This window comes from Congzhengia sp., assembly GCF_037235575.1.
In the GTDB taxonomy this organism is placed as follows: Bacteria; Bacillota; Clostridia; order UBA1381; family UBA9506; genus Congzhengia; species Congzhengia minquanensis.
Map to the genome: position 1 here is coordinate 1 of NZ_JAXUNN010000010.1, position 57,671 is coordinate 57,671.

Annotated in this window: 41 protein-coding genes and 2 pseudogenes (1 of these 43 running past the window's edge); 28 read left to right on the forward strand and 15 right to left on the reverse strand. The window is 45.4% G+C overall.

Annotated features, from left to right (window positions below):
- From WIG73_RS01395 to WIG73_RS01425, 7 genes and pseudogenes are all read right to left on the reverse strand, one after another.
- Positions 1-300 (reverse strand): annotated as a pseudogene (locus WIG73_RS01395) (type IV secretory system conjugative DNA transfer family protein); the annotation flags it as partial.
- A complete protein-coding gene (locus WIG73_RS01400; RefSeq protein ID WP_337399012.1) occupies positions 287-682 on the reverse strand; it encodes a PcfB family protein in 396 nt (131 codons plus the stop codon). The pseudogene WIG73_RS01395 and the gene WIG73_RS01400, both read right to left, overlap by 14 nt.
- A 136-nt stretch (positions 683-818) precedes the next feature.
- Positions 819-1,535, reverse strand: a complete 717-nt coding sequence (locus tag WIG73_RS01405) for an antirestriction protein ArdA (RefSeq protein WP_337398975.1) — start codon at positions 1,533-1,535, stop codon at positions 819-821.
- On the reverse strand, positions 1,516-2,031 hold the full coding sequence (locus tag WIG73_RS01410) for a hypothetical protein (protein WP_337399013.1): 516 nt from the start codon (positions 2,029-2,031) through the stop codon (positions 1,516-1,518). The genes WIG73_RS01405 and WIG73_RS01410 overlap by 20 nt, the downstream gene beginning before the upstream one ends.
- A gap of 201 nt (positions 2,032-2,232) precedes the next feature.
- Positions 2,233-2,598: pseudogene (locus WIG73_RS01415) on the reverse strand (DNA cytosine methyltransferase); the annotation flags it as partial.
- A 1-nt stretch (position 2,599) separates the two neighbouring features.
- Positions 2,600-2,941, reverse strand: a complete 342-nt coding sequence (locus WIG73_RS01420; RefSeq protein ID WP_157012648.1) for a hypothetical protein — start codon at positions 2,939-2,941, stop codon at positions 2,600-2,602.
- Positions 2,942-3,226: 285 nt separating this feature from the next.
- Positions 3,227-4,660 (reverse strand): ParB/RepB/Spo0J family partition protein, encoded by a 1,434-nt coding sequence (locus tag WIG73_RS01425; RefSeq protein ID WP_337398976.1) that lies wholly within the window; start codon positions 4,658-4,660, stop codon positions 3,227-3,229.
- Positions 4,661-4,889: 229 nt separating this feature from the next.
- On the opposite strand from WIG73_RS01425, the gene WIG73_RS01430 reads away from it, so the two are divergent.
- The 15 genes from WIG73_RS01430 to WIG73_RS01500 all read left to right on the forward strand — a co-directional run bounded on the left by WIG73_RS01430 (position 4,890) and on the right by WIG73_RS01500 (position 22,104).
- Positions 4,890-5,795: an ATP-binding cassette domain-containing protein gene (locus tag WIG73_RS01430; RefSeq protein WP_337398977.1), complete on the forward strand. Its 906-nt coding sequence runs from the start codon at positions 4,890-4,892 to the stop codon at positions 5,793-5,795.
- Positions 5,792-7,372 carry an ABC transporter ATP-binding protein gene (locus tag WIG73_RS01435; RefSeq protein ID WP_337398978.1) on the forward strand — a complete coding sequence of 527 codons (1,581 nt, stop codon included), beginning with the start codon at positions 5,792-5,794 and terminating at the stop codon, positions 7,370-7,372. Before WIG73_RS01430 ends, WIG73_RS01435 begins: the two co-directional genes overlap by 4 nt.
- Before the next feature lie 662 nt (positions 7,373-8,034).
- Positions 8,035-8,304: a PqqD family protein gene (locus WIG73_RS01440; RefSeq protein ID WP_177679299.1), complete on the forward strand. Its 270-nt coding sequence runs from the start codon at positions 8,035-8,037 to the stop codon at positions 8,302-8,304.
- A gap of 34 nt (positions 8,305-8,338) precedes the next feature.
- Complete coding sequence (locus WIG73_RS01445; RefSeq protein WP_337398979.1) at positions 8,339-9,997, forward strand: ABC transporter ATP-binding protein; 1,659 nt, start codon at positions 8,339-8,341, stop codon at positions 9,995-9,997.
- A gap of 52 nt (positions 9,998-10,049) precedes the next feature.
- Positions 10,050-11,027 (forward strand): hypothetical protein, encoded by a 978-nt coding sequence (locus WIG73_RS01450; RefSeq protein WP_337398980.1) that lies wholly within the window; start codon positions 10,050-10,052, stop codon positions 11,025-11,027.
- 16 nt (positions 11,028-11,043) lie between these two features.
- Positions 11,044-11,235 carry a hypothetical protein gene (locus tag WIG73_RS01455; RefSeq protein ID WP_177679800.1) on the forward strand — a complete coding sequence of 64 codons (192 nt, stop codon included), beginning with the start codon at positions 11,044-11,046 and terminating at the stop codon, positions 11,233-11,235.
- Positions 11,236-11,239: 4 nt separating this feature from the next.
- Positions 11,240-12,106 carry a hypothetical protein gene (locus WIG73_RS01460; protein WP_337398981.1) on the forward strand — a complete coding sequence of 289 codons (867 nt, stop codon included), beginning with the start codon at positions 11,240-11,242 and terminating at the stop codon, positions 12,104-12,106.
- Positions 12,107-12,113: 7 nt separating this feature from the next.
- Entirely contained in the window at positions 12,114-13,721 is a 1,608-nt protein-coding gene (locus WIG73_RS01465; RefSeq protein WP_337398982.1) for an S-layer homology domain-containing protein, read from the forward strand.
- A 12-nt stretch (positions 13,722-13,733) separates the two neighbouring features.
- Positions 13,734-14,453, forward strand: coding sequence for a Wzz/FepE/Etk N-terminal domain-containing protein (locus tag WIG73_RS01470; protein ID WP_337398983.1), 720 nt, complete (start codon positions 13,734-13,736; stop codon positions 14,451-14,453).
- 84 nt (positions 14,454-14,537) lie between these two features.
- Positions 14,538-15,014 (forward strand): VanZ family protein, encoded by a 477-nt coding sequence (locus tag WIG73_RS01475; protein ID WP_337398984.1) that lies wholly within the window; start codon positions 14,538-14,540, stop codon positions 15,012-15,014.
- Between the two features lie 127 nt (positions 15,015-15,141).
- Positions 15,142-16,617: a trypsin-like peptidase domain-containing protein gene (locus tag WIG73_RS01480; protein WP_337398985.1), complete on the forward strand. Its 1,476-nt coding sequence runs from the start codon at positions 15,142-15,144 to the stop codon at positions 16,615-16,617.
- A gap of 195 nt (positions 16,618-16,812) precedes the next feature.
- On the forward strand, positions 16,813-17,706 hold the full coding sequence (locus WIG73_RS01485; protein WP_337398986.1) for an alpha-L-fucosidase: 894 nt from the start codon (positions 16,813-16,815) through the stop codon (positions 17,704-17,706).
- A gap of 62 nt (positions 17,707-17,768) precedes the next feature.
- Complete coding sequence (trkA, locus tag WIG73_RS01490) at positions 17,769-19,157, forward strand: Trk system potassium transporter TrkA (protein WP_337398987.1); 1,389 nt, start codon at positions 17,769-17,771, stop codon at positions 19,155-19,157.
- Positions 19,158-19,171: 14 nt separating this feature from the next.
- Complete coding sequence (locus WIG73_RS01495) at positions 19,172-20,671, forward strand: TrkH family potassium uptake protein (protein WP_337398988.1); 1,500 nt, start codon at positions 19,172-19,174, stop codon at positions 20,669-20,671.
- A 5-nt stretch (positions 20,672-20,676) separates the two neighbouring features.
- Positions 20,677-22,104: a Sapep family Mn(2+)-dependent dipeptidase gene (locus tag WIG73_RS01500; RefSeq protein WP_337398990.1), complete on the forward strand. Its 1,428-nt coding sequence runs from the start codon at positions 20,677-20,679 to the stop codon at positions 22,102-22,104.
- 27 nt (positions 22,105-22,131) lie between these two features.
- Here WIG73_RS01500 and cls read toward each other — a convergent pair whose 3' ends face one another.
- From cls to WIG73_RS01520, 4 genes are all read right to left on the reverse strand, one after another.
- On the reverse strand, positions 22,132-23,682 hold the full coding sequence (cls, locus tag WIG73_RS01505) for a cardiolipin synthase (protein WP_337398991.1): 1,551 nt from the start codon (positions 23,680-23,682) through the stop codon (positions 22,132-22,134).
- On the reverse strand, positions 23,666-24,355 hold the full coding sequence (locus WIG73_RS01510; RefSeq protein WP_337398992.1) for a VTT domain-containing protein: 690 nt from the start codon (positions 24,353-24,355) through the stop codon (positions 23,666-23,668). Before WIG73_RS01510 ends, cls begins: the two co-directional genes overlap by 17 nt.
- Positions 24,356-24,505: 150 nt before the next feature.
- Positions 24,506-25,903: an FAD-dependent protein gene (locus tag WIG73_RS01515; protein ID WP_249311875.1), complete on the reverse strand. Its 1,398-nt coding sequence runs from the start codon at positions 25,901-25,903 to the stop codon at positions 24,506-24,508.
- A gap of 53 nt (positions 25,904-25,956) precedes the next feature.
- Entirely contained in the window at positions 25,957-26,532 is a 576-nt protein-coding gene (locus WIG73_RS01520) for a DUF1836 domain-containing protein (RefSeq protein ID WP_249311874.1), read from the reverse strand.
- A gap of 158 nt (positions 26,533-26,690) precedes the next feature.
- Here WIG73_RS01520 and WIG73_RS01525 point away from each other — a divergent pair, with 158 nt between their 5' ends.
- Both WIG73_RS01525 and WIG73_RS01530 read left to right on the forward strand, forming a co-directional pair.
- The gene (locus WIG73_RS01525; protein WP_249311873.1) at positions 26,691-27,560 is read left to right on the forward strand and encodes a DegV family protein; all 870 of its coding nucleotides are present in this window, start codon (positions 26,691-26,693) and stop codon (positions 27,558-27,560) included.
- A gap of 105 nt (positions 27,561-27,665) precedes the next feature.
- Entirely contained in the window at positions 27,666-28,517 is an 852-nt protein-coding gene (locus WIG73_RS01530) for a polysaccharide deacetylase family protein (protein ID WP_337398993.1), read from the forward strand.
- Positions 28,518-28,556: 39 nt separating this feature from the next.
- Here the strand turns inward: WIG73_RS01530 and WIG73_RS01535 are convergent, their stop codons facing one another.
- Positions 28,557-32,573, reverse strand: a complete 4,017-nt coding sequence (locus tag WIG73_RS01535; protein ID WP_337398994.1) for a GDSL-type esterase/lipase family protein — start codon at positions 32,571-32,573, stop codon at positions 28,557-28,559.
- Positions 32,574-32,752: 179 nt separating this feature from the next.
- Positions 32,753-36,769, reverse strand: a complete 4,017-nt coding sequence (locus tag WIG73_RS01540; protein ID WP_337398995.1) for an SGNH/GDSL hydrolase family protein — start codon at positions 36,767-36,769, stop codon at positions 32,753-32,755.
- Positions 36,770-37,028: 259 nt separating this feature from the next.
- Here WIG73_RS01540 and dprA point away from each other — a divergent pair, with 259 nt between their 5' ends.
- Positions 37,029-38,189, forward strand: coding sequence for a DNA-processing protein DprA (gene dprA / locus WIG73_RS01545; RefSeq protein WP_337398996.1), 1,161 nt, complete (start codon positions 37,029-37,031; stop codon positions 38,187-38,189).
- Between the two features lie 21 nt (positions 38,190-38,210).
- Positions 38,211-40,283: a type I DNA topoisomerase gene (gene topA, locus WIG73_RS01550; protein WP_177680292.1), complete on the forward strand. Its 2,073-nt coding sequence runs from the start codon at positions 38,211-38,213 to the stop codon at positions 40,281-40,283.
- A gap of 40 nt (positions 40,284-40,323) precedes the next feature.
- On the opposite strand, the gene WIG73_RS01555 is transcribed toward topA, so the two are convergent.
- Positions 40,324-42,297 carry an alpha-amylase family protein gene (locus WIG73_RS01555; protein ID WP_337398997.1) on the reverse strand — a complete coding sequence of 658 codons (1,974 nt, stop codon included), beginning with the start codon at positions 42,295-42,297 and terminating at the stop codon, positions 40,324-40,326.
- Positions 42,298-42,462: 165 nt separating this feature from the next.
- Between WIG73_RS01555 and WIG73_RS01560 the strand changes: the two genes are divergently transcribed.
- Positions 42,463-43,536 carry a hypothetical protein gene (locus WIG73_RS01560; RefSeq protein WP_337398998.1) on the forward strand — a complete coding sequence of 358 codons (1,074 nt, stop codon included), beginning with the start codon at positions 42,463-42,465 and terminating at the stop codon, positions 43,534-43,536.
- A 73-nt stretch (positions 43,537-43,609) separates the two neighbouring features.
- The gene (locus tag WIG73_RS01565) at positions 43,610-44,584 is read left to right on the forward strand and encodes a GDSL-type esterase/lipase family protein (protein ID WP_337398999.1); all 975 of its coding nucleotides are present in this window, start codon (positions 43,610-43,612) and stop codon (positions 44,582-44,584) included.
- 11 nt (positions 44,585-44,595) lie between these two features.
- On the opposite strand, the gene WIG73_RS01570 is transcribed toward WIG73_RS01565, so the two are convergent.
- Positions 44,596-45,399, reverse strand: coding sequence for a helix-turn-helix domain-containing protein (locus WIG73_RS01570; protein WP_337399000.1), 804 nt, complete (start codon positions 45,397-45,399; stop codon positions 44,596-44,598).
- A 150-nt stretch (positions 45,400-45,549) separates the two neighbouring features.
- Between WIG73_RS01570 and WIG73_RS01575 the strand changes: the two genes are divergently transcribed.
- The 7 genes from WIG73_RS01575 to WIG73_RS01605 all read left to right on the forward strand — a co-directional run.
- Positions 45,550-46,422 carry an N-acetylneuraminate lyase gene (locus tag WIG73_RS01575; RefSeq protein ID WP_337399001.1) on the forward strand — a complete coding sequence of 291 codons (873 nt, stop codon included), beginning with the start codon at positions 45,550-45,552 and terminating at the stop codon, positions 46,420-46,422.
- A 158-nt stretch (positions 46,423-46,580) separates the two neighbouring features.
- Positions 46,581-49,598, forward strand: coding sequence for a right-handed parallel beta-helix repeat-containing protein (locus tag WIG73_RS01580; protein ID WP_337399002.1), 3,018 nt, complete (start codon positions 46,581-46,583; stop codon positions 49,596-49,598).
- Positions 49,599-49,614: 16 nt separating this feature from the next.
- A complete protein-coding gene (locus tag WIG73_RS01585) occupies positions 49,615-49,992 on the forward strand; it encodes a hypothetical protein (RefSeq protein ID WP_337399003.1) in 378 nt (125 codons plus the stop codon).
- A gap of 9 nt (positions 49,993-50,001) precedes the next feature.
- Positions 50,002-50,487, forward strand: a complete 486-nt coding sequence (locus WIG73_RS01590; RefSeq protein ID WP_337399004.1) for a hypothetical protein — start codon at positions 50,002-50,004, stop codon at positions 50,485-50,487.
- A 76-nt stretch (positions 50,488-50,563) separates the two neighbouring features.
- The gene (locus WIG73_RS01595; RefSeq protein WP_337399005.1) at positions 50,564-52,078 is read left to right on the forward strand and encodes an oligosaccharide flippase family protein; all 1,515 of its coding nucleotides are present in this window, start codon (positions 50,564-50,566) and stop codon (positions 52,076-52,078) included.
- A gap of 31 nt (positions 52,079-52,109) precedes the next feature.
- Positions 52,110-55,682, forward strand: a complete 3,573-nt coding sequence (gene addA, locus WIG73_RS01600; protein WP_337399006.1) for a helicase-exonuclease AddAB subunit AddA — start codon at positions 52,110-52,112, stop codon at positions 55,680-55,682.
- Between the two features lie 206 nt (positions 55,683-55,888).
- A protein-coding gene (locus WIG73_RS01605) for a hypothetical protein (RefSeq protein ID WP_337399007.1) crosses the window boundary here: on the forward strand, positions 55,889-57,671 show its 5' portion. Its footprint extends 497 nt past the window's final position; only the first 1,783 of its 2,280 coding nucleotides appear in the window; it begins with the start codon at positions 55,889-55,891; the stop codon falls past the right edge of the window.

Genomic DNA, 57,671 nt, shown 5'->3' on the forward strand with positions numbered 1-57,671 from the left:
CCAACGGGCGCTGCCGTACTCCGCGTCACGCCGGTACTTTTTGGCGTTCTTGCTTTTGAAATAGATCAGCAGCCGGAACGCCAGCGCACCCACGATGCCCACCAGCCAGTCAAAGGGAACAATGCCGGGGGCGAGATCCGCAAAGACCGGGCCAATGGTCTGACCCAGCCCGATCAGCTTATGGGCAAAATCGCTGCCCGCAGCCAGACGATAAGCTGTACCCAGCTTGAGGAACGCCCAGCCGATGAACACATAGGGAATGTTGGGCAGCAGATATTTTCGCAGCTTATCTGTCACCATGGCCCACCTCCTTGCTGCGTTCCTTTTCCCGGACCGGCTGACGCGCCAGCGCCTCGGCGGCCTGTTTGAGCTGTTCACGGATCGGTAGGCGGTTGGATTTTGCTTTGTTCAGCACCATCCGGGAATATTCGGAAAAACAGGCGGTCATGGCGTCCGCCTGTGAGGACTTGAAAAAGAGCAGGTACTTGTCCGGCCCTGTTTTATAAAAGGCGTAGTCAATGCCCCATTTCCGGGCGGCGCGGTCAAACAGCTTCGGCGCTTCGATCTCCACGCTGTTGGTGGCCGCACCGTGCGCCATGAGCTTTTTGACGCTCTGCTTGCCGTGGGGTGTCTGTCTTGCCCGGTATGCCTTGGCGATTTTCCTGCCGATGGGCCGAAGCACATAGGCAAGGCCACGGGCGGTCAGCTTCGTGGCCCGCATCGTGATCGCTATCGTCCGCTGGGACACATCTTCATTGATCAGCTATATCGCCTCCTTCCGCGTCAGGCACTTTGGGACACTTTGTCCCGAAGTGCCGTTATCTTTCCTCCCGGTTACTTTTCTGCTGCTCCTTGAATAGCTGTGGAAAACAGCGCCGGGCGGCCTCCTGGTAATACGCCATCTGCTCCCGGATCGGAACAGGCGGAAAGGCGAACACCCGGTTCTCTTTGGGTATATCCGTTTTCCCGTGGTAGATCTCCTCGAAGCTGTCGCCGGAACGGATCATGTAGCCGCCATTGATATACCGGCCATTTTCATTGATCCGCGCATCCCGCCCATAGGCTTCAAAATCGAAGTAGGGCAGAATGGGCTCCGGCACGTCCAGCATTTCCATATCCTCCACATAGATATGTCCCAGCGTTTCATCGTCGGTGATGCCGCGGTAGAAATCGTAGCAGCCGATGTTATGGACAAGATTGATGAGGTCGCCCACGCTGGCCGTGTGCTCGCCCGCGCTGACGGCGGCGCTGAAAATATCCAGCTCGCTTTCATTCAGCTCAGAGAGCAGGTGGGCAAGATGGTTCAGCTCGTCGATGTCCGCGTATTCACCAAGGCTTTGCGCAAGGCCGGGAATATCTGAAACATATTCCGCCATGAAGTATTCCTCATACCGCAGGCCCTCCACGCCGATGCGCTTCAGCACCGCCTGCACCTCCTCGGTGGCGGTGGGAAACTTCAGCGGCTCGCTCAAAAGCTCACCCTCGTTGTACTTTCCGAGGTTTGTCACATAGGCTTCAAAAATGATGATCAGCACCTCCTCCCAAAACCTCCGCGATCCCCGCCATGATGTACTCGGCGCAGGGCAGCGCGATGGCGTTCCCCAGCGCACGGTAACGGTGGGAGGACAAAATTTCCTCACCGTTCACGCCGTACTTTGTCCAGCCTTCCGGCAGGCCCATGAGCCGCTCACACTCCGTTTCCGTGGGGAAACGGATACAGCCCCCGGCGGGATCGTCCGCATACCAAAAGGCAAAGGGGCTGACATCACTGGCTAAAAGAGTGGGAAAAGGGTCAGTTGGCAGTCCAAAGCTGTTTCGGAACGCTTCGCTTGACCGCTCTTTTGCCGACGCCCGCATACGGAAGCATTGAAAGGGTCGGGTGACTGGTACGCGCCGCCCTGCTTCAATAAAAGAGCCTCGATCTCCGCAGGGGGAGGACAGCCCGCGATCTCCGCAAGGCGCAGAAAATGGCTGCACTGGGCGGGGCTTAAACAGTATTTCGTGGGAACGCCGTCCTCCAAAGTCTGCCACAAGAAAGATTCGCTGCCGTCGTGCCAGCCGGGGCTTTGCCCAATGCTGGGCGTCCATGAGCCGCCATGCGAGATCGGGCGCTCCCCCTCGCACCATGCCGGCTCCTGCCCATCTTCCAGAAGCAGGCATTGGAACATCGGCGGCTGTGAACGCGGATAGGACGGCTCTAAAATCCATCCGGTCATTTGAAGAAAACGCTCCCATGACGTTTTCCCAAACAGCGATAACTGGAAACAGTCCATTGGTCGCCTCCCTCATTTCTCGAATGATGCGGATGGCATGAAAGAACAGGCTGGATTTTTCCCCCGCAAGGCCCGTGCGGTTGCCGATCTGTGAGAGATTTTGACACGGTGAGCCGAAAGTGATGACGTGGACGGGCGGGATCGCCCCGCCGTCCAGCTTTGTCACGTCGCCCAAATGCGCCATGTGGGGGAAGTGGCGGCTGGTGATGGACACCGGCGCTTTCTCGATCTCACTGGCCCATACCGGCTCGACGCCGCAGCGTACAGCCGCCAGCGGGAACACGCCGATCCCGTCAAACAGGCTGCCCAGCCGAAGCTCCGCCATCTTATTTGCGGCCCTGCCCCTTGACGGTCAGGATGCCTTCAAGGGTAGTGGCGGTGATACCCAGCCGCTGGGCCACGGCGATGTCGTTTTTCATGGCCTCGGTGACGGTATGGCCGCAGACCACCAGCACATGGGAACGGCGCAGCAGGTTACGGCTCATGTCGATGCCGTCTTTGTGTTCCTCGGGAATGGCGTCGTTGAGGATCAGGGGCAGGTACAGGGTCGGGCAGATGGGCGAAAAGCCCGCCTTGTAGACGGTGCGGCAATACTTTGCCGCCAGTTCCGCGTTTTCGCAATCGTCGCCGCTCCATGCGGCGGTAATATACGCAAGGGGTCGTTTCATGTTTAGAACCTCCATATTTTATAAATTGTGTTCAGCCCTATCCCCCCGCCCTTTCCCATTCTTGGGAAAGGGGGTGGCTCTGGAGGATATATGCCCCCGCCGCGCCGCCGGGGTTAGCACAGCCGGGACAGGCCGTCAAGGGCTGGCCGCCGCAAACGGCGGTGCGATGCACCCTTGACTGCCCGGCCCGCCCGTGCCGGGGAATGGGCGGCGACGGGGGATATATACCAGCAGAGCCACGGGCAAAAGGGCGTGAAAAAACCTCGGGACAATCTGTCTCGAGGTTTACTTCTCCAGATCCGCTTTCTTTTCAGGCTTGCTCAGCTCGGGCGGCTGCTTGGCCTTCCAGTCATCCAGCAGAGAGATGATCTGCTCTTTCATCTTGGCGGGAGTGACCTCCTTGCCAAAATACTTTTCCAGTTCCGCAGTAGAAATGATCACGCCGCGATCCTCCTTTTTCTTTTCAGATAAGATTCCGTCGATAATGTCGCCGTTGAGCTTGCCCGCCTGGTCCAGTTCCCGCAGCCTTTTCGCCTGTGCGTGGGAGGGCGAGGACTGCTCGCCGTCAATGGAGACGGCGATAAGCCGCTGGTTTTTCGGCTTGATGTAGGAGATCTCCACAGCGGGCATGAAGCCCAGCTTTTTATCATCCACCTTGTTCAGCAGCTCCGGGACAAGGGAGTTGAGCCGGATATAACGCATGACCTTTTTATAGTTCATGCCGTTATTTTCTCCCACGATCTCAACGGAGCGTTTGCCGATGTCGCCGGGGGCTACATTGTCCAGCCGCCCGCCCTGGTGCTTGATGGCCTCCACTTCCAGATCCAGCAGCTTTGCCAGTTCGCTGGGCAGGGGATCGCCGCGCTGCTTGTTGCTGTTTTTCATCTCGCGGACGGCCTCAATGTCGGTCATGTCCCGCACGATACAGGGCAGCTCGTCCAGACCGGCCAGCTCACTGCCGCGATGGCGGCGGTGGCCCGCCACGATCTCATAGCCGCTGCCGTCCTTTTCCGGGCGGACGGTGGCGGGGGTCATAACGCCATGCTCCTTGATGGTACTGACCAAATCGGTCATGGCCGCGTTGTCCTCCACCTTGAACGGGTGGTCCCGGAAGGTATGGAACGGGTGCAGCTCGGAGAGCTTCAGATAGATGACCTTGCCCTCCTCCACAGGGCGTGGCGGGGGCGTCGGCGCTGCCGGAGCCTGCTCCTGCGCGGGAGCAGCGGCGGAAATGCTTCCGCCCTTATCTGCGGTAGCTTTTTCGCTGCCGCTTCGGGACACTTTGTCTCGAGGTTTGGGCGGCGTGGCCTTGTCAGGGGCCGCCTTGTCAGCCTTGGGTGGGCGGCCCCTGCGGGGCGTCGCCGCCTTCGTGTCCTTGTCCTCGGACACAGCCTTTTCCTTCGGGGGACGGCCCCGGCGGGGCTTGGGCTGCTCGGGTTCTGGCTTGGTTTTTTCCTCTTTGCCGCCTTCAGCCGATGGTTCAGGCGGCGATTCCTGTTCCACCTTTTCACGGGCGGCATCGCGGCGCTCCTTCAATAACTCGTCGATCTTTTCAAAAGAAATCACCACGTCGCCGGGGTCCGGCTGGGCAGGGCCGTCATGCACCGGCTGGGAAATATCGCCCGACAAGTCCGGGGCAGGGGCACCGGGGACGTCAGGCGTACTGGCCTCCGGTGCCGCCTGCGGCTCTGACTCCAGAGGGCGCTTTTCTTCTGCCATTTGCTAACCTCCTTAAATTTCATCGTTTTGCACAAAGTTTTCTCCGAAAATTTTGCTATTATTTTTTGAAAATTTTCGCCTCCTTTTCGGGCCATCCACGCAAAAAAGCCGCCCGTTTTCCTCAACGGACGGCTTTCTGCGTAATGTGATAGCTCTGTTTTATTTTCTTCCGGTATTGCAGGCCCCGGAAAGCCTTGATATTACAGCGTTCCTAATAAGAACTAATCATATGGTTACATTTATTCAGCAGTTAGGATTTGCTGTTATTATCGGCTTTTTTTTAGTGTATCAATGGATTACTTTTGAAATGGCAGTACAATCTATTTCTTTATCAACCAATTTTTATTCTTTTGTTAAAAATTTTTTTACAATTGTAACTCAAAAATCCCTGTATATAGAGGCGATAAAAAGAATTTCTGAAGGTATTTCAAGGGATAACAGCGAGCAAGATTATGATAATAGAAAGGAGACCAAAGAAAGGTTAGAAAAAACTGCCTTTTCTGCCTCCAATAGATTTAACATTCGTTCATTATCTTATAGAATAAATAATAAAATCTTTTTTGAAAATATTAATTATCAAATATCCGGTACCGGCATTATTTGGATAAAAGGGCCAAACGGCATTGGTAAAAGCACTTTGTTGCTGTTGCTTTTAGGGGAACTAGATAAAAATGAAGGTGAAATAAATTATGGCGATCAAAAAATATATAGGAGAAATGCTTACAAATGCTTTTCATATTGCCCTCAGGCTCCAGTTATGCTTAATATGTCTTCCAAAATACTAATTGAAATGTTTCCGGAAAGAAAAGAAAAAATTTTGTCGCTTTTAAAAGATTTCAAGATAGAAAATAATCTTTTAAGCCAACCTTTAAAGGATTTATCAGGGGGGCAGCGAAAAAAAATTATGCTTTCCATTTGCTTATCTTCTTCAAATCCCATTTATCTTTTGGATGAACCTGAATCTTCACTTGATGAAGAGGCTATTCGTATCCTGGAAAAATATCTAACAGAGCTAAAAGACAAAAAGCTTATTTTTATAATTTCACATGAAAAAAGTTTAGAATATTTGGCGCGGGAAGTCATTGTCATAAACGAGAAAAGACAGATAGTAAAAAAGGAGGAAATGAGAAATTGAAAAAAGACAATTTAAAAAAAGTCTGGATTATAATGTGGCCTGCGGCTATCTTGTTGTACATAAGTTATTTCTTGTTTTCGTTCTTTTCAGTATATATTGCAAATATTATGGGACAATTTGTCGATCATATTTTGGTTAATAATACGACTTCAGCAAAATCAATGTTGATTCAATTGCTGGCGGCATTTGTAATTAGTATTTTTGTAATGCCTCTACTTGATTTATGGGCAAACATTGCTTCTTTTAGACGAGGTCTAATTCATGATAAAATTATATTAAGTGAGTTTATGAAAAAGAAATTCAGTGATATGCGAACTTTTTCTACTGGCACCGCTTCACGAAGACTTCAGTATGACCCAATTGTTTTTCGAACCAGTGTCGTTATGACTCCTACAAGGTGCGTGGCTTATTTTACAACTCTCATTGTTACAGTTGTACTCATGTTTCAGATGAGCTTTATACAGTCCTTGATTTTGATGTTCTTAGTGGGGCTTTCACTCATTTCTACTTTTACACCATCCAATAAAATGGCTAAATTTGCAGAAGAGAGAAAATGTTATGAAGAAAAAATCAATTCGGATAGATTGGATTTAATTCAGTATAGATCCTTTTTTCATACCTCTCATATAGGCGGCAAAGAAGTCAAATATTTATCCGATTCATTTATTCAAGCATTTCAAAGAATTTTAAAAAGAGAAATTTATTTAATCCAAAGTCTGGATTTTTTTCGGGAACTCATCCTTTTACTTGGAATAATCTTTCTGTTTGTTTGGAAAATATTTTTTGGGGGAGATCTCTCGGTAGGAGAAATGATTACCATGTACTCCTATTTCATATCGATTAAAACACTGACAAATCAAATTTGCGGTCACTTAAAAGATTTTGCCCAAATTCCAAAAGCAATTGCAAGAATAGAAGAGTTAGTCTCGAATAAAGAAAAAAATTATCAAAAATGTTTGCCGAAAGAGTGGAACCAACTTTATTTAAAACATGGATTTTTTTCATATGTTCCTAAAAAAATGATTATTAATGATCTAAGCTTTCGTATTTCAAAAGGAGAATTTGTCCACATTAAGGGACAAAATGGTGCGGGAAAAAGCACTTTAATTAATCTCTTGTGTCAACTGGAAACTTTAGACAAAGGGGAGTTTTATCTTGATAAAATCCCTTTAAAAGCATTTAGTGTAAAAGAACTAAGAAATCAAATTGGCATCATGAATCAATTTCCTGATTTGTTTCCGGGTACTCTTTATGAAAATGTTAGAATAGCTAATTTAAATGCAAACAACTCAGAAATAGCTGCTGTTTTAAATAAAGTTGGTCTTTTAGAAATGAAAAGCAGGGTTCTTACAGGAACACGAGAAGAATTGTCAGGAGGGGAACAAAAAAAATTATCTCTGGCAAGATTGCTCCTAAAAAATAATGAAATCATTATTTTAGATGAACCTTTTGAATTTTTAGATGAAAATGGAAGATTTTTAATAAAAAACTTGCTTTTAGACCAACAAAAAACGAGAATAATAATTTCCCATTCTAATTTAGATTTTATAAATATAAATAGCTTAATAGATATATGAATCGGAGCTAAAGAGGATTTTGCAAAGAAAAAACCTCAGCATGGTTGGCGCGTTTCAAGGCTTTCGCCTGATAGGATTTGAACCTACGGCACCCGGCGTCGGAGATAAATGTTCCTGTAAAATGTTATAAAAACTATATCTTAAAAATGTGTTAACCAAACGGTTTATCAAATATTTTATTTGTTCATTTATAAAACAAAAAAGCGTTATTATTTATAATCGTAATAAATAGGGTAGTCAAATGACTACCCTAAATTGTTTTTCATATACCTCAATTTGTTAATCAGTTTATAAATCATCTGACACATCTGCGCTCTATTCAAAGATTCATCAGGACAAAATTTATCTTCCTCAATCCCATTGATAATTCCTAAAGAATAACAATCTGAATTTCGTTATAGAATTTATCATTATCTGCAATGTCTTTAAAAAGTATTTTTATTAGAGTGGGATTAATCATTTTTTTGTCAAAAAAACGTTTACTCGCTTCTTTGCTTCTATTTTTTTTGTGCAGTTTAACATGGGGGAATAATAATTTTACATGCAATTGTATAAAACTGCAAAATATTTTAAATGATGCTTGACTTTTTATGTGAGGTATGTTAAAATTTAGTTAAATCATAATATGAACTTATGATTATGCCTTAATATTGGAGGCAAGTATGAAGATTAAAGACGGTTTCTTAGTAAAAAAAATAGTGGACGACTATCTTGTTGTCCCCACGGGGGACAATATTGTTGATTTTGCAGTTGCAGTTTCGCTAAATGAGAGCGGGGCATTTTTGTGGGAACAACTCAAATCGGACAGAACGAAAGAAGATTTGGTTCGCGCTTTAATGGCTGAGTATGAAGCGGTTGACAATGCTACTGCCGAAAAGGATGTTGTGGAATTCATCAGCCTTTTAAAGTCGCATGGTTTTCTCAGCGAATAACGGCGAAAAAAGCACTGGAAAGGCGGGTTATCCGTTGAAAAGGGACGGGAATTCGAATAAGTGGATTTTTAATAGGATTCGTTCGTATATCCCAAGATTAATTGTTTTAATTATAATTGTAACCGTCATTTCTTATATCAGCGTCCAGTTCGCCTTAGTTTCAAAAAGCTTGATTGACACAGCAACGAAGCAGACGGAAGGCAGTGTTTTCGGCAGCGCGGTGCGGTTGGGTGTTTTATTAGGAATTCAGCTTGTTTTACAAGTTGTATACATTAGAATACATATTAAAACCAGCGGAAAGCTGGCAATGTCTATACGGACAGACCTTTTTTATTTGCTGATGAAAAAGGATTTTGGCGAGGTTGCCGCAATTCATTCGGGTGAGGTTTTAAACAGGCTGATCAGCGATGTTTCATTGGTTGCAGAGAAAATTACTGAAATTATTCCAAATGTCGTTGCGCTGATATCAACCGTTGTTTTCAGCTTCGTGGCATTGTATGCATTGGACAGGCAATTTGCAATTGCCTGCCTTGCCTTTGGGCCTGTGGTATTGCTCGCAGCTTATATATATAGAAAAAAAATCAAAGATTTGCATATAAAGTGCAGGGAAAGCGACGGTAAGGTCCGCTCATTCCTGCAGGAAACCATTCAAAACTTTTTGGTAATTAAGGCATTTGGCAGGGAAAGAATCATGCGGAGCAAGTCAGAAGAACTCCAGTATGAGAATTTCAGGCTGAACGTAAAACGTTCTACCGTTGGAATTTTGGCAAATGTAATGTTTTTTTTGGCAGTTACAGCAGGCTATTATGCGGCCCTTGCCTGGAGTGTTTACCGGCTCAGCTTAGGGTTAATCACGTTTGGTACGGTAACAGCCGTGCTTGGCTTGGTAGGCCAGCTGCAGTCGCCGTTCCGTGAACTTGCATCTTTGTTTCCACAGTATTTTATGGTTTTAGCGTCGGTAGAACGGCTGATGGAACTGGAGGAATTAAAAGATGAAGTTCCGCAAACAATTTTAAATGAAGAAGAATTAAATCATTTTAAGTGTATCAAGTTCAAAAATGTGGACTTTTCATATAACACAGTAAAGGTTCTAAAACATGTTGATTTAACCGTTAATAAAGGCGAGTTCGTCGCGCTGTGCGGCAGCTCGGGTGCCGGAAAAAGCACGCTGGCAAAACTGATTCTTGCCGTAATAAAACCGGACAGCGGAACAGTTAGCCTTGAGCTTGACGGCGGTGGGGAAATCGCATTTAGCTCCGGTACCAGAAAGCTGTTTTCTTATGTTCCACAAGGAAATATGATTTTATCCGGCACTGTTCGCGACAATATTACCTTTGCTGATGAAAACCCTGTTGAAGAAAAAGTTCTTCGTGCGGTAAAGCTGGCGCAGCTTTCCGAAGCGGTAGAAAAAATGCCAAAGGGGCTTGATACGGTTTTAGGTGAAAAAGGCCACGGCTTGTCCGAAGGGCAGGTTCAAAGAATCGCAATTGCAAGAGCGCTTTATAATGACGCCCCTGTCTTGCTGCTTGACGAAGCCACCTCCTCTTTGGATATTCACACGGAAGAAAAACTGCTTTCTAACTTAAAACAGATGACAGATAAAACCTGTATTGTCGTTTCACATCGCAAAGAAGTGATGGATGCATGCGACAAGACCTATATTTTGCAGGATGGCACACTTGACGTGCTTTGATAAATTATCCCCGGCTTTTAAATTTTAATAAGCAATAAAAGGAGGAAAAGAAATGGTTAAAACAGGGGTATTCAAAAAGATTGCCGCTTTAACCGCAGCTGTTACGCTGGTTGGTTCTTTTGCTGTTGGGGCAAGTGCTGTCGGAATTTCAACTACGACAACATATGTTCAGGGCTCTGAAAACCAGAAAGTTGCAGTAACAGCAACTGTAACCGACGCCGGTAGCGAGGTTGAAGTGACATACTATGCAACCAACAGTTCTGGCGATGTGGTTTATGTTGACCAGGATACGGCGAGCACGGCCGGATCTGCTACATTTAATTATGTAACAGCCGCAGCCAATTTGAAAAGTGATGTAAAGGTTGGCTACACAGGGGCAACAGCAGCAACACCGTCAGATGTTACAGGCTACACAATTACATGCGGCGACAAATCGTCCGTTGTTCCGACAGAAAACGAGGGCGGAACATTTACGTTTGCTTATGCAATGCCAGACGGCAAAGCGTTAGACACGGTTACATCAAACGATGCAACAGTTGTTAGTGCTTCTTACAGCAACGGCACGCTCACGGTTGTCCTTGGCGCTGTAACCACAGACACAACACTTAACGTTGTTCTTAAAGACGCTACTGTATCAAACCCCACAGGCTCTTATATCCAGGGCGCTGCAATCGTGTCTGACGGAATAAATGATGAAGTTACGGAAGGTTCCGGCGATGTAACAAGTGCTGCCGGTAACAGAAAACTTTCAGTCATTGGTCAGGTTAAAGACTCTGATGTATACGGCATTATTGTTTCTGAAGAGGCAATTACTGACGGTAATGTTACAGAGCTTCCTTCAGAAGGTGTGTATCAGGCAAAAGGCAAGAACGCAGATGGTTATTTTGCTGTTCAGCTGATTGACACGGCTACAGAAAATGCAGATTTCATTAAAGCTGGAACACCGTATTATACAGCAATTTATTACGCGACAGAGTATGGTTATACAATTGTTGCTAACACTAATACGGTTACAGCCGTAGCACAGTAATCGGGAGGTAGAGATAATGAAAAGATATGAAAAACCAAGCATAAGTGTAATTGAATTACAGCTTAAAGAGAATATCGCTGCGGTTCCGACTACGGTTTATAAGGGTTCATCAAAATCTGCTGCGGCCAGCAATAGCAGCTTAGTTAGCATGGCGCTTTCTGAAGGCGGTACAGGTCTTGAAAAAGACGGTGACCTGGTAGTCAGCTAACTTTATGTACAAAATCGCAGGTGTAATTGTAAGGCTGGAAGGCTTAAACAGCAGCTACATCAGCCACAGAATGAAAAATTACAAAATTGAGGCGGGGGACAATGTGTCTGCCGACCTCAACATACACTTTAAAGAAAATAACTGCATCGTAGTGCCGGCGGGAAGAGATTTTCGCCGGCTTGATGCATGGTATTGGATTGACAGGGGCAGCGAAGGGTATTCCGCAGTAAAACAGTATTCAAAATATCGTGCGACTCTTATCAGAGCCGACATAGACAGACAGTGTAAAAACGCTGTTATTGAATATGTAGATATTAAGGACCATCTGGATGTTACAACGGATTATCTTCTGCATTTTGTGCTGGGTGATATTTTTGCTTTTTGTCAGACCGAACACCATGCAGCGGTGCTCCATTCGGCGGCTGTTGCATATCAGGGACAAGCCGTTTTGTTTTCCGCTCCTTCAGAAACAGGGAAGTCGACCCATGCCGGGCTTTGGAAACAGTTTTACGGTGACGACGTTACGCTGTTTAACGACGATACGCCGGTGGTGCGAGAGTGTGACGGCAGCTTGTTTGCCTGTGGCTCGCCCTGGAGCGGCAAGACCGAAATTAATGAAAACAGGGAATATCCGCTAAAGGGTATTGTGTTTTTAAAACAGGCACAAACCAACATAATTCGAAAACTGTCAACAGTAGAAGCTGCAGTAAGATTATTGAATGAAACAAGAAAGCCGGTTTTTGAAGCGTTAATGGACAAGCATATGGAAGTTTTAAATAACATTATTACGAAAACGCCTGTTTATGAACTAGGCTGCACCATTTCACGTGAGGCAGTCGATTTGGTAAAAGATACTTTATTTCAGGAGTGATTTTATCGTGAAAAAATCAGTTTCAATGCTCATTTGTTTCATTTTGCTCGTATCGCTTGGAATAAATGTTCATGCAGAAGAATTCAACGATTTGCCTGAAAGCCACTGGGCTTATCAGGATATTATGACATTGGCCGGCGAAGGCACGGTAAACGGCTATGAAGACGGAAGCTTTCAGTCTTCAAAAACAGTGACCCGTGCAGAATTTGTAAAAATGATTGGAAAATGGGACCGGGCTTATGAGGGTACGTTTTCCGACCTTTCTCAAACACATTGGGGCTATGAGTATATTATGTGGTCCGGTTTAGAGCCAGAGGGTAACTATATTTATCCTGACAGGGAAATGCTCCGTAGCGATGTGATTAACTTAATTTGGAAAAGAAACGGCTCGCCTGAAAATAATGACGCGCCGTATGCGATATCAAAACAGGGAACCAACCGGGATGCAACTTCTTGGGGCTATACCATTGGCCTGGTACAGGGCGACGACGGATTTAACCTGCGTTTGGACAAGGCCCTTACGCGGGCAGAGGCCGCAACGTTAATTGTTCGTTCCAGAACAATTATTGCGGAAAACAAGCAATATCATTTTAAAAATGTAGTAAATGAAAATTTGCTTGCACAAACTTTTCATAGTGTATTCCCGGGAATAACCTATGACAAAAATGCTACAATTACCTATGGAGAGCTTGCCCGTGCGGTAATGACGCTCGGTGCAGGCGGAAAGCCAATTTATTATGATAGTTCCAGCCTTGATACACACGATTTGTTTGAGCATGAGTATGCAAAGGATTTGTATGTGCTGGCAAATAAAGTATGGGGCAGTGAATATTACAGTCAGGAGAAAATTGATCAAAACGCGAACCTTCAAGACAGTCTTTCCGGCTTGGTTTACGGCCTGGTGAGAAGAGGTGGCAAAACCGTGAACTTAGGAAAGCTGGACGCGTTTTATGAAGACTGTGTTGATGCGAAAAGCACAACAATGGAAAACCTGTGCCTTTCTTACGCTGCAGCAGGGGGAGTGAAACTGACGGCAGGAGCACGTTTGAGTGCGGAACAGGAAGCAACCCTCGGCGACATTGCGGCGCTTTTGGTTCAGCTTGACGAGGCGGCAGGTTTAGAGTTGGGCTACATAGGTGACGCGATGTATAATGTAAAACTGAATAAAGACCTGTCAGTTTATCCTGCAAATTATGCTGATTATGCTTCCGTTATAGAGGGTGTACCTGTTTCGGTTTATAACTTGAAACAAGAAGCAACGAAGCCTGCGGAATATTACACCAAAGCGAACCAGTGTGCATTTGTTTATACGGCATTTTTAGGCGAGGTTAAAAATATTTTAAAAAGCGAACAGAACGTAAATGTATCCTTTACATTCTATCCTTCTCTAACCTACGAGGAGAATGGAAAAACCGTATTCATTGTCAAATGTACGGCCACCAGCGATACGGTTGATTTAAACAGCGCTTTTTCAAAGTTTTTGAAGGAAAAAACGGACTTAAAAGCAGTGCCGAATAAAGACTTTTTTGTGGCATTTGAAACATATCAGCCTTTGATGGATGTTTACCTCCCCAGCACAGGCGCATTTATTAAATCAATTATCATACCTGACTAAGGAGAAAATTCAGTGGAGAAACAAATAAATTTTATGGATTTGCTGCGGCTCTATTTGCATCGCTGGTGGGTTCTTCTAATTGGAATTTTGGTCGGAGGCATTATTTCCGGTGTGTTTACAGTGTTTTTTGTTACCCCGATGTATGTTTCCGCAGGGTCTATGTACACGGAAAACAGCAACGATGTGGTTGCAAAAGACGTTAAGGACGTTAATTTAAATACCCTAATGGTCCGCAAGGAACTTGTGCAGACATATGCGGAGGTTTTAACCAGCAACGTTTTTTTAAAAAAGGTTGCCGCTGAAAGCGGGCTGGGTTATACCCATGAGCAACTGCTGAGCATGATTACCATGTCGTCAAAAAATGATACAGAAATACTGGTTATCAGCGTAGAGTCGCCGAATCCGCAGCACGCCTATATTATTGCGCAGGTAATAACAAATTTGGCGGAGGATCAAATCAGTTCAGTTGTGGAAGGCGGAAGTGTTAAGCTTTTGGACGAGCCTGAATATCCGCAGACGTTTTCTTCTCCTAATATTGGAAACAATGTGAAAACCGGTATGCTGGTGGGCTTGTTATTAAGTATGATTGCTGTATTTCTTGTAGAAATGCTGGATAATAAGGTAAAAGATGCAGAGTTTATTGCAAAGCAGTTTCAGCTCCCGGTTTTAGGCGAAATTCCGTATTTTGTAAACGACAGCAAAAAAGACGAGCCGGCTTTTAAAAAAGCTTAAAATCAATTTGCAGACAGGTTACCGCCAGGCGGTAGCCTGTTTGGTTTTTACTTACGCAATTGTTTTGATTGAAAGGACACCAATATGCTGAAAAAAAGTATTTTATGGATTTTTGTCATTTTTATTTCTGTTCAAATTTTTTCCTTTTCTAGCGCTACCGCAGCACAATCGAACAGCACGAGCAAAAAGGTGACAGAAGTGGTAGTAGAAGTTGTAAAAAAAACACGCAGCGTTCCAAAAGCAAAAGAAGCAACCTTGTTTGAGACATGCCATAAAATTGTTCGGAAAACCGCACATTTCTCTGAGTTTATGCTGCTGGCACTTTTTGTTGCAGCTTTGTGCAGAAGCTATCGTTTTAATATGCACGTCACACTGATCATTTCTTTATTATATCCGCTTTTGTTTGCTGCGGCTGACGAGTTTCATCAGCTGTTTGTGGATGGAAGGAGCGGGCAGATAACCGATGTGCTGATTGATTTTTCAGGGGCATTGACAGGCACTTTAGCCTTTGTACTTTGTCGCTTTATCCTGTTACATATCCGTAGGAAAAAAAGCTCATAAATTCATCATTTTAGATTTTTTTACTTTTAACATTTTGTTCATACCAACGTAAAAAAGATGGTTTATTATATAGATATACCAACAAAAGACAAATATTATTTTAAATCTTTATACGGAGGTAACGACTATGGAAGATTATAACAAATTTGGCGCAAACAATTCAGAAAACCATGAAGATGATGTGAATAAAACCGTATACGGCGAAAATCCTGTGAATGTGGAGGAATGTCAACCTGAAGCTGCCAGCCAATCGGACAACGCGGAGAACCACGAAGGTTATCAGTGGCACGAAGACGATTTTGAACCGGTTATGTGCGGAACGGTGACGGATAAACACGCGTTATCGGTTTACCGGCCAAAAGTAAAAAAACATCCATTTAAAAATCCAATTTTTGTTACAGTTGTCAGCGCTGTTGTAACGTCGCTTTTGTGTTTCAGTATTTTTGCAATTTCCTTTGATGCATTTACAGGCGGCGATTCTGATAAAAAACCAGCAAGCAACACCCTGTCCATAGCAAACAGCGGTCCGGAAGATTCCGTTAAGAACACCGCAACCACAGCGTCTAGCGGACAAATGGCAATTCCAGACATATACGACAAGGTTTCCCCGGCAGTTGTGAGCATTATTTCAACATCGAAAGCAAACGGCTCGTATCTGCAGAGTTCCACTGCAACCAGCAGCGGTTCCGGCGTGATTTTAACGTCTGATGGATATATTGTAACCAACAACCACGTTATCGACGGTGCGGCAATTATCACCGTGAAAACAACTGCAAATCAGACCTTTGACGCCCAGGTAGTTGGGAAAGATGAAAGAACAGACCTTGCGGTTTTAAAGGTAGAGTCTGACAAAGAACTGCCATATGCAGAGTTGGGCGATTCATCCTCACTGCGCGTGGGCGACATGGCTTTGGCCATTGGCAATCCGCTTCAAGAGGCGTTAGCCAGCACGCTGACAGTGGGTTATATCAGTGCAATCAACAGAACAATGGTGATAGATGGCAGACAGATGACCATGCTCCAGACCGACGCGGCGATTAACCCCGGAAATTCCGGCGGCGCACTTATCAACGTTTACGGCCAGGTTATTGGCATTAACACGGCAAAATCTACCGGATATGATGTGGAAGGTCTCGGATTTGCTATTCCGATAAACGAAGCAATTCCTGTAATTGAATCAATTATTGAGCACGGTTATGTTACCGGCCGGCCGGTAGTTGGTTTAACGGGTATGGACGTTACCGAGCAAATTGCAAAAGCCAACAATCTGCCTATCGGCGTTTATGTCCGCCAGGTTACAGAGGGCGGAGCTGCTGACCTAGGCGGCATTAAGGCTGGCGACGTCATTTTAAAGTTTGACGGCAAAGAGGTTAAAAGTATTGACGAAATTAACGGCATTCGGGACGACCACAAGGCCGGTGATAAAATAGAAATTGAAGTTTCGCGGAACGGCGAAAAACACAGCTTCACTATTGAACTGCAGGAAGAAAAGCCTGTTGATGAAAACGCACAGAACGAACAACAGAATTCTCAGCAGGAAGGCCAGCAGGGCGGACAGCAGTATCAGTTCCCGTCTGATTTCTTCTCCTGGTTTGGCTGGTAAAATTCGTCTATCCTTTCATTTTAGATAGAACCCCCCTCCTTCTATTTTTACAGAGATTATCCAAAAAGGGACAGTGCCACATGCTTGCGGCGCTGTTTCTTTTTGTCTTTATACAATCTTTATGTTTTCCTTGACAAACGGGAAACGTTCATATATAATGAACAACGGACGGGAAGTTTTGTTAGGAGGATGTAAATGGACATCACAGAACGGCTTTTTAACCGGCGCTGGGGCGTTTTTACCCACTTTTTATATGGTGAGCCCGGATCGCAGATACCTACGGAGCAGGTGCGCCGCGACTGGAACCTGGCAGTAAACAATTTTGATACGGAAAAACTGGCGCGACAGCTTAATGATGTTGGCGCCGGCTATTATTTTATTACGATAATGCAGGGGCAAAAGTATATGATTGCGCCCAATGAAACGTTTGACAGAATTTGTGGCACACAGCCAGGAGAGGCGTGCGCAAAGAGGGATTTAGTTTTAGATTTGTATCAATCCCTTTCCAAGTATGACATTGATTTGTGCCTTTACTACACCGGGGACGGCCCATGGAAAGACAAGGTCTGCGGCCCGAAATTTGGCCTGTCTGACCCGCGGGGCAGTGTAACTGCAGATTTTGTGGAAAAATGGTCGTCTGTGCTGGCGGAATATGCCCAGCGTTACGGCGATAAAATCAAAGCCTGGTGGATAGACGGCTGTTATGACTGGTTAGGATATAACAACGATACTATAAAGCTTTATTATGATGCAATAAAAAAGGCAAATTCTAAGGCTATTGTTACCTTTAACAATGGTGTACAGGAAAGTTGTTATAAATGGTTTTGTGATGAAGACTATACGGCAGGCGAGTTTAACGATTTAAATGTTATTCCCACCCAAGCGTTTTACGGAGGCTCCCGCGCACATATTTTAGCGCCTTTAGGAGCAAAACTGTGGCGCAGCAGGGGCGTGACACACGACAATGCATATTTGAAAGACTATGTAAAAAATGTAAACTGTGCCGGCGGTTTTGTAACCATTGATATCTATATTGACCACAGCGGAAATCTTGATGAAGAACAGTTAAATACCATCAGGGGATTATAAATTTTTAGAAAATTTATTAAAAATGAAATTTATTATATCAGTATTTTTTCGGAGGCGTTAACGTGTCTAAAAGAGAAAATCAAAACGTCGAAAATGGATTGCAGATTATTATTGTAGGTTGCGGAAAGGTAGGCAGTACGCTGGTGGCCCGTCTTTGTGACGAAGGGCACGACGTTACCGTAATCGACAAAAACCATTTTGTAATTCAGGGTATTTGTGAAACCTACGATGTTTTGGGGATAATTGGAAACGGTTCCAGCTACCAGGTGCAGATGGAAGCGGGAATTGAAGATGCAGATTTAATCATCGCCGTAACAGATTCCGACGAACTGAATCTGCTTTGCTGTACCATTGCGAAAAAGGTAGGCCGGTGCTCGGCTATTGCCAGGGTGAGAAACCCGGACTACAGCGAGGAGCTTTACTATCTGCGGGACAAGCTAGGCCTTTCGATGATAATCAATCCCGAGCTTGAGGCGGCGAATGAAATCGCACGCCTTTTGCGTTTTCCAACAGCACTTTCCATCAATGCCTTTGCCAAAGGGCAGGTGGAAATGATTAAGTTTAAGCTTCCGGAAGGCAACGTGTTGGCTGGAAAGGCGCTATCAAAACTGCAGCAGAAAGACCAGATTTTGATTTGCGCTGTGGAGCGGGACGGACGACTGGTAATTCCAGACGGCAACTTCATTTTAGAAGCGGGGGATATTGTTTCGTTTATTTCAACGGTGAAGAATGCCCACGTCTTTTTTAAAAAGATTGGTCTAAAAACCCACCGCGTTTCCAACGCAATGATTATCGGCGGCGGAAAAACCTCTTACTATCTGGCAAAACAGCTGATAGAGATGGGCATTGAGGTAAAAATTATTGAGCTGGACATGAAACGCTGCGAGGAACTGAGTTTGCTGTTAGACGACGCAATTATTATTTGCGGCGACGGTGCCGACGAAAAACTGTTAACCCGTGAGGGGCTAGACCAAACAGAATCCTTTATCCCGCTTACCGGTTTGGACGAGGAAAATATTCTGCTCACTCTCCACGCAAAACGGAACCCGAACATAAAAGTTATCACAAAGGTGAACCGAATTGCTTTCGACAGCGTAATCGACAGCTTAGAGCTGGGAAGCGTGGTATATCCGAAGTATATTACAGCAGAAACCATTATCGCCTATGTGCGGGCAAAACAAAACTCCATTGGCAGCAACATTGAAACCCTTTACCATATTTTTGACGACCGGGCAGAGGCAATTGAGTTTAAAATTGAAAAAGATTCGCCTTTGGCCGGAATTCCGCTAAAAAAGCTGCGGCTGAAGAAAAATTTATTAATTGCAAGCATCGCGCGGCAGGACAAGGTGATTATACCCAATGGCGACGATAAAATTCAAATCGGCGACAAGGTGGTTGTGGTCACAATGCAGGCAGGCTTTCGCGATATCAGCGATATTTTACAAATTTAAGTTGAGGGAATCAAATGAATGTTCGAGCAATTATCTATATTTTGGGCTGGATATTGAACATGGAAGGCGCGTTTATGCTGCTGCCTTTTATTGTTTCTTTACTGTATGGAGAGCAAGAAGGTATCGCTTTTTTGCTTGTTGCGGTGCTTTGTATTTTAATTGGAACGCTGACAGTTTTAAAAAAGCCGCGGAACATGGTGTTTTTTGAAAAAGAAGGCTTCGTGACCGTGGCTTTTAGCTGGATTATGTTAAGTATTTTTGGCGCGCTGCCCTTTTGCATCAATGGGGACATTCCCAATTTTACCGATGCGCTGTTTGAAACCGTTTCAGGGTTTACCACTACGGGGGCAAGCATTTTAACCAATATTGAGGCAATGTCCCGTTGCGGCCTCTTTTGGCGCAGCTTTACCAACTGGGTGGGCGGCATGGGCGTTTTGGTGTTTCTGCTGGCGATTATGCCACTTACGAAAGGCGGCTCGCCAATTCATCTTTTACGGGCAGAAAGTCCCGGCCCATCTGTTGAGCGTCTGCTTCCCAAAGTGCAAAACACGGCATTAATACTTTATGTAATGTATTTTGTGCTGTCGCTGGCGGAATTTATTTTGCTTATTTTAGGCAAAATGCCAGCGTTCGATGCAATTACCGCTGTGTTCGGAACGGCCGGTACCGGCGGGTTTGCAGTTAAAAATGCCAGTTTTGCCGATTATTCGCCCTACATTCAATGGGTGGTTGCGGTGTTTATGATGTTGTTTGGCGTTAACTTTGGCATGTATTTTTTGCTGTACTTAAAAAAGTGGGGTAAGGCCGTCCGGTTTGAGGAGGCAAGGTATTATTTTTTGATCATAATTGCAGCCACAGTTATCATATTTTTTAATATCTATCCTGTGGAAAACAGCATTGAAAGCACTCTTCGGCACGCCTTTTTCCAGGTGTCGTCCATCATCACCACAACGGGTTTTGCCACCATCAATTTTGATTTGTGGCCTGCGGCCTCAAAAGCAATTTTGGTAACGCTGATGTTTGTGGGGGCTTGTGCAGGAAGTACCGGCGGCGGTATAAAAGTTTCCAGAATTATGATTTTGTTTAAAACAGTAAAAAAGGAACTGATGATTCAGATTCATCCCGGCAGCGTAAAAAAAATTAAGGCCGAGGGGAAAATGGTGAATCACGAGGTTCAGCGGTCTATTAACGTGTTCTTTGTAGCATATATTTTAATCTTCATCGCTTCGGTGCTGCTGCTTTCTTTCGAAAACCAGGATTTGGTGACCACTTTTACTGCGGTAGCCGCTACGCTGAACGATGTGGGCCCCGGAATGGCAGCGGTTGGTCCCAGCGGAAACTTTTCCTTTTTCTCGCCGTTTTCAAAATATGTGTTGATGTTCGACATGCTGGCGGGAAGGCTTGAGCTTTATCCGATGCTGATGATTTTTCATCTTGGTATGTGGAGATCCAGCCTGGGGCCGGCAATGAAACGGCGTGTTACACGCATTAAAAATATCAATAGCAGGGGATGATTCATTTGACGCTGACTGATCGGATAGACGAATTTCTTGCAGTTCACAAAAGCGAGATTATTCATGATTTAAAACATTTAATTCAAATACCCTCGGTAAAAGAAGCGGCGGCGCCCTGCGCGCCGAACGGCGCACCCTGTGCCATGGCATTAAATGCTTCTGCTAAACTTTTTCAGCGTATGGGACTAAAAACTAAGATTTTTGAAAACAGCGGATATGCATTGGCAGAGTTCGGCCAGGGGGACAAAACAATCGGTCTTTTCTCCCACTGCGACGTGGTGCCTGCAGGAGGCGGCTGGATTTACACAGAACCCTTTGTTCCAATTGAAAAAAGTGGTTTTATTGTGGGCAGGGGTGCAGAGGATAACAAATCTGGCGTGGTTGCTTCGGTCTATGCGGTGAAAGCAATTCAGGAGCTGGGGTTTTCTTTAAACAGCAAGCTTGCTGTGTTTGTGGGTTCTGATGAAGAAAGCGGAATGGGCGATGCCGACGCCTTTGTAAGGGAACAAAACATGCCGGATATGTCCTTAGTTCCGGACAACTCGTTCCCTGTTTATGTAGGGGAAAAGGGCACAATGCGCTTTTTTGCGCAGTGCGGTGATCAGTTTCAGCAAGTGCGCAGTGTCAGCGGCGGCTCGGCCTTTAACGTAGTTTTAGATGAGGTTTGCGTGACCATAACTTATACAGACGCGCTGCAAAAGGAATTAACAGAACGGGCGGAACAGAATGGAAAAATTCAGATAAAGCAGAGGGGCAACGAGCTGATTTTAACGGCAATGGGCGTTTCAAAACACGCCTCTGCTCCCGAAGGCTCGGAAAATGCGCTGTTTTGTGCGGCAAACTTTTTAAAAAGCTGTTCTGAATTGCCCCAGGCGGACAGAAATATTTTCAGCGCAGTTACAGAACTTTTAAAGGGGTTTTATGGAGAGCCATTTGGCATTGAGCACCAGGATAAAAATTTTGGCAGGCTCACCTGCGCCAACGGAATTGCAAAAATGAACAATGGACGGTTAGCGTTAAGCTTTGATATCCGCTACGGAACAGAAGCTGACGGCAAAACCATTATTGATAACATCAACCGTGTGCTTACAAGCAAAAATTGGGGCATGACGGAACTGGAAAACAGAGCGGGTTTTAACAATGATGCGGAAAAAGAAGTTGTAAATGCCCTGCTTGCCGCCTATCAAACGGTAAGCGGCGACTATGGAGCAAAGCCGCAATACAGCGCCGGCGCAACCTATGCGGCACATTTAAAAAATGCTTTCAGCGTGGGGACCTGTGCTCCTTATAAATTTAAGCTGCCTGAAACTTTACCTCAGGGGCATGGCGGAATTCACCAGAAGGACGAAATGCTGCACATAGCGGGATTTTTAGAGGGAATTAAAATTTTAATTTTGATGATTCTAAACGCTGATAAAGCAATTCATAAATAAAAACCGGGGATTTTTCCCCGGTTTTTATTACATGAGGGGCGCAAACAGGCGGACAACTTTCTGCACAAAAGATTTTATGCGCCCGCAGGCGCAGTCCTCCGGCAAAATTTCACCGCTTGACCTTAACATGTTCAAAAAGTCGTCCCGCATCTGGTTCACAGCAGAACTGTTTAGCAGCAGAACGCCGCATTCAAACTGCAGGTAAAGGCTTCTGTAATCTAAGTTAGCTGAGCCGACCACTGCCACCTGGTCGTCGGAAACAATAGTTTTTGCATGAACAAAGCCGCTGGTAAACTCATAAATTTTTACACCCTCGTCTAACAGCGTCTTATAATAAGACTGGGTTGTGAAATGAACAACGCGCTTGTCCCAGATGTGGGGCGTTAAAATCCGCACGTCCACGCCGCTTTTTGCGGCTAGCGTCAGTGCAGTTACCATATTGTCATCGATAATCAGATAGGGCGTGGTGATATATACATAGTCTTTCGCGTTGTTTATAATCTGAAGATAAACCTGTTCGTAAACGTTTTCTAAATCCATGGGGCTGTCTGCAAAGGGAACCACAATGCCGTCGTCTGCAATGTCGCAGGCTGTTTCGTTCCAGGGATAAAACGCCTCATAATTCTCCTGCTGCTGGGTGCACACCGACCACTGCTGCAAAAAGATTAAAGCAAAGCTCCACGCTGCGTCACCTGTTACTTTCACTGCCGTATCCTTCCAATAACCAAATTTTTCAATTTCATTGATATATTCGTCTGCCAGATTATTGCCGCCTGTAAAAGCAGTTTTTCCGTCAATCACTGCAATTTTACGGTGGTCTCGGTTGTTCTGGCTGGTGGTCAGTAGTGGCTTGAAGGGGTTAAAAACCGCACAGGATATGCCCTTATTCTTTAGAGTCTGACAATAATTTTTCGGCAAAATCCAAAAACAGCCAAAGTCGTCGTAAATAATCCGCACGTCTACGCCGCATTTCGCCTTTTCTTCTAAAATATCTAAAATGGTGTTCCACATTTTCCCCTGATGGATAATAAAATATTCCAAAAAAATATATTTTTCCGCTTTTTTCAGCTCTGCTATGAGATGCTCAAACATATCCTCCCCGGTTGGAAGATATTGCGTTTTTGTGCGACCAAACGCAGGAAAACCCGCATAGGACTCTAAATAGCGGATTTGAGGCTTAAAGTTGCTGGGTACCTCGCCCTGGTATGTGTTTTCAGGAAGCCGAAACAGCCCGCGGGTTTTGGCATAGGTTTTTTTCAAAATTCTTTTGATACGTCTGGTGGAGGACTGGTTTGTAAAAAACAAATAGAACAATCCGCCGAACAATGGGAACAGCAAAATTAAAAACACCCAGGTAAATTTATAAGCGCCTTTAAAGCGCTGCATGACAAGGCAAAGCGCCACATAAATGCTGACGGCAACAAAGACCCAATGAAGCACAATAAAATATTTGCTGGTGAATGCTGTTAAAAAAATTAAAAAGGCAATTTGCACCAGCAGCATTAAAATGATTAACAGACGTTTGCGAAACAGCGGCCCAAACCAGCTGTGCCGCATGCGATTATTTTTCGTTCCCATATTGTTTTTTCCTTTTCTGATAGAGTGCGTTTCCGATAAAAGAAGCGGCAGAAAGCAACAGTGCAATGCTCAGCGATATAATAAATGTGGGGGAGGTTGGGTCTGTGATGCTCGTTCCCGCAATGGTTGCCGCAATAACGCCTGGAAGCACGCCGGCAAGGCTTCCGGTCATAAACTTCATAAAATCGGTTTTCACCGAGCCCAAATACATGCTGACCAGGTCGACGGGTAAAAACCCAATAATGCGAAGAAAAAAGGAAATGAAAAAATCACTGCCGCGCTGTTTTTCAATCATGTCTGCCACCTTTGGGTGTTTGTCCAAAAGCTTTGTCACCATTGCCGCGCCGGAATAATAGCCAATGGCGTAGGGCAGCGCAAATGCCACCGCCATGCCTGCAATGTTTAACAAAACCGCCCAAAAGGACTGGAATAACAGCCCCACTGCCACTTGCAGCACAATGACGGGAAAGAACACAGAAAGGCTTTTTAATGCGTATAAAATTAAAATAAACAGCACAATAAAAATCGGCGTGGAAGGGGAGTGGGATAAAATATCCTCTGGCGAAAACTTGCCGCCGGACACAAAAAGGAAAACCACCGCAGCCAGCGTCAGAACGACGGGAAGCGTGCGCAGGACGTTTAAAACCATTTTATTTTCAAAAAACTTTTTCAATTTAATTCCTCCGAACCGGCGGCTTCCATTACTGCCTTTCCGCGGCCATGGCATGAATAGGCTGCGCTGTATTATTTTATGTGTAGTATCAATAAAATTATGTAACAAAAAATGCATGAAAAATGGTTCCATGCACTTTCTTACTGTTCGTTAAGTTTCGTCTGACAGCTGCCGACCCATCAATACACCCATAACAGACGCCATCATAAGCCCCCGCGTCCAGCCGCTGGAATCGCCCAGACAGTGCAGCCCGCCGATGTTTGTGTTGAGGTTTTTGTCCATCTTCACACGGTTGCTGTAAAATTTGAGTTCAGGCGAATACAGAAGCGTTTCGTCTGAAGCAAAGCCCGGCACAACTTCATCCATGGCCTGAATAAAATTGATTATGTTAATCATGGCGCGATAGGGCATTGCCGCTGTGATGTCGCCGGCCACCGCGTCCGGCAAAGTGGGTTTCAGGTTGGACTGGGCCAGCTCTTTCTGCCAGGTGCGTTTTCCGTCTAAAATGTCGCCGAAACGCTGAACCAAAATGTGCCCTGCACCCAGCATGTTGGTCAATTCGCCCACCTTTTGTGCATAAGCAATGGGCTGATTAAATGGCTCGGAAAAGTTGTGGGAACACAAAATGGCAAGATTTGTGTTGTCTGACTTCAGTTCTTTATAAGAATGGCCGTTCACCACAGCTAAATCGTCGTCATAGTTTTCCTGGCTGACAAACCCGCCGGGATTTTGGCAGAACGTGCGTACCTTGTTTTTAAAAGGTTTGGGATAGCCAATAAGCTTCGACTCATAAAGTACCTGGTTCACCTTTTCAATAACTTCGTTTCTAACCTCAACCCGAACGCCAATGTCAACAGTTCCGGGTTGATGGGCAATGTTGTGCTCAGCACAGATTTTTTCCAACCAGTCGGCGCCCCTACGCCCTGTGGCAACGACGGTGTGGGAAGAAAAAATATCAAAATTTTTCTTGCCGTCTGAAACCGTTACGCCGCGGCACACATCGCCTTCTAAAATTACATTGATACACTGGTGCCCAAACAAAATCTCTACGCCGTTTGCCAAAAGATATTTCTCAATGGCTAGATATATATCCTGGGCTTTTTCTGTGCCCAAATGGCGGATTGGGCAGTCTACAAGCTTTAATCCGGCTTGGATAGCGCGTTTGCGAATATCCTTCACTGCTTCTGTATTGCCTAATCCTTCCACATGTTCGTCCGCGCCGAATTCCAAATATATTTTATCCGTATAGTCAATGGTTTCCTGGGCGAATTCTTCGCCAATGATTGAGGGCAAGTCTCCGCCCACTTCATAGGAGAGAGAAAGCTTTCCGTCAGAAAAAGCGCCTGCGCCGGAAAAGCCCGTTGTAATGTGACAGTAGGGCTTGCACCCCACGCACTGCTTTGTTTTATCCTTTGGGCAGCGTCTGTTTTCAATAGACTGCCCCTTTTCCACAATCACAATCTTTTGTTTGCTGCCCCGGCGCAGCATCTCAATGGCGGTAAAAATTCCGGCCGGGCCGGCGCCGATTATCACAACATCTGTATTCATGCATATCCTCCAAATTTTATGTTTAAATTTCCAAAAGCAGGTAATTATAGTAATTAAGAATGTGTTTCGCCATTGTCCTGCATGCTGGCAATCCAGCCGGTGAGCAGCTTAAAAATGTTGGCAGAAATGGCCACCTGCAGCACCAAATCGTTCATTCTGTCCTGGTTGTTTTCTGTGAGAGACAAAATAGGCTGGGCCACTGCCGTAATCTGTTCTGTCACATAGGTAAAGGCTTTTGCCTGGTTTTTTACGAATGAGGCGTAGACTGCGGTAATTTCCTCCTCGTTCAAATCCGGCGGAATGATTTTCGAAATCATGGAAATGCTCAGTGTCTGCTTTAAAATGCAGACAATAATTAAATAGGCCAAATGCATTTTAGAATATTTCTTTTTCACCGGAGCAGGAATGATTTTTTGTTTTACATAGTTATTAATCATAGTGGGCGTGATAATTTTATCGTCGTTTGAAACGGCGCTGAAAATGCCCAAATAATTGCTTAACAATATAATAACCTGGTCCATGTAGAGCTCAATGGTCGGCAGCTCGTCCCAGGTCGGCAGATGATATTCTTTTAACAGGCGCTCGCCCTCAGTGAAAATTTCTGTCAGGCGCTCCTTGCTATATTTCATAAGAATCACTCCTTACATAACTATTTTAACACAGAAGTGCTAAAAAAGCAAGAAAACCATTCCAAATTCTTACATGAAATTAACACAAAACCACTTGACAGGGTTTGCTGCATGTGGTAACATAGTATTGAATACCAGAATAATGGAGGTATGAAAAAATGGCTTATGAAATTATAACAGATTCATCATCAAACCTCAGCAAAAGCATGATTAAAGAAATTGGCGTGCGTATTTTACCGTTGTCTTTTTTCATCGGAAACGAGGAATATAAAGGCTATAGAGAAGATGAAGAATTTGATTATGCTTCATTTTATGAAAAACTCAGAAGCAAAGAGAATGTGAAAACTTCGCTTGTCAATACCGATATGTTTATAGACGAATTCGAGAAAGTTTTAGAAGACGGAAAAGATGTGCTGGCAATTTTAATGTCCAGCGGCATCAGCGGCACCTATCAGGCTGCCAAAATTGCGGCGGACACGGTGCGCGAGCGTTTTCCCGACCGGCAGGTTATCGTGATTGATTCGCTGTCGGCCTCAATTGGACACGGACTTTTGGTATATTATGCCGCCAAGCTTCGGGAGGCGGGAAGAACTGTTGAAGAAGCGGCAGACTGGGTTTATAAAAACCGCTTAAAAATGGTGCATCAGTTCACGGTAGATGATTTGTTCTTTTTAAAACGCGGCGGGCGGCTTTCCGGCGGCGTTGCAATTATTGGCACCATTTTGCAGGTGAAGCCGGTGATGCATGTGGATAACGAGGGCCGTTTGATTGTGCAGGATAAGGTAAACGGCAGAAAAAAATCGTTAAACGCCATGTTTGAAATCTTTAAAAAGAACGTGAAAGACCCGCAAAACCAGGTTATTGCCATCTGTCACGGTGACTGTTTAAAGGATGCGGAATATCTTGCGGACAAAATCAGAACAGAAACAGAAGTGAAAGACATTATTATAAACTTTTGCGACCCGGTGATTGGAGCACATTCAGGACCGGGAACACTTGCCCTGTTTTATATGGGGGAAGCGCGTTAATAATAACGAAAAAAAGCGGACGGATTTTCGTCCGCTTTTTTTTATTGACAACACAGAAAATAGGTGATAAAATAAGTTCAAATTTTATTTGTGGGGTGACGAGAAATGAAACTGAACATGCGGTTTCCCGACGGAAAGCCAAAGGCCCTGACCTTTAGCTATGACGACGGTGTTTATCAGGATTTGCGGTTGATTTCTATTTTTAATCAATATGGGCTGAAAGGAACGTTTAATTTAAACAGCGGAAGTTTTGGCCAAATGCCGGGTGACCGGAAAAGTGGAAGAATGACAAAGGAAGACGTGGTTTCGGCCTATAAGGACTCGGGCCACGAGGTAGCGGTGCACGCCTTTACCCATCCGCATTTAGAACAGCTTCCGAATGACCAGGTCACAAAGGAGATTTTAGCAGATAGGGAGAACTTGGAGCAATTGTTTCACACAATTGTCCGCGGCGGTGCATATCCATTCGGAAGTTACAGTGATGAGGTTGTGGGTATATTGAAAAACTGCGGGATTCGGTATTTTCGGACAACGGCTTCTACGGAGCAGTTTACCATTCCGATAGACTGGCTGCGGCTGCCCGCCACCTGCCACCACAAGAACAAGCGTCTAATGGAACTGGCGCAGGAATTTGTAACCGACTCACCGGATTTGAAAGAAGGCTGGCGGCGTGAGCCCTGGCTGTTTTATGTTTGGGGACACAGCTATGAGTTTGACCAGAACACAGAAGACAACAACTGGGACTTGATAGAACGGTTCGCTGAATTTGTCAGCGGAAAAGAGGACGTGTGGTACGCTACCAATATTGAAATTTACGACTATGTTACGGCGTTTCGCAGCCTTGAAATCAGCTTGAGCGAGAAAATAATACATAATCCTACCGCACATACGATATTTTTTGAGTATGAGACAGAAAAACACCACATCAACCCAGGTGCAACTGTTTGTTTTGCATAAAACATCCCCGCCGGTATTCCGGCGGGGTGTTTTTTTATTTTAATAATCTAATGTTGTTCCTGTAATGATGTTATAAATCAATACCTGATTGCCGGTGCTGTTGGGATGTTTTTGGTCAGAAACAACAATTTTTGCTGTATGTTTTCCCTTTGAACCAAGATTAAAGTTGTTATATCCTAACACAAGCTGGTTTGAAGTGATATTGTTATAATAGGTTTCACCGGAACCAACCTTAACGCCGTCAATATAAACGTCATACCTTCCGCCAACAATATTCAGACCGTGTTCAACGGCGAATACATTGCCTTCAAATTCAAACTCGAAAGAGTCACCAGGTGTTACAGACTTCACAAATTGTTTTGGGTCGGTGCCGCCGGTTGTCCACTTGCTGTCTTCAGCAAAAGTTGCTGTTTGTGAGGTTGTGAAACTGGTGCTTACACCGGTGCTTTCAGGAACAAGTTTATCTGCGCGGTCAAGAGGCTTTTGATAATAGCGTCCTGTTTCTAAGCATTTTTTAATTTCATTAAAATACACTGCATATCCTAAATCTGACGGGTGAACGCTGTCCTTTAAATAGCCGGCCTCTTTTGCATTTGCACCGTTTAATTCACGCTTGAGCGCATCTTTCAAGCTGATTTGCGGTATGCCATAGAATTCCGCCACCTGTTCATGGTAAGCTGTTGGGGTAGTGTAAGTTTCATTCGTTGTATAAAGGAACACGATATACGGAACTTTTTCTAAAGCTAACAGGCTTCTCACGATGCCTTCCATATATCTTCTGGTATCGTTTCCACTGTCGTTTACTGCAAATTCAACAAACACAATGTCAGGATCTTTTGAAACTACGTCGCGGTTTAAGCGGAGCAGGCCATACTGCGACGGTGTGCCGCCAACACCCATGTTGTGCCAGGTTACATCTCTGTCTGCTGTTTTAAAGGTGCTTTCAAACCATTTGCCAGTCAGCGCTGCATAGCAAGTTTCCTTTGAATTTGAAGAACCGGTTCCCTGGGTAATGGAACCGCCTAAAAATACGACGTTCACATGGTCATCGCCTTTAAAGGGATCGTTGTTGGCGTTCATAAAGGTCACTTCCTGCACATCTGCCACAGGTTTCAGGTTTTCGTCCCACAAGAGGAGTTTTACCGTAACGGCGTTAGATAGCACAGAGATATTTGAACCAAATATTTTTTCGCCGTCTGTGAAGTTTACCGGCTCTGAGTTGATTGCAACAAGCTTGCCGTTTGTGTCATACTGCGCAATATATGCGGTGTAGGTGCCTTCAATTCCCGCGGAGCTGATGCTAACCTGCCAGTCGACAGATTTCTGATCGTCGCCAACATAAATTGAGGTGTCTAATGCCATTACCACTTTTCCTACAAATGTGCCGGTTGCGCTGTGGCCTGCATTGCCATTTACATCAATGGGGATAACTTCAAACTCAAGAGTTTTACCAAACAAATCGTTCGAAGCTTTAATGGTTGCTTTTCCTGCTTCATCGGCCTTTGCCGCTGCGATGAACGAGCGGGAATCGCCATTAACCGCATAGATTTTGATAATGGACTGGCCGCCGGCCTCTTGTGTATCTTTTCCGCTTACCATTTCAAAATCCCATGTAACGGTGATGAAGTCAGACGTTGTAAGATTTGTTTTATCGCTGGTAACTGTTACATTGGATGCTTTAAATTCAGCTTCTTTTTCATCAACAGGAGGCGTAACGGAGCTTTCCTGTTCCACAATGGAAATGTTCGCCAGGCTGAAGTTCGCCGACTCGTCTGTATCAATTGAGAATTCTGGCATGCGGTAGTGGCTGCCTTCGTAATTACATTCATACTCAAATTCATATTTTGTCCAGGTGCTTTCCAATGCAAAATTTGAAGTAAACGTTGCGTCGTTTGTGCTTACCCAGCTTTCACCGTTATAATATTCATAGTTCCACGCGGTGGGGGATGCCTGGTCTTCATAGCCGTTTACAGACTTCATTCTGCCGAAATAGTCGTCTTTTACAATTTTTTCATTGGCGTTTGTTAGATTCAATGTAGAAGATTCGTGGCTGTTGCCCATAGAACCGGAGAACAGCATGAACGGAACATCGCCCGTTTCACCTGTTTTTTCACCGTAGCCAACACCTAAATAATCTGCGCTTCCGGGAGTGTTAATTGTTTTTGTTCCGCCGCCGTTCTTCACCGTAATGGTGGTTTCCTCTCCGTTACGTTCGTCCCCGATAATGGAACGGTCCATCACAGGAAGCAGATTTTTGCCGACTGCCGCGTCGTTGTCAGCTTTTGCCCAGAACGAAACGGTATATTTTTTCTTGTTGTCAATTTCAACTTCCTGGTGCATTTTGCCGTCAGCTTCTGTCAGCTTTAAAACATTTTCGTTGGCCAAGCCGGAGGCTTCAGCAAAGGAGCTGTCGGCTGTAATGGTGCCGTCGCCTAAAGCAGACGGGGTAAAGGTATCTGCGCCGGCTTTATAAAAATCGCTGCCATTGCTTGCTTTTCTTCCGTCATAATGTGAAAAGCAAGCAGTGGAATCAGATGCGGCTGCAACTGACATGTCGCCGTTATACACAATGTTTGTGGGTTCCACTTTAAAATCATCAAGATAAACAACAAAGTCGTTTGCCTTGCATTTCACAGTTTCACCCTGCGCATTTTCATATGAAAAATAAATTTTTTCTCCGCTGTCGGTGTCGGTAACGGCAACCGCATCTTTTGGCAGTTTAAATCTTAAATCGAATGTAGTATTCCATTCATTTTCAGAAGACCGGGAAAGCGATTCGTTGAGCGTTTCGCGGTAATAGATTTCATAATACTTCCAATCTGTGTCATATTCAATATCCAAGCTTAAATTCGGCCATTTATCTTTCCGGCGCTCTAAGCGCTGTTCAGAAGTCCTCTCCTGAATAATCCACATGGAGCCTTTGGGATTTGCTTTAGCAAATTCCACAACCGCTTCCGATGTTTTAGCCCAAAAGCTGATTTTATAGGTGCGGTTATACCAAAGCTTTTTACTGTTGTCAGAAATTTTAGTATTTAAATCCATCAAACCGTCTTTTGAGCCGCCATATACCATCATAAGTGATTTTGTGGAATCCGGCAAAGCATCGGGCGTATCATCTACAAATTTTACAGAAGCGGCACTTTGGGCTGCGTAGGTAACGCCGTCGCCGCTGCCGGACAGAGTTCCTTGCTCAAAATCGTTGTCCCAGAAAGCCAGTTCTTGGGGTTCCGGCTCCGGCTCTGTGTCGTTGGAATGAGCAGCGGGCTGCAGGCATGCATTGTCTATGGCATATTCAATCCAATAGTCTTTTGACGTTACCGTAGATGATACCGTCACCTCTTTACGGGAATCCTGAAATTCCTGTGTGAAATCGGAAGCGGTGGCAATGGTATGGGCAGCAGAACCAAACCGGAAAAAGAGTTTCATATTGGCCAGCTCGTTGGGTTTTAAATAGCGGCCGCCACTTAAAGCACGCGGCAATGTAAACGTTGTTTTCATTGTGGCCCATTCGCCGGAAATTGTTCCGTCAGGGTTTTTGTCAAAAATGGTGTCACCTTTTACAGAAAAATTAATGTAATATGATCCCGTGTTCTTTTCATCTGTGGTGCACGCTGCGTCTGCGTATGTAGTTGCGCCCTCTGTCATGATAAATACATTAACATTTGGCTGAACTGCATAGTTTTGCGCAGACAAGAGTTTTATGTCCAGTGAAAGCGCATATTCTTTTTCGGGTATCAGTTTCACGCCGGAAATGCCGTCGTTTGAAATGCCCTGGTTGCCGGATTTAACCTCAATATGTGATGCAACTGCACCTTTTGAGCCGTTGGCACCTGGGGTGTAATATGCAGAGTTTACGCCTGCGGTTTGAAATGTTCCGTTAGATACATTATCAAGCTTCATATCTGCATAGCTGAAGTCATTCTCATTTTCAAATGAGAAGAAGAATGCCTCATCTTCTTTCAAATATGAAGAGGCATTTGCCGCTTGAACCGTGACAGCGCTGAGCGTGCTCATCAAAAGTGCAAGCGAAAGAATGAGTGAAAAGATCTTTTTCATATACATTTTCTCCTTGTAAATTTTATATTACAATATTATTATATCATATTCAACAAAATCTTCAACACAAATATTGCAAATTATGTGCATATTTTGTGATGAATATTGCGTTATTGTATAAGAAAATCCCCGCAGGATTTATATCTTGCGGGGATTGTTTTTATTATTTTACTATTTTACTATTCTTGTACCCATGAACCGGTCATGATGGTAAAGAAGCGGTTTTGAATGTTACCGCCGGACGAGTTCGGACCGGGAACCATTTTCAGTTCAACCGTATGCTCGCCGTAATCTAAATCGAATAGTGCGGAGTTATCCTTGCACACCCTTTGATAACCGGTTTGACCATTGTAGTGTACGTCAAAGGTCTTTACCAGATTGCCGTCGACACGAACCTCAATGTTTCCGGCGTCGTTGTGCAAACCATATTCAAAGGCAAAAATATCGCCTGTGAAATTAATCGTCATCGTGTCGCCTACGGTTGTGGAATGTACGTAGTTGCTTCCGGTGCTCCAGTTGCCATTCAGTTTTACAACGCTGCTGTCTGTGGCGGAAATAAAGTTCACTTCTGCAATAGTGCCGCTGTTTTCCATGAGTTTGTCACTGCGAACTACCGGCCGGTGATAATATCTGCCGCTTTCAATGCAGCGAATCACTTCGTCGACAATGATTTGATATCCGGCGGCGTTGGGATGTGTGCCGTCAGAGAAGAAGTCAGAGGCAGGTTTTCCTGTTTCTGCAAGTACTGCTTTATAAGCTTCTAAATCGTCAATTAACGGCAGATTATAGAAGTCAGCCACCTGATTGCCGTAACCATTTGATTGGGTAAGGTTTTGGTTTGTGCTGCGCGTAAAGATGATATAAGGTGGATTATCCATTTCCATCAAAGTGCGAACAACACTTTCCATGTTTCTTCTTGTGTCGCGGCTGCCGTCATTTATGGTATGGCTGAAGAACACAACGTCGGGCTCTAACGCAACTACATCGCGCAAAACTCTCACTAAGCTATATTCAGTTGTAGTTCCGCCAACACCTTTATTCGTGCACGTTACTTTTACATTGTCTGTCGCATATGTTTGCTCAAACCACTTACTAACTTTGGTAACCCATTTGTTTTCTTCTGAACCTGCACCTGCGCCTGCGTAAAGCGAGTCGCCTAAGAATACAACGTTAATTTGGTCGTCGCCGGCAAAGGGGTCTTTGTTCACCGGCATCAGTTCAACCGTTTTTACGCTGGCCAACGGTGTGAACGTGTCGCTCCAAACCATCAACTTCACTTTCACTGCACTGTCCAACACGTTAATGTTAGAACCAAAGGTCTTTTCACCGTCTGTGTAAGAAATGGGTTCTAAGTCAATTTTCACAAGTTTATTGTTTGCGTCGTATTGCGCAATATAGGCAGAAGCCGCACCGGTTTCTGCTGCTGTTACGTTCACTGACCAATTGACAGATGTTTTGTTTAGATCAATGGCCAGGTCAGAGGTCATGGCAAGCGTAATTTTACCGCTAAATACGGCCGTGCCGCTGTGACCGCAGTTGCCGTTTTTATCTACGGGAATTACTTCAAATTCTAAGTTCTTGCCGAACAAATCCTGTGTTGCTTTAATATCTGCTCTGCCGGCTGCGTCTGCTCTTGCAGCTGCAACAAAGTAGCGGTTTGCACCGTCGTTAGCGTAAATTTTGATAAAAGATTTTCCATCTGCTTCTTGAGTATCTTTGCCGCTTTCCATTTCAAAATCCCACGATACGTTGATAGAATCGGAGGTGGTAAGAGATTCTTTGCTGCTAGTAGCAGAAACGTTTGAAGCTTTAAATTCGGAAGGTGTATCTGCCGGAGGCGGGGTTACAGGTTCTTCTCCAGATTCCTGTTCCACAATGGAAATGTTCGCCAGGCTGAAGTTTACGGCCTCGTCCGTATCAATGGAGAATTCCGGCATACGGTAATGGTCTCCTTCGTAATTGCATTCATAGTCGAACGTATATTCTTTCCAGCCTTCTGTTAAAGCCAGGTTAGAGGAAAACTCATCCTGGTTGTTTGTGCTTACCCAGCTTTCACCGTTGTAATATTCATAGTTCCAAGCTGTGGCAGGGTCTGCTTTTAATCTGGTAAAGTAGTCGTCTTTTACAATTTTTTCACCGGCCGCAGTCAGATTTAAAGTAGTAGAACTATGGCTGTTGCCCATAGGCCCCGAGAACAACATGAATGGAACATCGCCTGTTTCGCCGGTTGTGTTGCCATAGCCCATACCAAGATTATAGTCAGGGTTTGCAGGGTCGTTAATGCTAACCTTTGCGCTGTTATCTTTCGGTGTGATTTCAATTGTCGTGTCGTCGCGCATATCTCCAATGATGGAACGGTCCATCACAGGAAGCAAATTTTTACCAACAGCTGCACCATCGTCAGCTTTCGCCCAGAACGAAACGGTATATTTCTTCTTGTTGTCAATTTCAACTTCCTGGTGCATTTTATCGTCTGCTTCTGTCAGCTTTAAAACGTTCTCGTTGGCAATGCCAGAAACTTCGGCAAAGGTGTTGTCGGCTGTAATGGTGCCGTCACCCAAAACAGCGGGCGAGAAAGTGTCGCTTCCGGCTAGGTAGTAGTCCTGACCGTTATTTTTAGTTCTGCCGTCATAGTGAAGGAAAGGAATTGTGGAATCAGCGGCTTCAGCAATTGCCATGTCGCCGTTATACACAATGTTCGTGGGCTCCACTTTAAAATCGTCTAAATAAATTTCGAAATTCTTGGCTTTTTCCGTTACCGATTCGCCGGCCAATGTTTTATATGTATATGTTTTATCTCCATCTGCGTCCGTCGCGGGTGAGTCGCTTCTGTTACCGGGAAGTTTAAATCTGAAATCGAAAATGGTTGTCCAGCCGTCATTTTCAGATGACCGGGAAAGGGATTCATTCAGGGTTTCACGGTAGTAGATTTCATAATATTTCCAATTTGTATCATATTCTACTTTCAGCTCCATGTTGGGCCATTTGTCCTTCCGGCGTTCTAAGCGCTGTTCAGAGGTACGTTCCTGAATAAAGTGCATGGATTTTCCGGTGTTTTTTGCGTAATCTACAACAGCCTGAGAAGTTTTTGCCCAAAAGCTGACTTTATAGGTTCTGTTATACCAAAGCTTTTTGCTGTTGTCGCCGGTTTTGATTTTAAGGTCTAAAAGGCCGTCAGCGGAGTCTTTATAAACTGCTTTAAGAGCCTTGGTAGAATCCGGCAACTCCTCCGGTGTGTCGTCAGTAAACTCTGGAGTGTAGCTCATGGCTTCGTATAAAAGGCCGTCTTCGCCTGTGCCTAATTTTCCGCTCTCAAAGTCCTGATCCCAAAACGCCAGCTCCCGGGGTTCTGGCTCGGGTTCGGGATCAACAGATTCAGAGGTGTAAGCTGCGGGAAGCAGGCAAATGTCGTCTAACGCATATTCAATCCACACATTTTTGCGGATTTCCGGCTTGCCGTTCGTCACTCTTACCGTAACATCTTCGCGAGTAGCATAAAATTCAGATGTAAAGTCAGATGCGGTGTCAATGGAATGTTCCGACGAGCCAAACCGAGCAAAAATCTGGAAATTGGAAAGTTCCCCGGCTTTTACAAAACGGTTGCTGCTAAACTGCGTGGGCACTGTGAAAGTGGCTTTTAAGGTCGACCACTCGTCAGAAATGGTGCCGTCGCTGTTTTTGGTAAACACCGAATCGCCCTTCACTTTAAAAACAGAGTAGTAAGAGCCTGTTGAGGACTCGCCTTCGGTGCATGCCGCGTTGCTGTATGTTTTGGTGTTTTGCGTCATAATAAAGAAATTGACGTTGGGGCATATAGCATAGTTATAAGCTGACAACAGCTTAATGTTCATGGAGATTTCATAATCTTTTCCAGGAATCAGCTTGATGTTGTTAACCCCCGAGTTTTGAATTCCCTGGTTGCCCTCTTTTACCTCTGTGTGCACGGCAACCGCGCCGGCAGAGCCGTTGGCTCCGGGGGTAAAATATGTAGCTGCGCCTGCTGTTTGAAACGTGCCGTCTGATCCATTGTCAAACTGCATGTCGGGTTCGTCTAAATCGCTCTTGTTCTCAAATGAGAAAAAGAACGCTTCTTCTTCTTTGAAATAAGAAGACGCATCTGCCGCGTGCACAGTGATGGCGCTGAATGAGCTCATCAATAGCGCAAGCGAAAGAATGAGTGAAAAGGTCTTTTTCATAAACTTTCTCTCCTTGTAAATTTTAATATACATTCTTATTATACCATATTTCACAAATTCTTCAACACATATATTGCAAATTATGTGCAAATTTTGCAACAATTATTGCACTTTTTGTAAAAAGCTTCCTTAATTGACACAATTTTATATGAAATAATCATGAATATTTTGCTCTCTGTTAAAAAAATACTTTACAATGGACCAATTTTGTAGTAATTTAATATAGAAAGAATTTTTTTTTAAAAATGGGGTGGATGATTTGGCAGAGTTAGATTTTTGGCTGTGGCTGTCTTTAAAAGAAAATTTGGGACACAATAAAATCACCCATCTTTTAGAAATTTTTGAATCTCCTGAACAAATTTTTAAAGCCGCAAAAAAGAAGCTGGCTGAGACTGCCGGGTTAAGCAGTGACGAGGTTCATATTTTGTCTGATAAGGATTTAACGCCCTGCGCCCGGGTGAAAGAACAGTGCCGAAAACTTGGAATTCGGATTTTGACCTATGACAGTCCGTTATATCCGGACAAGCTCCGGCACATTCCAGACCCGCCCTACGTGTTATATGTTTTAAGCCGCAAGCGGATTAATTTAAACGACCGGCCCTGCATTGCCATGGTTGGAAACAGGCTGATGACGGAGTATGGCAGATGTGCAGCAATGGATATTGCAAGGGGGCTGGCTGCGGCCGGCGTTGTTGTCGTCAGCGGAATGGCCCGCGGCATTGACGGCGCTTCCCACTCCGGCGCGCTTTCTGCCGGCGGCATTACGGTGGCGGTTTTGGGCTGTGGCTTGGATCTTGCATATCCTCCCGAGCATTCGGAGATGATGGAGGCAATCAGCATAAACGGCATGGTTCTTTCAGAATATCCGCCGGGCACGCCGCCGCTTCCCCAGAATTTTCCTGTAAGGAACAGAATTATCAGCGGCATCTCAGACGGCGTGGTGGTTGTAGAAGCGCCGGAAAAGAGCGGCGCGCTGATAACGGCAAATTATGCGCTTCAGCAGGGAAGGGATGTGTTTGCAGTTCCCGGCGACATTACCCGCGGACACAGCAGGGGAACCAACAGTCTGATTCGTCAGGGCGCTGTTTTGGTTGCATCTGCAATTGATGTTTTAAGCGAGTATGAGGATGTGTACATAAATACATTAAAACAATGCATAAATAATTCAGAGGAAGAATATAAAGAGGAAAAGGAGCCGGACAGCGCAGCTTTTGCGCCGCTTACTGACGCAAGGTATGACGGGCTGTCTGAAACCGCAAAAAACATATTGACGCGCCTGTCGCTTGACCCCGTGCATTTTGAGAATTTACTGAATGCAACGTCGCTGTCTGCGGATGAGCTTTCCTCAGAACTTACGATGCTGGAAATCGGAGGATTTGTAAAAACGCTTCCGGGGAAGAACTTTATTTTAAACGTCTGATACAAAAAGAGGAGGCCTAAAATGGCAAACAATTTGGTAATTGTGGAGTCGCCTGCCAAGGCGAAAACAATTAAACAATATTTAGGAAAATCATATAATGTGGTAGCTTCCATGGGACATATCAGGGATTTGCCCAAAAGTCAAATGGGGGTAGATTTAGAACATCATTTTGAACCGAAATACATTACAATCCGCGGCAAGGGCGAGCTTTTGTCAAAGCTGAAAAAAGAGGCAAAAAACGCAAAGAAAATTTATCTTGCAACTGACCCCGACCGTGAGGGCGAAGCAATTTCATGGCACTTGGCAAAGCTTTTAAATATAGATGAAACATCTAACTGCAGAATTACATTTAACGAAATTACAAAAAATGCGGTGCAGACAGCCATTAAAGAACCGCGCCCCATTGATTTGGATTTAGTGAACGCCCAGCAGGCCAGAAGAGTGTTAGACCGGATTGTGGGCTATCAAATCAGCCCGATTCTGTGGCGCAAGGTGAAAAAAGGCCTAAGCGCCGGGCGGGTGCAGTCTGTTGCCACCAGGCTGATTGTTGACCGTGAGCGGGAAATTGAAAATTTTATTCCCGAAGAATATTGGACGGTAGACGCAAAACTCAAAACCCAGGCAGGTGAAGAGTTTGAAGCGTCGCTAAACAGCTGCGACGGTAAAAAGCTCAAACCGGAAAAAGAGCCGGAAGTGAAAGCAATTTTAGACGAGCTGGCACAGCAGGAATTTGTAGTGGACAATGTGAAAAAAGGCGAGAAAAAGCGTAATCCCGCTCCGCCGTTTACCACCAGCACTCTGCAGCAGGAGGCGTCGAGAAAGTTAAACTTTACGGTGAAAAGAACCATGATGGCCGCCCAGAAGCTATATGAAGGCGCGGCGGTGGAAGGCCACGGCACCGTGGGTTTAATCACCTACATGAGAACCGATTCGTTAAGGCTTTCAAACGACGCTATAGCAGACGCGCGGGAGGAAATTAAAACAAAATATGGCGACGCACTGCTTCCGGGAAAGCCAAATGTGTATAAAACAAAAAACAGCGCCCAAGATGCGCACGAGGCAATCCGCCCCACCTATGCGTCGATTAAGCCTGCCGATTTAAAAGAATCGCTTCCCGCAGATATGTATAAGCTTTATAAGCTGATTTGGGAACGGTTTATCGCCTGCCAGATGAAGCCGGCGGTTTATGAAACGGTAAACGCCGACATTAAAGCCGGCAGGTTTGGTTTTAAGGCCAGCGGCTCAAAGCTGGTTTTTAAAGGATATATGAGCGTATATGTGGAGGGACGCGACGACGATAAAACAGAAAAGGACAAGGTGCTTCCGCCCCTTTCAAAAGATGAAATTTTAAAACTGTTAAAGCTTTTGCCCAACCAGCACTTCACCCAGCCGCCTCAAAGGTTTACGGAGGCAACGTTGATTAAAATGCTGGAGGAAAAGGGCATTGGCCGCCCCAGTACCTACGCTCCGACCATCACCACAATTACAGCGCGGGGATATGTCACGCGTGAGAAGAAGCAGCTGCTTCCAACAGAACTGGGTTCGGTTGTTACCGACATTATGACGGAGCATTTTCCGAACATTGTAGGCATTGCATTTACCGCAGATATGGAAAAGGATTTGGACGAAATTGAAGAGGGCGAAATCGACTGGGTAAAAATCGTAGAAGATTTTTACGGCCCCTTTGAAAAGACACTGAAAACGGCAGATGAGAAAATCGGCAAGGTGAAAATTGAGGACGAGAAGTCTGACGTTATCTGCGAAAAGTGCGGTCGAACCATGGTGTATAAAATGGGCAGGTTTGGAAAGTTTTTAGCGTGCCCAGGCTTTCCGGAGTGCCGGAATGCCAAGCCCATTGTGAAAGAAACCGGGGCAGACTGCCCCAAATGCGGCAAAAAGATTTTGGAAAAGAAATCGAAAACAGGCAAAACCTATTTTGGGTGCGAGGACAACCCAAAATGTGATTTTATGACGTGGGATATGCCCGTGGCAGGTGAAAAGTGCCCGAAATGCGGCGGCCTGCTGCTTTCTAAAAAAGGCAAAAAGAAACAAATTGTCTGTGCAAATCCCGACTGCGGTTATACAAAAGAATAAAAAAAGGCTGTACAGTAACGCTGTACAGCCTTTTAAAGTTTTAATAGTCAAGCACGGTGATTTGTGCGCATTCGATTTTCGGAACAGTAAAGGAAACATATCCTTCTTTTTGGGTAAACGGAATTTCTTCCATTGACGGCGCCAAATAAACCTTTTTAATTTCTTTTTCCGTTTTAATTTTTACATCTATGTCGAATACCGGCACAATGTCTTCAATAATTTCAACACCGTTTCCACGTTTTACAGGAATGGCGTAAAGGGTGTGGCAAACCAGTCTGCTGTTTTCAGCCTGGTCCATCAACGTGACAACGCCCTGGGCCGGGAGGCTGGTTTCAAGGGTTTTTCTTTCAGCAAGCAGTTTGTCTAATGTGTGCATTACAACACGCTTTGCAATAAGCGGACCCCGGGTTGCATATTCGGTGAAAATTTCCCACCCGATGTATGCGCCGTCCTTGCCTTCTGTTATGCCGGCACCGCCGTAAACGCCGGAGGAGGGGGCGTGTCTGTGAGAGCAAAAATGCTCAGCTGTTCTGTTAAAGTAGGGGTCACGGCGGGAGGCAAGCTCTTCGCCTGTGGTTTCGCATCGATAGCCCTGCGCATAGATGATGTAGTCAGAAATGTCCATATCGGGAATGTCAAAACCGGCACGCAGATAGTCCGGGCAAAATTCATTTTTGCCAACAAATTTTGCACCCAGGTCGAAAGCAAAGCTGTCGTTTTCTTTTTTCAAACCAGCCGTGCCGGTGGCTAAAATTTTGCCGCCGTTATCTAAAAACGACTGTATTTTCTTTTGAAATCCCTCATCTAACCGAACGGCATCCGGCAAAATCAGCACACTGTATTTGTTAAAGTCCGATTCAAAATCCACCACGTCGAACAGATAGTGGCCCTCCAGCAGCATGCGCACAGCGCCTGCCGTTGCACCGGAAACCCTTGCGCTGTCTGATGTTTTATAATAAGTCGCGGCAGCCTCGGTAGAAAACAGGGCAATGTCGGTTTTTGCCGTAACATGATCCAGCCACGGCTCTTTTTCTTCTAACTCTTTATAGGCCGCACCAATAAGGTTATAGGTGGCCATGTCCATTTCACCGTTGGGTGCTAACTGGTCGCCTACAGAGGATTTTGCGCCGTTGGCCGCGGCTAAGGCCGCCTCATAGCGCAGTGCATTTTTGTGTTTAAATCCGCCGAACTCGCCCCATGATTCGTGAAACTTTCCTGTCATACCCAAAAATTCTTTCCCCAGCCCTTGTGCGTAGCGCGCAGACAGCGGAAAATGGTCGTAGCCCCAGCCGCCGGTGGGCAGGCTTTCCAGTTCTAAATGGGTGTTAAAGTCCGCCAAGTCGCGCCTGCCGTTTACTATGTGGCCGCCGTTGTGGAAAACAGGAAGGCCGGGTTTTACAGAATCGATGGTTTCGCGCACACTGCGGCAATAGTTTGCATAAACCCGCTCTGCCAGGTCTAACGCATCGGCTTCGTTTGCAGGGTCTTTGCCCTCAGCAATGAGCTGGGCAACACAAGCGGGACAGTAGCATTTTCTCACCGACATAATATCTAAAAAGATGCCGTCGGCGTCGTAACGTTCACACACCTCTTTAATCTGCGCCAGTAGATAGGGTAAATAAGGCGTGTTTAAACAAAACATATGATATCTGGGAATTGAAAAGTCTGGCATCAATATGTTGCCGTTTTCGTCTCTGTAGTGGGCCAGCCATTCAGGATGTTCCTTTGCAGCTTTTTCGTCGTAACCCGCGCTGATGTAAACAGGCGTTTTCACGCCAATTTCGTGGGCCGCCTCAATCTGCTCTTTTAGTAAATCGAAAGAAAGGCCGGGGTGCATCTCGTTGGCGTCGGACGGGTGGTAAGCCCAGCCGTGGTGACACTTTGAAAACACAGTGATGGAATTTACATGCCCGGCTTTTAAAGCTTCCTGAAACTGTTTTTTCGAAAAACGCGAGCCAATGCCGTCAATTTTTTCTGAAGTATGAAAGTCTAAATGTACCTGTCTGAAATTCATTTTTCCTCTCCTTTATTTTCTTAAAAATTTAGGTTAAATAGATTATATACCACGTTGATTTTAAAGTCAACAATATTCATTGACAATCCAATATAAAATAATGCTTGACAGGAAACGAATTTTCAGATAAGGTATAAATAATATCAGGCAGGGGAGGAAACTTTTATGTTAAGTGAAGCTTCCAAAAAACGCTACAGCGCTTTTTGGCAGAACGATGCAACAGACCGTTTTTTGGTATATTTGTCTGCGCCCGATGGCAGCAAAAGCCCGGCGCCGGATTTTTCCGGACTGACAGAGGATGAGGTTAACTGGAAAGTACGCATGGATTTTGAATTCCGCGTGCTGCGGGAAAAGGAACGTATTTTGCATACAAATTATTATTGCGACGGGTTCCCAACCATATTTACAGATTTTGGACCGGGTTCTTTGGCGGCTTGCATCGGCGGAAGCTTCCAGGTGGCAAAAGACACAGTTTGGTTTGACCGCAATCCGATTATAAAGAATTGGGACAGCTATCCCGAAATTAAAATTTATAGAAATTCTGAAATGTGGCAGGCAACGGATACCTATACCAAAATGCTCTGCGAGGCAGGAAAGGGCATTTTCTATACCTCCATTGCCGACATCGGCGGAACGCTTGATATTGCCGCGTCGCTCAGAGGCACCAGCGAGCTGTTGTTGGACATGTATGACAATCCTAAGCAGGTAAAGGAACTGGTGAAAAAAATTCAGCCTGTCTGGAAAGAGGCGTTTTTCCATTTAAAAAGTATAACAGACGGCTATCAGGACGGCGTAACAAGCTGGATGCCCATTTGGTGCGAAAAAGCATATTTTCCGCTGCAGTGCGACTTTTCCGCAATGCTGTCTGCGGATATGTTTGAAGAATTTGTCCTTCCGGACTTAATTTATCAAACAGAGTATCTGGATCACTCCATTTACCATTTGGACGGACCGGGTGAACTTCAGCATGTTGACCACCTGCTTTCCATTCCGCGTCTGAATGCCATTCAATGGATTCCGGGGGCCGGCAATGCAGATGTTGCCGACGAATGTTGGTTTGAGCTGTATCAAAAGATACAGGCAGGCGGAAAGGGCTTGGTTTTGTTTGTTAACAGGCCGGAGCTGCTTGAAAATCTGTTAAAGCACATTTCGCCCAAAGGCGTTTATATTTATGTGACAGACACAGATGATTATACGGCTAGACAATTAAAGGAACTGGTGGAAAAAACAAAAATATAACATTAAGGTGCAACTGTCTTGTCGGCAATGAAAGCGGATCATATTGAAAATATAAAGAAATGGAGAGAACGTTATGGAATTTATATCATACAAAGACACCTCTGTCAGATTATCGGGGCGGTGGGATACGGAACGGTTCGGCGCGGCTGTAACCACGGCGCCGGGGGGCACAATAGAACTTGCGTTTTGTGGAACATGCGCTGTTTTACACTTTGACACAGACTGGAACGAACATCCTTTTCCCCATCTGTATCTTAGCGTGGACAATGGTGCGAAACTGGAAACACCTTTAAACCGGTATTTACGGATTGAGTGCGAAACAAGCGGGGCGCATTTTATCACGGTTGTCTTAAAAGGCGCCATGGAGCAGCAGCACCGCTGGCATCAACCGCTGGTGGGCAAGCTTTCCTTTTTGGGATATGAAGCAGAAAAAAGCGGCACATTGCCGCAAGACGATCGCCGCGTAATTGAATTTATCGGCGATTCCATCACCGAGGGAGTTTTAATCGACGCATTTTATAACGACGAGCGCATAAACCAGAAAAACAGGCCCAACCAGGACGATGTAACCGCCACCTATGCATATCTTTCCGCCCGGGCTTTGGGGCTGAAGCCGGTCATTATGGGTTACGGCGCCGTGGGCATAACAAAGGGCGGCTGCGGCTCTGTGCCAAAGGTGATAGAAGCATATCCCTATAACTTCAGCGGTTCTTTTGCACAACCGCAAAACCCTGACATCATTGTAATTAACCACGGCGCAAACGACAGGGGCGCCAAGGAGGAAGACTATTTAACAGGTTATTGGGAATTTTTAGAGCTTGTGAGAAAAAGAAATCCGGCTTCTAAAATCGTGGTTTTAAGCGCGTTTTGCGGCGCGTTCCACGAAGCGCTGGGCGAAATGGTGAAGCGGTTTAACGAGCAAAAAGGGGAAGCTGTTACATATATCGACTCTTACGGCTGGATTCCGGAAGAGCCTCTGCACCCGCTTCGCGACGGGCATTTTGAAGTTGCCCGGCATCTGATTCCTGAACTTAAAAAACTGCTTTAAAAGGCCCGGTGTCATGACACCGGGCGGGCAGCCTTTTTTCGGTATGCAGACGGCGGCATGCCGCAGGAGTCTTTAAAGGCGCTGCTGAAATGTGAAAAGTTAATAAACCCGACAGACAGCGCAATTTCAGAAACGCTGTCTGTTGTTGTTTCCAAAAGCTTTTTTGCCCGCAGAATTCTAACGCTTTTAATATAGTCGTTAATGGTCATGCCGGTTTTTTTACGGAATTCGCGGCACAAATAATATTTGCTGGTGTGAACGGTTTTAGAGAGCGCATCTAACGTTAAATTTGATGCAAAGTGGTTATTGATATATCCGATTAGCTGGTCAACGGCGCCGCAGTTATTTTTCGGCGCCGCCGCAGTGGCGGCTTTGCACAGCAGAAATAAGTCCAGCACGTTTTTCAATAAGTTCATTGGTGTTGTGTCGGTTTTCATGGAAAGAAAAAGCCCGTCGGCCCTGTCGTTTGCCTCGCCGCTTAAATGAAAATAATTTCCGCCGCGGGTGCCAAATAGGGTATCGATGGTAGTGCTGTCCCCAATTTGTGTAAGCAGACGGTTCATTTCATTTTTCTGAATGACAATTTTGCTCCTGATATATTCGCAATGTTCAGACGGCACAGTCATGTGGGGCAGCTCGCTGTCAATAAAATAAATATTTGCAGGCTCTAAAGGAAAAATTTTGTCGCCGCAGACCACATTTCCGCCGCCGGACAGCACGTGAATTATTTCATAGCTGTTGTCGAAAAAATGGCGTTTGTGGTTTAAAACATCTTTTCCCTGCTGGCGGTATTTCCATTGAATGAATGCGGGCATATCCATCACCTCTGCATAAAGCATAGCACAAATATGGCGCGTTGTCTACTTAAAAAAGCAATGTCAGCAAAAATTACCGCAATTTCGCAAAAGAATTTTATTATTCCTGTGCTAAACTGAAATTAAAAAATAGGAAAGGATTTTTCAACCATGGAAAAATTTAAAGGCATTTTCCCGGCGCTTTTAACGCCGTTTGATGAAAACAACCGTTTTAACGAAAAAGCGCTGGAACAACTGATGGAGATGAATTTGAAAAAGGGCGTTCAGGGCTTTTATGTTGGGGGCAGCACGGGGGAGGCATTTTTGTTATCTGAATCTGAACGAAAGCAGCTTTACCGGTCTGCGGCGCAAATTGCAAACGGGCGGTGTACGCTGATTGCACACATCGGCGCAATCAGCACCGACCAGGCAGCGGAGTTTGGAAAAACCGCTTTAGAGTGCGGCTATGACGCAATTTCCTCTGTGTCGCCATTTTATTACGGTTTCACGTTTCCTGAGATTAAGCAATATTATTTTGATCTTGTAGGCCAGGTGGAGCTGCCCATGATTGTTTACAATATTCCCAAATATTCGGGTGTGACCTTAAGCGCGGACAATATCGGCGAGTTTCTGTCTGACGACCGGTTCATCGGCGTGAAACATACGTCAAATGACTATTTTGCAATGGAGCAGTTTAAATCGGCCTATCCGGACAAGGTGGTTTTCAACGGGTTTGACGAGATGTTTTTGGCAGGCCTCGCCATGGGGGCAGACGGCGGCATTGGCAGCACCTATAACTTTATGGCGGAAAAGTTTGTAAAAATGCATACGCTTGTGAAAGAAGGCCGCTTAAGCGAAGCACAGCCCATTCAAAAAGAGGTAAACCGCATTATTGCGGCGCTTATAAAGGTTGGCGTTTTAAAGGCCGAAAAGGCAATTTTAAAAATGATGGGAATTGACTGCGGCGCCCTGCGAAAGCCCTTTGGTCAGTTAAGCAAAGAAGAAGAGTCCTATGTTTATGAAACAGTGAAGAACCTGTTTTAAGCTTAAAATAACGAACAGCGTCTTTCCGGCAGGAAAGGCGCTGTTTGTTGTCCCACAATAAAACAGTTGCAATTGGCCGTTTGATTATGTTATAATATAAAATACCGGAGAAATTACTTATTCGGTGTGATATTCACGTTTAGGAAAGGCAGATGGAAATGAACTTAAAAAGAAATGTTACGGCAATCGGATTTATTTTAACATTTATTTTGACAATTAGTATTTGCACGCCGGCATTTGCTGCAAACCAGCTTCCCGCTCCTGCGGGGCCGGTCTGGGGCGAAGGGCTGAATATAAGCTGGAATTCTGTTGAAAATGCGGCAGGTTACGAAGTGGCGATTTATTGCGGCTCAAGAAAGGCAAATACGGTCACGGTGAAGACCACAGAATTGGATTTGACAAAGCACGTTGGATATGGCGGTACATATAAGGTTCGTGTGGTTGCTTTAGGAGACGGCACAAATTACACGGACAGCGCATTTTCCAGCTTTTCAGAGGATAAGATTTTGCGCGGTGACACTGCTGTAAAGTATGACGTTTATGTAGACGCGCAAAACGGAGACGACTTTGGCGCTGGAACCATGGAAGACCCATACCGCACCATTGAACGTGCCCAGGGATATGTCAGCATGGCCGCAAGTTTAGTGAATTTCGACGTGAACGTAAACCTGCGGGGCACGTTTTATTACGGTGAGGACGAGCTGTCCCGTTTTGTTACGTCAAGAACAAGCAACATTAAAAACCGCGGCGGCTCCGTTGTGGACTCCTACGAAATTCAATCCGCAGTAAGAATTGGAAGCGGAGATAAATTGCGCAATGGCAAGCAGACCATTTATAAAAACTGGGACGGATATGAGGCCGCTCTTAGCGGAGGAAAACGCATCGGCGGCTGGCAGCTTTATGACAGCGAAAAAAATATTTGGAAAGCAAATGTGGGAACCGATAAACGGGCAAGAGAAGCGCGGCAGCTTTATATCAACGGAAACCGCGCCATGCGGGCACGTTCCGCTTCCATTCCCGAGGGCGCTCTTTTTTCCGGCAAAACGCAGTATGTGGGAAAAGACCTCGGCATGCAGAACTGGGAACATTTGGACGATGTGGAATTTGTGTATTACAGAAAATGGTGCAGTTACCGTGTGGGCGTTCAAAGTGTTGCGCCGGAGGGGGACAAATATGTTGTAAATTTCGACCCCCATGCATGGGATTTTGCCACCAATCCCCACTCCTCAAAAACAGAAATTACGTTGACTGACGATTTGGAGTATATTGAAAATGCATATGAGCTGTTAGACACAGAGGGCGAGTTTTACATTAACCGCCACACCGGCGACGTGTTCTATATGCCGGAGCCGGGAGAGGACATGACAAAGGCAACTGCCGTTGTTCCTGTTATCGACGAGCTTTTAGTCATTGAGGGCGACAGCGTGACAAACCGCGCCGAAAATGTTACCTTTGACGGAATTCACTTCACTGAAACAACTTGGCTTCGGCCCAACGGCGCGATGGGGCACCTTTCCAACCAGAGCGATGTCAGCCGTCACGAGGGAAAGCTTTATGAGGCGGCTATTCGGGCACAGACTGTGAATAACGTCAATTTTCAAAATTGTGTTGTAAATAACGCGGGAAATATGGGAATTCTTTATTTAAAGCAGTTTCAAAACTGTACGCTTATCGGAAACGTGGTGCGCGACACCTCCGGCGTGGGCGTGGTGTTAGGCGACCCCAGCCAGGGTTACGGCGGTAACAAGGATTATGCGGCCGACCCCGCCAATGCCAACGAGGGAAATTTGGTTTCCAACAACTACATTCATAACATTGGGCTTGATTTTCCCAGCGCGACCGGGTTTGTCGGCGGCATGCTCCGCAATACAAAAATCACTCACAATGAAATTTCCTCCTGCACCTATTCGGGTATCTCCGTTGGCTGGCACAGCGGCGCCGATCAGGTTGAGGTGGGAAACGAAATCTCCTATAACTTAATTAAAGACGTTTTAACAGCCGGAATTGACGACGGCGGACAGATTTATCATTTAGGTCCCACCGCCGGCGACGAAACCACTCCGGGATGGCTGATTAAGGAAAACCATTTGGTGAACACATATGGCTCGGTTTCGCCCATGTATGCCGATAATTCGTCTTCCTGGCTTACCTTTGAAAGAAACGTGGAGAGCACAAGATATTCTGTAAACGACGACCAGATCCGTGCAGGTTATGCCCAGGGCGGGGGAAATATTTCAAAAAATATTTTATTTAAGGATAACTTTTTTACCAACGGCAGGTTCCGCGACAGCGCCACCAACACCTGGATTGAGGGAGACCGGAAAACGCTGTATAACGAATATGTCGGCAACAAAAAATATCCCAACGAATCCTGGCCGCAGGAGGCATTGGCCATTATCAATAAGGCGGGTTTAGAGAGCCGGTATAAAGACATTAAAACAGACAAGGTAAATTTGATTACTGACGGCAGCTTTGAGCACACCAAAACCAATTATGCCATGCCATGGAAAGCCGCCCAGGCCAAAATAACAAGAAATTCTTCCGAGCGGACAGACGGGTTTTATTCCGGACGGGTTGAAATGACCGGAAGCAGCGGCACCATTTCACAGACGTTTCGGATGGACACCTCGAAATCGTATGACATCAGAATAAAAGCAAAGGGAGACGGCGTTTCCACACACCTTACAGGCGTGTTGACGGTGGGCGGAAAAAGCGCCATTGTTTTAGACGGAGACGTAATCCCGGACAGCTTTACCATGATTGGCTCCCACCTTCGGGCGTCGTCAGATGAACAGGTGTTCGAGGACGTAACCTTAACCATTCGGTTTTCTTCACTTTTAAACGGTGACGCTGTGTATTTGGAGGAGTGCTCTGTGGTTGAAGCCGGGCAGGATAAAATCGTCATGAACATCGACACGGTAAATTCCAAGGCCACGGTAGAATATTCCGGGGCAACGGAGAACAAATCTGTTGTCGCTTCTTTGGCGGTTTACAATCCCCAGGGGTCCCTGACGGATATTTTGTGGAACACAGAAACCATTCGCGAGGGAAGCTCTGAAATTTGGGAATATCCCTTTCCTGAAAACACACACAGCGGCGACACGTTAAAACTGTTTTTGTGGGATGCAATATCGCTTAAGCCTTTCGTGCCCTATGAAACGGTTATCATTCCTTAAATAAAGGAGAATGAGTATGAAAAAAACAATTTGTCTGCTCGGGATGCTTCTTCTGTCTTTTGCACTTGTGTCCTGCGGCAGCGCTAAGAAAGAAAAACAGGAAACAGTGGTTCGCAAAACTGCAGAGCAGTTTGCAGGCTATCAGATGGAACAGGCTTCGCTGAAAAAAGCCGGAAACTATGAAGAAGGCGGCGTAAGCGCCGTTGTTACGGGATTGTCTTATGAAGACGTTGTGACAAAAATAAATCTGCACATTAAAAACGACACAGACAGCCCCTTGCGGGTTATGACGGCCAATCTATCTATTAACGGGCTTATGTCAACAGACAGCCTGTTTTCTGAAATACCGGCAAAAAGCGAACAGGATGGATTTGTAGAAATCAGCAACGAGTAGTTCGGCAAGATGGGAATTGAAAAAATAACAGAAGCAGAGTTTGTTGTTAAAGTGTTTGACAGCGACAACAATGAAATTATGCAGTCGGAGGTCATTCGCGTAGAAACAGACGCGCCGGCGTCTTATAAACAGAACTATGACGACAGCGGCTTTGAAATTTACAATGAAAACGGCGTAAAGCTCTCTGCCCGTTCCCTTCAGAAAAGCGAACTTTCTGACAACATGGAAATCGTCTTTTATGCCGAAAACAACACAGACAGCGCAATTTCCATCATGTCTGGCAACGTTTCGGTGAACGGAAAATCAATTGAACCGCTTTTCGTAATGTCTGTGGGAGCAGGTAAAAAGGCTGTGGATACCATGGTTTTTTATGACAAAGATTTAAAGGAACTAGAAATCGGCGAAATTCAAACCGTTGAGGCAAAATTTAAAGCCTTTAACGAGAATTTAGAAACGGTTTTTGAAACAGATGCGGTAAAGGTGCCCATTGCCTAAGCAATCTGTAAAAATCATCATAAACAAAGCTTTTCCCGCATAGGTTTACTATATAGCCTCAAGCGGGGGAATAAAGTTGAAAAGAAAACAAAAATTTATTGCCAATACTTTTTTGCTCACCGTGGTTACGCTGTTTATGCGCGCGGTGGGCGTTTCTTTTAATGTATATATTGCAAACAAAATCGGGGCCACGGGCATGGGCCTGTTTTCGCTGATTATGTCTGTTTATAATTTTGGCGTTACGTTTGCCTGCTCGGGCATTAATCTGGCGGCGACGAAAATCGTGTCGGAGGAGCTGGCTGTGGGCTCAGAGGGCGGTGTGCGGCGCGCTGTGCGCAGGTCCGCCGTGTATGGACTGATTTTCGGCGGGGCGGCCTTTTTGTTGATTTTTTTCGGCGCGCCCTTTGCAGGAAATGTTCTTTTAAATGACGAAAGAACGATAAAACCTTTAATGATTTTAGCCGTTTCGCTTCCCTGCGTTGCAATGTCGGCTGCCGTCAGCGGCTATTTCACCGCCGTCGGACGGATTTATAAAAGCGCGCTGGTTCAGGTGGCTGAGCAGCTTATCCGTGTGGCCGGATGTGTTATCCTGCTGGACTTTTTGGGCAGAACGGATGCCCAGGCGGCCTGTAATTCCGTTGTTGCAAGCGGTTGCGCGGCAGAAATTATTTCATTTTTTATGATTTTTATTCTTCTAAAAATTGACATGAAACGATATTCCAAACGCGGCGCAAGCCAGGGCATTACCAGGCGTATGCTGTGGATTGCCCTGCCTGTGGCGGTGAGCTCCTATGTGCGTTCGGCCCTCAGTACCATTGAGCACACCATGATTCCAAAGGGATTAAAAAAACACGGCAGCGACGCTGATACGGCCCTCTCGTCCTACGGAATTGTTCACGGCATGGTAATGCCGCTGATTTTCTTCCCCTCGGCGGTGCTTCAGGCGTTTTCGTCTCTTTTAATCCCTGAGGTCACCCGTTACCACAAAAGGGGGGACACAAATAAAATTAATGCGCTGATAGAAAAATCACTGTATACAACATTGGTGTTTTCCATTGGTGCAAGCGGAATTATGTTCTTTTTTGCGGAAGAAATCGGCATGGCGGTGTATAAAAGCCCAGAGGCCGCTTACTTTTTAAAAATGATTGCTCCGCTGGCGGCGGTGATGTATGCTGACGGCGTGGTGGACGCTGTTTTAAAGGGGTTAAACCAGCAGGTTTATTCCATGGGCTACAACATAGCGGACTCAGCGATCGCCATTGTTTTAATGATGTTTTTGCTGCCTGCAAAGGGAATAGACGGCTACATCATCATTATTTATGTAACAGAAATGGTAAACGCTTTTTTGAGCATTAACCGTCTGCTGCACGTGTCAGATTTTAAAATTCATCCCTTAAAGTGGACGGTGCTCCCGTCTATCGGCATTTTTATGTCGGTCTATTTTGTAAAAAGTTTTGGAGGCGCACCGACAAGCACAGGAGCAATCATTGGAATGATCTGCGCGGCTGTCGGAATTTATGCAATATTCATGTTGCTGCTTTCCGCCTGGAGCTTTAAAAAAACATTGGTTGCAAAACGCTTCCCCATATGATAAAATAAAATCATATGAGGAGGCGTTTTTTGTGGCAAATAGCTGGACAAAAGAACAACAGGCGGCAATTGAATCGAACCATCAAAATCTGCTGCTGTCAGCAGCCGCAGGCAGTGGAAAAACCGCTGTGCTTGTGGGCAGAATTATTGCCCGGCTGACGGATAGAACCGCGCCGATTGCGGCGGACAGACTGCTGGTGGTAACCTTTACAAACGCCGCAGCTGCCGAAATGCGGGAGCGGATTATTTCCGCCTTAACCGTCCTCGCGGAGAAAAATCCGGAGGACTCATTTTTGGCAAACCAGCTTTTGCTGATTAAAAAAGCACAGATTACTACCATCGACTCTTTTTGTATTGACCTTTTGCGCAGAAACTTTGTGGCAGCAAACCTCCCGCCGGATTTCCGCATTGCAGACCCCACGGAAAACGCGGTGATGCGCGACGAGGTGCTGGACGAGGTTTTAACAGAGATGTATGACGATGAAACTTATGCCGGCGACTTTTTTGAACTTTTAGAGTCCTACGCCAACGCAAAGGCAAATGATAAAGCCTTTCGGGAGCTGATACATTCTCTGTTTCTGTTTGCCATGAGCCTGCCAAACCCAAAGGAGTGGCTCATACAGGCGGCCGAGGCGTTTCGCGAAAACGAAAATTTTGAAGATACGGTGTGGTGCCGGTTTGTTTTGAAAGAGGCCAAAGCAGAGCTTTTTAAATGTGTATCCGAATATGACTTGATGATTGCGCTAACAGAAAAAGACGGACTTTCGCGCTACCAGTCCATTTTGATGGAGGAGCGGGAACTGTGCCAAAAAGCTGCCATGCAGGAAACCTACGACGGTTTAAAAGCCGCAGTGGAGGACGTTTCATTTCAGACAAGGCCCCGAGTGCCGAAAGACCTGGTTCCAAAGTATGTGGACACCGTGAACGCTATGCGGGACAGGATTAAAAAAAAGCGGATTGGGAAAATCCGGGAAAAGATAATGCCGATTACAGCCGCCCAGCAGGCCGAGGCAATTCAAAACGCCTATCCTGTAATGCGGTGCCTGTCCCAAGTGGTAATAAGACTTTCAGACCGGTTTTTAGAAAGAAAACTGGAAAAGAACATGCTCGATTTTAACGACTGCGAGCACATGTGCCTCCGCGTTTTAACCGATGAAAACGGAGGCCTTTCCGAAACAGCGATTCAAACGCAAAAAAATTATGATGAAATTTATATTGACGAATATCAGGACACCAGCAGGCTGCAGGAAGCAATTTTTTCAGCTGTGAAAGATAAGGACAACCTGTTTATGGTAGGGGACATTAAGCAGAGCATTTACCGGTTTAGAAACACCGACCCGTCTTTGTTTAAAGAGAAGCGGGACACGTTTTTAAAAGAGGAAGACGCGAAAGACCGTAAAATTATTCTTTCAAAAAATTTCAGAAGCAGGGAAAACGTGCTCTCGTCGGTGAACTACATTTTTGAACGGATTATGTCGGAGAAATCCGGCGAGATTGACTATAACGAAGACGAAAAACTCTACCCCGGTGCAATGTTTCCGGAAAGGGCAGTCAGCCCGGTGAACACAGACACAGAGCTGTGCTTAGTTGACGTTTCCGCCATCAAAGAAACAGCGGCTGATCTGGAGACGGAAGATGCGGAAAAGCAAGAGCTGGAGGCCATGTTCACAGCAGACCGAATTGCAGACCTTTTAGAGGGCGGGGAGCAGATTTTTGCTGACGGCGTTTACAGAAAACTGCGCTGCAGCGACATCTGCATTATTTCAAGGAACGTGAAAGACTCCGCTCCAATTTTGGCCGCCGCGTTGTCGGAGCGGGGCATACCCTGTTTTTCTGAAAACACCGGCGGATTTTTAAACAGCTCGGAAATCACTGCGGCCATTGCCATGCTGTCTGTCATCGACAACCCATATCAAGACTTGCCGCTTTTAACCATTTTGCGTTCTGTAATGTTTGGGTTCACGGCAGACACCTTAGCGCGCATTCGGTGCTGCGATAAAACCGTTAGCTTTTACGAGGCCATGCAAATTTGTGCAGAAACAGATTCCCCCGAGGGGGCAGGCGCCCGGGAAGTGCTGGATTTTATTCGGGAATTTATCGGCAAATCAAAATATATGAGCGTCAGCGCTCTGTTGATGGAAATTTACAACACCACCGGGTTTTACGACGCCCAGCAGACGCAGACAAACGGCGCAATCCGTCGCGCAAATTTAAGACTTTTGTATAACCGTGCAAAAGAGTTTGAGAGTACGGGGTTGAAGGGATTATACAGCTTTATTCAGTTCATCAGCGATTATACCGCTGCCGGCGGGGATTTCGATGCGGCAAAAACCGTAGGCGCAGAGCAGGACGCGGTGCGCATTATGAGCATTCATAAATCCAAGGGGTTAGAGTTCCCGGTGGTTATTTTGTTCGGCATGGAGCGCAAGTTTAACATGATGGACTTAAAAAAGGGCGTGTTATTCCACGCAGGTCTGGGATATGGGCCGAAATATGTGGACACAAAACTTCGAATTACCTATCCCTTTGCGCCCAGGGTTGCCTTAGAAAGCGTTTTGAAAGCGGAATGTGTGGCTGAGGAAATGCGGATTTTATATGTCGCAATGACCCGGGCAAAAGAAAAGCTGATTTTAGTGGGGGCAGTAAATTCCGTTGAAAAAAAAGTAAACGCCTGCCCGGAGGCCGGAAAAAAACGCAAAATTTCGGCGGGACTGCTGTCAGAGTGCAGCTCTTATTTAGACTGGATTTTGACGGCGGTATTAAACCACCCCGACTTTGGGGTACTCCGCAAAATGTGCGGCACGGAACGGCAAATCTGTATGGACGACAGCAGATTTTGCCTGAAAATTATTGACAATGCGGCCTGCTTTTTTGCGCAGGAGGAAAAAGAGGTCCAAGCTGAACAGGAGGAAAACAGGAGCGTAGTCAGCCGCATTTTGCCGCTGGTGGAATATCAATATCCAAACCCTGCAGACACTGTTTTACCGTCAAAAATTACGGTAACAGAGTTAAAACGCAGAACTCAGGAGCTGGAAGAAGAGGGCGGCGTTTATCTGTTTCAGCCGCCGAAAACGCTGAACCTGCCGTCAAGAAAGCTGACGGGCGCACAAATCGGAACCGCCTATCACACGGTTATGCAGCACATGGATTTGTCCCTGCCGATTGTAACAAGGGAGGACGTGCACCGCCAGATTCAAGCCATTCAGAGCAAAGGCTTTTTAACCGGCGAGGAAGCCGGCGCGGTGAACCCTGACAAAATTTTAAAGTTCTTTTTGTCCAATGCCGGAAAGCTGATGCTTGACGCAAAAACAATGCGGCGGGAAGTAATGTTTGGCGTTTTAGAGCCGGCAAACGAGCTTTTAAAAGAGTTTCACAGCAACAAAAAAATTATGCTGCAGGGCGTTATCGACTGTGTTGCGGAAACCGACGACGGACTGTGCATCATCGACTATAAAACCGATAGAACATTTCGGCCGGAAGAAACAGTGGAGAAGTATAAAATTCAGCTGGATTGCTACAAAATGGCTGCTGAAAAAATATTTCATAAACGGGTCGCGTGCAAAATTCTATATTTATTTGACGCAGATATGGCAATTTTTTTATGAAATTCTGGAATAAGAGGAATTTTTGTGCAATATATGCAATAATTGTTGAGAAATGCCGTTGAATTTTGCAATATTTGTGTTGCGGATTTGACGAAATATGATATAATGATAAGTGATAATGGGCAAAGGAGTACTCCTTTGTTTGTAAGCATGCTTACAAACAAATTCTACTTTGCTGAAATAGAACAATACAAGGAGGAAAAAGCATGAAAAAAATTATGTCAGTTTTGGTTTCAGCAGTGATGCTGTGCGCATTTATGCTTCCGGCTGCTGCCGCAAATACAGCGGTAAACTATTCTGAAAATCTTTATTTGGGATTTGAAACGGAAGACGAAGCTGCTCTGGGAACAGCTGTGTCAAACGCTAAGAAAGAATTAGTCAGCGGCGGCGTGTTTGGAAGCAGCAGTGCACTGAAGGTCACTGTGAGCGACGACAGCGGTTTCGGCGCATTTAAGTATGATTTGTCGACTGTGGTTGGCAAAAATTATAACGTTTCTGTTTATTTAAAACCGGAAGAAATCACATTTGGTACGGTTAAAGCAATTTTTTATCATGACGCATTGAAAAACGGTGAAACGGCAGACGGCTATGAAGAACTTGTCATGAAAGCGGGCGAAACCACAGAAGACGGTTATATCAGATATTATATTGACAATTATAAAATGAATCCGAACGCAAGGGTTTGGGCATCGTCAGCAGACGGCGGTTCGGCGAATTATCCGAAAACAGACGATTTGGCAACAACACTGGAAATCCGCGTGGGTGCACAGGGTACATATATCATGGACGAGTTAAAATGCGAGCCTGCCGATAATAAAATTCTGCAGGCTGACAGCTTTGAGCTTGCCTCCGGTCTAAGCGCAAATTATGCAAGAACGCCATCTAACTCAGACCCGTGGACAAGCGATGTGTTTGCTGCAAAAATGCTTCCCCATGATCAGGCAAAGCATACGCAGTTAGATGGAAATAATTGCCTTTTTATTGTTGGCAGCGGCGAGCAGGGCGCTTTCTTTTCAGACGTAACTTTAATGCCGGCTACCACATATCGCCTGTCTGCAAAGGTTAGAATGAACAACCTTTCTCGGTCAGTCAGGGCCTTTATGCACAACCCAACCAATACTGCTATTACCTCGGACGAAAATTATTTTTCGTTTACGTCCGGGAAAATGTATGGGCCTGAAACAAAATATGAACAAGACGGCCAGTGGCACGAGTTTGAATATTACTTCCGCACGAAACGCTCGAAAAATGTACCGGAAGAAACATATTCAAAGGACGGATTTGTAATCGACCGTATTGGAATTGCTTGTACAAGCGGCGGCTATGAATCTTGGTATATTGATGACATGTGCTTAGAAGAGGTGAACGAGCTTCCATATAACGGCAGCTTTAACCACAATGGATTTACCGGCGACGCCAAAAACGGCACAATAACTGTTCCTGCATTTGAGGCCGGAGATAAATTCACCACGCTGACTGCTGTCCCTGACGACGGCACAAACGCTGACCGCGGAGATTATTTGAAAGTTTCTTTAGTAGGTGGAAAGAGCAGCGATCCAGATCCCGATAATGCAGAAAAAACAATGGGAACGACACGGCGCTTGCGTGCTGTTGTAAACTTAAAACAGCAGCAGAAATACAGATTGTCGTTCTGGATGAGATTGACGGAAAATTCCACTTTAAAAACTGCAACGGTGTCTGCAATGCACAATATCGGCAAGGTGGAATATGAAGAAGGCGGAACGCCAGCTTATGGCCGCATTACGGTTCCGAACGGCAGCGTTACAACTGAGTGGAAAAAATATACAGCGGAATTTAATGTTCAGAACGCCCAGAAAGTTGGTGACTTGTACCTTAGCGTGAATGGCGATGCGCCAGAGCAGGATACGGAACTTGCAATCGACGAAATAAAACTTGAACCTATCGGCGCTGAATATTATGATGCTTCTGTAACAAAAGTTGGCAACACCTTAACAGCCACAGAAACAA

Coding starts and splice junctions, on each gene's coding strand:
- WIG73_RS01460 (WP_337398981.1), top strand. CDS start 11,240: ATGTACAAAATCGCAGGTGTAATTGTAAGGCTGGAAGGCTTAAACAGC.
- WIG73_RS01495 (WP_337398988.1), top strand. CDS start 19,172: ATGAATGTTCGAGCAATTATCTATATTTTGGGCTGGATATTGAACATG.
- WIG73_RS01530 (WP_337398993.1), top strand. CDS start 27,666: ATGAAACTGAACATGCGGTTTCCCGACGGAAAGCCAAAGGCCCTGACC.
- WIG73_RS01560 (WP_337398998.1), top strand. CDS start 42,463: ATGTTAAGTGAAGCTTCCAAAAAACGCTACAGCGCTTTTTGGCAGAAC.
- WIG73_RS01585 (WP_337399003.1), top strand. CDS start 49,615: ATGAAAAAAACAATTTGTCTGCTCGGGATGCTTCTTCTGTCTTTTGCA.
- WIG73_RS01430 (WP_337398977.1), top strand. CDS start 4,890: ATGGTTACATTTATTCAGCAGTTAGGATTTGCTGTTATTATCGGCTTT.
- WIG73_RS01420 (WP_157012648.1), bottom strand. CDS start 2,941: ATGAAACGACCCCTTGCGTATATTACCGCCGCATGGAGCGGCGACGAT.
- WIG73_RS01475 (WP_337398984.1), top strand. CDS start 14,538: ATGCTGAAAAAAAGTATTTTATGGATTTTTGTCATTTTTATTTCTGTT.
- WIG73_RS01570 (WP_337399000.1), bottom strand. CDS start 45,399: ATGCCCGCATTCATTCAATGGAAATACCGCCAGCAGGGAAAAGATGTT.
- WIG73_RS01580 (WP_337399002.1), top strand. CDS start 46,581: ATGAACTTAAAAAGAAATGTTACGGCAATCGGATTTATTTTAACATTT.
- WIG73_RS01520 (WP_249311874.1), bottom strand. CDS start 26,532: ATGAAATATAGCAAGGAGCGCCTGACAGAAATTTTCACTGAGGGCGAG.
- WIG73_RS01485 (WP_337398986.1), top strand. CDS start 16,813: ATGGACATCACAGAACGGCTTTTTAACCGGCGCTGGGGCGTTTTTACC.
- WIG73_RS01440 (WP_177679299.1), top strand. CDS start 8,035: ATGAAGATTAAAGACGGTTTCTTAGTAAAAAAAATAGTGGACGACTAT.
- WIG73_RS01525 (WP_249311873.1), top strand. CDS start 26,691: ATGGCTTATGAAATTATAACAGATTCATCATCAAACCTCAGCAAAAGC.
- WIG73_RS01425 (WP_337398976.1), bottom strand. CDS start 4,660: ATGGCAGAAGAAAAGCGCCCTCTGGAGTCAGAGCCGCAGGCGGCACCG.
- WIG73_RS01515 (WP_249311875.1), bottom strand. CDS start 25,903: ATGAATACAGATGTTGTGATAATCGGCGCCGGCCCGGCCGGAATTTTT.
- WIG73_RS01540 (WP_337398995.1), bottom strand. CDS start 36,769: ATGAAAAAGACCTTTTCACTCATTCTTTCGCTTGCGCTATTGATGAGC.
- cls (WP_337398991.1), bottom strand. CDS start 23,682: ATGGGAACGAAAAATAATCGCATGCGGCACAGCTGGTTTGGGCCGCTG.
- WIG73_RS01575 (WP_337399001.1), top strand. CDS start 45,550: ATGGAAAAATTTAAAGGCATTTTCCCGGCGCTTTTAACGCCGTTTGAT.
- topA (WP_177680292.1), top strand. CDS start 38,211: ATGGCAAACAATTTGGTAATTGTGGAGTCGCCTGCCAAGGCGAAAACA.
- WIG73_RS01450 (WP_337398980.1), top strand. CDS start 10,050: ATGGTTAAAACAGGGGTATTCAAAAAGATTGCCGCTTTAACCGCAGCT.
- WIG73_RS01480 (WP_337398985.1), top strand. CDS start 15,142: ATGGAAGATTATAACAAATTTGGCGCAAACAATTCAGAAAACCATGAA.
- WIG73_RS01565 (WP_337398999.1), top strand. CDS start 43,610: ATGGAATTTATATCATACAAAGACACCTCTGTCAGATTATCGGGGCGG.
- WIG73_RS01455 (WP_177679800.1), top strand. CDS start 11,044: ATGAAAAGATATGAAAAACCAAGCATAAGTGTAATTGAATTACAGCTT.
- WIG73_RS01590 (WP_337399004.1), top strand. CDS start 50,002: ATGGGAATTGAAAAAATAACAGAAGCAGAGTTTGTTGTTAAAGTGTTT.
- WIG73_RS01535 (WP_337398994.1), bottom strand. CDS start 32,573: ATGAAAAAGATCTTTTCACTCATTCTTTCGCTTGCACTTTTGATGAGC.
- WIG73_RS01555 (WP_337398997.1), bottom strand. CDS start 42,297: ATGAATTTCAGACAGGTACATTTAGACTTTCATACTTCAGAAAAAATT.